The organism is Achromobacter sp. EG18, from assembly GCF_059759395.1.
This window is the reverse complement of record NZ_CM186213.1, coordinates 5,388,306-5,445,976: the sequence shown is the minus strand read 5'-3', so window position 1 is coordinate 5,445,976 and position 57,671 is coordinate 5,388,306. Positions and strand designations below refer to the sequence as shown.

At 68.6% G+C, this 57,671-nt stretch carries 48 protein-coding genes (2 of these 48 cut by a window edge); 31 read left to right on the top strand and 17 right to left on the bottom strand.

Features of this window, described 5'->3' with window-relative positions:
- The 3 genes from tsaE to AC6CR5_RS25150 all read left to right on the top strand — a co-directional run.
- Nucleotides 1-180 carry the final stretch of a tRNA (adenosine(37)-N6)-threonylcarbamoyltransferase complex ATPase subunit type 1 TsaE gene (tsaE, locus tag AC6CR5_RS25160; RefSeq protein WP_026384412.1) on the top strand. 360 nt of this gene lie to the left of the window's left edge, so 180 of the gene's 540 nt are visible here — the last part of the coding sequence; its start codon lies off the left edge, out of view; the stop codon is at nt 178-180.
- Nucleotides 108-1,487 (top strand): N-acetylmuramoyl-L-alanine amidase, encoded by a 1,380-nt coding sequence (locus AC6CR5_RS25155; RefSeq protein WP_020925054.1) that lies wholly within the window; start codon nt 108-110, stop codon nt 1,485-1,487. Before tsaE ends, AC6CR5_RS25155 begins: the two co-directional genes overlap by 73 nt.
- A 315-nt stretch (nt 1,488-1,802) precedes the next feature.
- Complete coding sequence (locus AC6CR5_RS25150) at nt 1,803-4,238, top strand: TonB-dependent receptor domain-containing protein (protein ID WP_498085030.1); 2,436 nt, start codon at nt 1,803-1,805, stop codon at nt 4,236-4,238.
- A 48-nt stretch (nt 4,239-4,286) separates the two neighbouring features.
- On the opposite strand, the gene AC6CR5_RS25145 is transcribed toward AC6CR5_RS25150, so the two are convergent.
- Complete coding sequence (locus AC6CR5_RS25145; protein ID WP_020925056.1) at nt 4,287-4,925, bottom strand: VTT domain-containing protein; 639 nt, start codon at nt 4,923-4,925, stop codon at nt 4,287-4,289.
- A gap of 97 nt (nt 4,926-5,022) precedes the next feature.
- Between AC6CR5_RS25145 and mutL the strand changes: the two genes are divergently transcribed.
- The 3 genes from mutL to AC6CR5_RS25130 all read left to right on the top strand — a co-directional run bounded on the left by mutL (nt 5,023) and on the right by AC6CR5_RS25130 (nt 8,508).
- Entirely contained in the window at nt 5,023-6,969 is a 1,947-nt protein-coding gene (gene mutL / locus AC6CR5_RS25140) for a DNA mismatch repair endonuclease MutL (RefSeq protein WP_437262858.1), read from the top strand.
- Nucleotides 6,970-6,978: 9 nt separating this feature from the next.
- On the top strand, nt 6,979-7,929 hold the full coding sequence (gene miaA / locus AC6CR5_RS25135; RefSeq protein WP_233639615.1) for a tRNA (adenosine(37)-N6)-dimethylallyltransferase MiaA: 951 nt from the start codon (nt 6,979-6,981) through the stop codon (nt 7,927-7,929).
- 84 nt (nt 7,930-8,013) lie between these two features.
- On the top strand, nt 8,014-8,508 hold the full coding sequence (locus AC6CR5_RS25130; RefSeq protein WP_020925059.1) for a hypothetical protein: 495 nt from the start codon (nt 8,014-8,016) through the stop codon (nt 8,506-8,508).
- A 60-nt stretch (nt 8,509-8,568) separates the two neighbouring features.
- Here the strand turns inward: AC6CR5_RS25130 and purM are convergent, their stop codons facing one another.
- On the bottom strand, nt 8,569-9,618 hold the full coding sequence (gene purM, locus AC6CR5_RS25125; RefSeq protein ID WP_020925060.1) for a phosphoribosylformylglycinamidine cyclo-ligase: 1,050 nt from the start codon (nt 9,616-9,618) through the stop codon (nt 8,569-8,571).
- A 316-nt stretch (nt 9,619-9,934) separates the two neighbouring features.
- Here purM and hda point away from each other — a divergent pair, with 316 nt between their 5' ends.
- From hda to AC6CR5_RS25105, 4 genes are read left to right on the top strand one after another with little or no spacing between them, the layout of a single operon-like run.
- Nucleotides 9,935-10,636 (top strand): DnaA regulatory inactivator Hda, encoded by a 702-nt coding sequence (hda, locus tag AC6CR5_RS25120; protein ID WP_006388889.1) that lies wholly within the window; start codon nt 9,935-9,937, stop codon nt 10,634-10,636.
- Nucleotides 10,633-11,331, top strand: coding sequence for an HAD family hydrolase (locus tag AC6CR5_RS25115; RefSeq protein WP_047992596.1), 699 nt, complete (start codon nt 10,633-10,635; stop codon nt 11,329-11,331). Before hda ends, AC6CR5_RS25115 begins: the two co-directional genes overlap by 4 nt.
- The gene (gene pcnB / locus AC6CR5_RS25110; protein ID WP_020925062.1) at nt 11,332-12,717 is read left to right on the top strand and encodes a polynucleotide adenylyltransferase PcnB; all 1,386 of its coding nucleotides are present in this window, start codon (nt 11,332-11,334) and stop codon (nt 12,715-12,717) included. It begins immediately after the preceding gene.
- Between the two features lie 4 nt (nt 12,718-12,721).
- Nucleotides 12,722-13,204, top strand: a complete 483-nt coding sequence (locus tag AC6CR5_RS25105; RefSeq protein WP_020925063.1) for a 2-amino-4-hydroxy-6-hydroxymethyldihydropteridine diphosphokinase — start codon at nt 12,722-12,724, stop codon at nt 13,202-13,204.
- A gap of 66 nt (nt 13,205-13,270) precedes the next feature.
- On the opposite strand, the gene AC6CR5_RS25100 is transcribed toward AC6CR5_RS25105, so the two are convergent.
- Genes AC6CR5_RS25100 through AC6CR5_RS25085 form a run of 4 tightly spaced genes read right to left on the bottom strand, consistent with a single transcriptional unit; the run spans nt 13,271 to nt 17,073 of the window.
- Nucleotides 13,271-14,167: a sugar kinase gene (locus AC6CR5_RS25100; RefSeq protein WP_049055672.1), complete on the bottom strand. Its 897-nt coding sequence runs from the start codon at nt 14,165-14,167 to the stop codon at nt 13,271-13,273.
- A gap of 55 nt (nt 14,168-14,222) precedes the next feature.
- Nucleotides 14,223-15,056, bottom strand: coding sequence for an HpcH/HpaI aldolase/citrate lyase family protein (locus AC6CR5_RS25095; RefSeq protein ID WP_047992599.1), 834 nt, complete (start codon nt 15,054-15,056; stop codon nt 14,223-14,225).
- Nucleotides 15,053-16,246, bottom strand: coding sequence for a CaiB/BaiF CoA transferase family protein (locus tag AC6CR5_RS25090; RefSeq protein WP_006388883.1), 1,194 nt, complete (start codon nt 16,244-16,246; stop codon nt 15,053-15,055). The genes AC6CR5_RS25095 and AC6CR5_RS25090 overlap by 4 nt, the downstream gene beginning before the upstream one ends.
- On the bottom strand, nt 16,243-17,073 hold the full coding sequence (locus AC6CR5_RS25085) for an HTD2 family dehydratase (RefSeq protein ID WP_049055671.1): 831 nt from the start codon (nt 17,071-17,073) through the stop codon (nt 16,243-16,245). The genes AC6CR5_RS25090 and AC6CR5_RS25085 overlap by 4 nt, the downstream gene beginning before the upstream one ends.
- A 136-nt stretch (nt 17,074-17,209) precedes the next feature.
- Between AC6CR5_RS25085 and AC6CR5_RS25080 the strand changes: the two genes are divergently transcribed.
- Nucleotides 17,210-18,103, top strand: a complete 894-nt coding sequence (locus AC6CR5_RS25080) for a LysR family transcriptional regulator (protein ID WP_006388881.1) — start codon at nt 17,210-17,212, stop codon at nt 18,101-18,103.
- 95 nt (nt 18,104-18,198) lie between these two features.
- Here AC6CR5_RS25080 and paaG read toward each other — a convergent pair whose 3' ends face one another.
- The 3 genes from paaG to AC6CR5_RS25065 are packed head-to-tail and all read right to left on the bottom strand — an operon-like array spanning nt 18,199 to nt 21,330.
- The gene (gene paaG / locus AC6CR5_RS25075) at nt 18,199-18,999 is read right to left on the bottom strand and encodes a 2-(1,2-epoxy-1,2-dihydrophenyl)acetyl-CoA isomerase PaaG (protein WP_047992602.1); all 801 of its coding nucleotides are present in this window, start codon (nt 18,997-18,999) and stop codon (nt 18,199-18,201) included.
- Entirely contained in the window at nt 18,996-20,108 is a 1,113-nt protein-coding gene (locus AC6CR5_RS25070; protein ID WP_238920181.1) for an acyl-CoA dehydrogenase family protein, read from the bottom strand. Before AC6CR5_RS25070 ends, paaG begins: the two co-directional genes overlap by 4 nt.
- Nucleotides 20,109-20,139: 31 nt before the next feature.
- Complete coding sequence (locus AC6CR5_RS25065) at nt 20,140-21,330, bottom strand: acyl-CoA dehydrogenase family protein (protein ID WP_006388878.1); 1,191 nt, start codon at nt 21,328-21,330, stop codon at nt 20,140-20,142.
- Nucleotides 21,331-21,524: 194 nt separating this feature from the next.
- On the opposite strand from AC6CR5_RS25065, the gene AC6CR5_RS25060 reads away from it, so the two are divergent.
- Genes AC6CR5_RS25060 through AC6CR5_RS25040 form a run of 5 tightly spaced genes read left to right on the top strand, consistent with a single transcriptional unit; the run spans nt 21,525 to nt 26,636 of the window.
- Nucleotides 21,525-21,923 (top strand): Zn-ribbon domain-containing OB-fold protein, encoded by a 399-nt coding sequence (locus AC6CR5_RS25060; protein ID WP_006388877.1) that lies wholly within the window; start codon nt 21,525-21,527, stop codon nt 21,921-21,923.
- Nucleotides 21,920-23,092, top strand: coding sequence for a thiolase family protein (locus tag AC6CR5_RS25055; RefSeq protein WP_054516349.1), 1,173 nt, complete (start codon nt 21,920-21,922; stop codon nt 23,090-23,092). The genes AC6CR5_RS25060 and AC6CR5_RS25055 overlap by 4 nt, the downstream gene beginning before the upstream one ends.
- Before the next feature lie 17 nt (nt 23,093-23,109).
- A complete protein-coding gene (locus AC6CR5_RS25050) occupies nt 23,110-24,630 on the top strand; it encodes a class I adenylate-forming enzyme family protein (RefSeq protein WP_498085029.1) in 1,521 nt (506 codons plus the stop codon).
- 55 nt (nt 24,631-24,685) lie between these two features.
- Nucleotides 24,686-25,663: a Bug family tripartite tricarboxylate transporter substrate binding protein gene (locus AC6CR5_RS25045; protein WP_006388874.1), complete on the top strand. Its 978-nt coding sequence runs from the start codon at nt 24,686-24,688 to the stop codon at nt 25,661-25,663.
- 19 nt (nt 25,664-25,682) lie between these two features.
- Complete coding sequence (locus AC6CR5_RS25040) at nt 25,683-26,636, top strand: NAD(P)H-dependent flavin oxidoreductase (protein WP_498085028.1); 954 nt, start codon at nt 25,683-25,685, stop codon at nt 26,634-26,636.
- Nucleotides 26,637-26,639: 3 nt separating this feature from the next.
- Here the strand turns inward: AC6CR5_RS25040 and AC6CR5_RS25035 are convergent, their stop codons facing one another.
- The 3 genes from AC6CR5_RS25035 to AC6CR5_RS25025 all read right to left on the bottom strand — a co-directional run bounded on the left by AC6CR5_RS25035 (nt 26,640) and on the right by AC6CR5_RS25025 (nt 32,484).
- Complete coding sequence (locus tag AC6CR5_RS25035; RefSeq protein WP_150101507.1) at nt 26,640-29,888, bottom strand: autotransporter outer membrane beta-barrel domain-containing protein; 3,249 nt, start codon at nt 29,886-29,888, stop codon at nt 26,640-26,642.
- A gap of 394 nt (nt 29,889-30,282) precedes the next feature.
- Nucleotides 30,283-31,266, bottom strand: coding sequence for a Bug family tripartite tricarboxylate transporter substrate binding protein (locus AC6CR5_RS25030; RefSeq protein ID WP_498085027.1), 984 nt, complete (start codon nt 31,264-31,266; stop codon nt 30,283-30,285).
- A 318-nt stretch (nt 31,267-31,584) separates the two neighbouring features.
- The gene (locus tag AC6CR5_RS25025; protein ID WP_026382350.1) at nt 31,585-32,484 is read right to left on the bottom strand and encodes a LysR family transcriptional regulator; all 900 of its coding nucleotides are present in this window, start codon (nt 32,482-32,484) and stop codon (nt 31,585-31,587) included.
- A 148-nt stretch (nt 32,485-32,632) separates the two neighbouring features.
- On the opposite strand from AC6CR5_RS25025, the gene AC6CR5_RS25020 reads away from it, so the two are divergent.
- The 5 genes from AC6CR5_RS25020 (at nt 32,633) to AC6CR5_RS25000 (ending at nt 40,511) form a co-directional block, all read left to right on the top strand.
- Nucleotides 32,633-33,547, top strand: coding sequence for an SDR family NAD(P)-dependent oxidoreductase (locus AC6CR5_RS25020; protein ID WP_498085026.1), 915 nt, complete (start codon nt 32,633-32,635; stop codon nt 33,545-33,547).
- A gap of 7 nt (nt 33,548-33,554) precedes the next feature.
- Nucleotides 33,555-34,415, top strand: coding sequence for a MaoC/PaaZ C-terminal domain-containing protein (locus AC6CR5_RS25015; RefSeq protein WP_054506595.1), 861 nt, complete (start codon nt 33,555-33,557; stop codon nt 34,413-34,415).
- Complete coding sequence (locus tag AC6CR5_RS25010; RefSeq protein ID WP_026382351.1) at nt 34,412-35,638, top strand: CaiB/BaiF CoA transferase family protein; 1,227 nt, start codon at nt 34,412-34,414, stop codon at nt 35,636-35,638. Before AC6CR5_RS25015 ends, AC6CR5_RS25010 begins: the two co-directional genes overlap by 4 nt.
- Before the next feature lie 186 nt (nt 35,639-35,824).
- Nucleotides 35,825-38,851 (top strand): autotransporter family protein, encoded by a 3,027-nt coding sequence (locus tag AC6CR5_RS25005; protein ID WP_498085025.1) that lies wholly within the window; start codon nt 35,825-35,827, stop codon nt 38,849-38,851.
- Nucleotides 38,852-39,059: 208 nt separating this feature from the next.
- Entirely contained in the window at nt 39,060-40,511 is a 1,452-nt protein-coding gene (locus AC6CR5_RS25000; protein WP_498085024.1) for a PAS domain-containing protein, read from the top strand.
- 113 nt (nt 40,512-40,624) lie between these two features.
- On the opposite strand, the gene AC6CR5_RS24995 is transcribed toward AC6CR5_RS25000, so the two are convergent.
- Complete coding sequence (locus AC6CR5_RS24995) at nt 40,625-42,148, bottom strand: fumarate hydratase (RefSeq protein ID WP_498085023.1); 1,524 nt, start codon at nt 42,146-42,148, stop codon at nt 40,625-40,627.
- Between the two features lie 77 nt (nt 42,149-42,225).
- Entirely contained in the window at nt 42,226-42,993 is a 768-nt protein-coding gene (locus tag AC6CR5_RS24990; protein ID WP_006388863.1) for a crotonase/enoyl-CoA hydratase family protein, read from the bottom strand.
- Between the two features lie 270 nt (nt 42,994-43,263).
- Between AC6CR5_RS24990 and glyQ the strand changes: the two genes are divergently transcribed.
- From glyQ to def, 8 genes are read left to right on the top strand one after another with little or no spacing between them, the layout of a single operon-like run.
- Entirely contained in the window at nt 43,264-44,175 is a 912-nt protein-coding gene (glyQ, locus tag AC6CR5_RS24985) for a glycine--tRNA ligase subunit alpha (protein ID WP_006388861.1), read from the top strand.
- Nucleotides 44,176-46,314, top strand: coding sequence for a glycine--tRNA ligase subunit beta (glyS, locus tag AC6CR5_RS24980; RefSeq protein ID WP_049054156.1), 2,139 nt, complete (start codon nt 44,176-44,178; stop codon nt 46,312-46,314).
- Complete coding sequence (gene gmhB / locus AC6CR5_RS24975; protein ID WP_024067788.1) at nt 46,311-46,850, top strand: D-glycero-beta-D-manno-heptose 1,7-bisphosphate 7-phosphatase; 540 nt, start codon at nt 46,311-46,313, stop codon at nt 46,848-46,850. Before glyS ends, gmhB begins: the two co-directional genes overlap by 4 nt.
- A complete protein-coding gene (locus tag AC6CR5_RS24970; protein WP_006388858.1) occupies nt 46,850-47,578 on the top strand; it encodes a lysophospholipid acyltransferase family protein in 729 nt (242 codons plus the stop codon). The genes gmhB and AC6CR5_RS24970 overlap by 1 nt, the downstream gene beginning before the upstream one ends.
- Entirely contained in the window at nt 47,565-48,548 is a 984-nt protein-coding gene (locus AC6CR5_RS24965) for a M48 family metallopeptidase (protein WP_020925086.1), read from the top strand. The genes AC6CR5_RS24970 and AC6CR5_RS24965 overlap by 14 nt, the downstream gene beginning before the upstream one ends.
- Nucleotides 48,549-48,600: 52 nt before the next feature.
- Nucleotides 48,601-49,737: a 2-aminoethylphosphonate--pyruvate transaminase gene (locus AC6CR5_RS24960; RefSeq protein ID WP_498085022.1), complete on the top strand. Its 1,137-nt coding sequence runs from the start codon at nt 48,601-48,603 to the stop codon at nt 49,735-49,737.
- Nucleotides 49,738-49,748: 11 nt separating this feature from the next.
- The gene (gloA, locus tag AC6CR5_RS24955) at nt 49,749-50,144 is read left to right on the top strand and encodes a lactoylglutathione lyase (protein ID WP_006388855.1); all 396 of its coding nucleotides are present in this window, start codon (nt 49,749-49,751) and stop codon (nt 50,142-50,144) included.
- Between the two features lie 18 nt (nt 50,145-50,162).
- Nucleotides 50,163-50,696 carry a peptide deformylase gene (def, locus tag AC6CR5_RS24950; protein ID WP_049052782.1) on the top strand — a complete coding sequence of 178 codons (534 nt, stop codon included), beginning with the start codon at nt 50,163-50,165 and terminating at the stop codon, nt 50,694-50,696.
- On the opposite strand, the gene AC6CR5_RS24945 is transcribed toward def, so the two are convergent.
- Entirely contained in the window at nt 50,684-52,957 is a 2,274-nt protein-coding gene (locus tag AC6CR5_RS24945) for an acyl-CoA dehydrogenase (RefSeq protein WP_498085021.1), read from the bottom strand. The genes def and AC6CR5_RS24945 overlap by 13 nt on opposite strands.
- Nucleotides 52,958-53,105: 148 nt before the next feature.
- On the opposite strand from AC6CR5_RS24945, the gene AC6CR5_RS24940 reads away from it, so the two are divergent.
- The gene (locus tag AC6CR5_RS24940; RefSeq protein WP_024067783.1) at nt 53,106-54,335 is read left to right on the top strand and encodes a nucleoside recognition domain-containing protein; all 1,230 of its coding nucleotides are present in this window, start codon (nt 53,106-53,108) and stop codon (nt 54,333-54,335) included.
- Nucleotides 54,336-54,411: 76 nt separating this feature from the next.
- Here AC6CR5_RS24940 and pyk read toward each other — a convergent pair whose 3' ends face one another.
- On the bottom strand, nt 54,412-55,854 hold the full coding sequence (gene pyk / locus AC6CR5_RS24935) for a pyruvate kinase (RefSeq protein ID WP_047992620.1): 1,443 nt from the start codon (nt 55,852-55,854) through the stop codon (nt 54,412-54,414).
- Between the two features lie 106 nt (nt 55,855-55,960).
- On the opposite strand from pyk, the gene AC6CR5_RS24930 reads away from it, so the two are divergent.
- Nucleotides 55,961-57,103: a glycerate kinase gene (locus tag AC6CR5_RS24930; RefSeq protein WP_054446942.1), complete on the top strand. Its 1,143-nt coding sequence runs from the start codon at nt 55,961-55,963 to the stop codon at nt 57,101-57,103.
- Nucleotides 57,104-57,172: 69 nt separating this feature from the next.
- Here AC6CR5_RS24930 and rsmA read toward each other — a convergent pair whose 3' ends face one another.
- Nucleotides 57,173-57,671 carry the 3' portion of a 16S rRNA (adenine(1518)-N(6)/adenine(1519)-N(6))-dimethyltransferase RsmA gene (gene rsmA / locus AC6CR5_RS24925; RefSeq protein ID WP_024067780.1) on the bottom strand. Its footprint extends 293 nt past the window's final position, so only the last 499 of its 792 coding nucleotides appear in the window; the start codon falls outside the window, past its right edge — the gene reads right to left on this strand; it ends in the stop codon at nt 57,173-57,175.

The following is a 57,671-nucleotide window of genomic DNA, read 5'->3' as shown; positions in this document are numbered from 1 at the left end:
GAACGGGCCGAGGGCCTTTTGCCCCCTCCCGACCTGCAGATTTCCCTGGCATACGCCGGCCAAGGACGCGATGTCACGCTGACCGCGCACACCGCTCGAGGACAAACATGGTTGAACGCGATTGTCCCCCCGCCCGACACGGCGCCCTCCCAGCGGCAGGCGCCACCCGACGTCGCCTGATCAGCGTCGCCGCCACCCTGCTCGTCCTGCCGGTGGTGCCACGGCTGGCGCAGGCCGCCACCATCCTGGCCGTGCGCACCTGGCCGGCCGACGAATACACCCGCGTCACGCTGGAACTGGACAGCGAGCTCAAGGCCGAACAGTTCACCCTGGAAAATCCGCACCGCCTGGTGGTGGATATCGAGGGACTGACCCTGAGCGCGGCGCTCAACGACCTGGTGTCCAAGGTCCGCCCCGACGATCCCTACATCCAGAGCCTGCGCGTGGCGCAGAACCGTCCCAACGTGGTACGGCTGGTGTTCGACCTGAAGCAGGCCGTGGCCCCGCAGGTGTTCACGCTCAAGCCGGTGGCCGACTACCAGTACCGTTTGGTCCTGGACCTGTATCCCAAGATCGCGCAGGATCCGCTGGTCGCCATCCTCAACAAGACCGGTCCCGACGCCGACGATCCGCTGGCGCGCATCCTCGAAGACATCCAGCGCAACCCGGCCACTCGCGCCGACCCGCCTGAACCGCCGCGCGTGCGCGGCCAGCAGCCCGCCGCGCCGCTGCCGGTGCCGAAGTCGCCGCCCGCCTCCGCCGGCCGTGGCAAGCAACGCATGCTGACCATCGCGCTGGATCCCGGCCACGGCGGCGAGGACCCCGGCGCCATCGGCGGCAGCGGCCTGCGTGAAAAAGACGTGGTGCTGCGCATCGCGCGGCGCCTGAAGGCGCTGATCGACGCCCAACCCTACATGCGCGCCTACCTGACGCGCGACGACGACTTCTTCGTGCCGCTGCATGTGCGCGTGCAGAAGGCGCGCCGGGTACACGCCGACCTGTTCGTGTCGATCCACGCCGACGCCTGGATCAAGCCGTCGGCCAACGGCTCGTCGGTGTTCGCGCTGTCGCAGCGCGGCGCCAGCAGCGCCCAGGCGCGCTGGATGGCCGACAAGGAAAACGCGGCCGACCTGATCGGCGGCGTCAACCTGGGCAGCCACGACCGCCAGGTGGCCAAGGTGCTGCTGGACCTGTCCACCACCGCGCAGATCAACGATTCGCTCAAGGTCGGCAATGCCTTCCTGGACGAGATCAAGAAGATCAACCGGCTGCACAAGAACAGCGTCGAGCAGGCCGGCTTTGCCGTGCTGAAGGCGCCGGACATCCCGTCGGTGCTGGTGGAAACCGCCTTCATCAGCAACCCGCAGGAAGAGGCGCTGCTCAAGACCTCGGCGCACCAGGAGAAACTGGCGCAGGCCATGCTGACCGGCATCCAGCGCTACTTCACCGCCAACCCGCCGCTGGCGCGGCTCGGCGACGTCAGCTGAGACTACGCCGGATACGAATAGGGCCATGCCTGCGCATGGCCCTATTCTTTTGCGCCCGCGCCATCAATGCCTTCGGACGATCCGGCTGCGGCTTGAATACGGTGCGGCTATCACAAGCGCCGGGTTACACCATCCTATATACCGGCAGGTGCGAGACTTGTCTCCGGATTTTCAGACGGATCCATACAGATACCGAAAGGCGACCCCGGTAGATTAGCGGCCATCTTTTGGAAAGATCCATGGCCGTCCGCCTGCTATCCGCTCCGCCTTGCGTTCCAGCGCAATCCTGTATTCATCATGCAGGGATTCTGGAACATGAAACGCACGAAAATATCGCTGGCGGCAGCCCTCCTGTTGTCCACAACCTCTTATGGCCAGACCGTCCCGAACGAGGCCACGCCCGGCGAGGCCAGGCACGACGCTCGTGATGGGTTGAAGATTTTTTCGCCGATCACTGTTAGCGCAACCATCAAGCCGGAAGATGTCACCACGCAATCCATTTCCGCCGATGAGCTGAAAAGGACGGGTGGCAACAACTTTGGCACCATCATGCGCTACCAACCGCTGATCAGCGCATCAGGCGTGAACAGCGGGTCCCGCAACGGCAAATCGGGTTTTGACCGTGGCGGTTACAGCAGCTACAACATCCGTGGCCTGGACGGCAACCGGGTGGCGCTGGATGTCAACGGCATCCCCTTGCCGGACGCGACCGGGCGCAGTTACGCGGTCTCCAGCGGTGAAGATACTTTTGGCATTGGCCGCGATTACATCGATCCCTATCTGTACGGCCAGGTGAACATCGCTTCCGGATCACGCCAGAACACGGTCAAGAACGTGGTCGGCGGCTCCGTGTCATTCGTCAGCAAATCACCGGATGCCTATCTCACGGACGGTAAACGCAGCTACCTGGAATACACCGGCGAGTTCGACACGACCGATCATGGCTGGCACAACGGCGTGACCACCGCGTTCGGCAATGACAGCGCCCGGGCATTGTTCGCCTACAGCCGCCGTGATGGCAGGCAGACGCAAAACAACAGCGGCTACCTGGATACTTATCCGATGCGCTGGCATTCCGATGCGGCGCTGATCAATGGCGTGATCGATACCGGCGGCAGCGGCCGGATCATAGGCACCCTGGATTTCTACCGTAAATCCAGCAGGGAGAGCGCGCCCATGTATAAAAAGCTGAACAGCAGCGCCGCCCGCGAGAGCATCGTGGGCTCACACGGGCAGAAGAACTCCACGCAACGCGACTCAATCAGCCTGGCGCACGTATTCACGCCACGAAACAACACCCTGATAGACACGATGGAAAGCAAGGTCTTCTATCAGCGCACGCGCGTTGGCGACGACACGGTGTCAGCACAGGATATCGTCACTTCCTCCAGGTGGAGGTCGACCGGCATGGAGACGGAGAACCCCTTGGAGAATGTTTCGACCTTCTCCAACATGAACACCAAGACTTATGGCCTGCAAAGCGAAATCACCAAGGACTATGGCGCCCAGGCCTTGAATTACGGCATGAATTTCTCGATAACGGATTTTTCCCGGCCGTTTGAACAGGTCGGCGCGGACCATCCCACCTTGCAGCCACAGGGCAACAACAGGACCTATGACACGAATGTGTGGCTGAGCGACACCATCACCATCGGCGCGCTTTCGGTAATGCCGGGCCTGAAATACTCGTGGCACAAAATCAACCCGCAGGGCTTTGAGGCGCCGTCCGACGACAAGGCGCTGGGCGCATTGACGCTGGCGGAAATCAACGAGATACATGGCAAGACGTTTACGGACGGGAAGCTATTGCCTTCGTTGACCGTCATGTATGCGTTCAACCAGGGGTTCAATACCTACCTGCAATACAAACGCGGGGTCTCCTACCCCACCAGCAGCCAGATAGCGGGAATCTGGCTGCACCCCAGGATCGGGCGCGCCTCGCCCGCCATGGTGGGCAATTCCGACCTCAAGTCCGAAACCAGCAACCAGTTTGAATTAGGGGTGGTTGGCAAGGCAGCCCGTGGCCTTACGGTGCGCGGCAATGTCTTCTACAACAGCTACGACAATTTCATCTATAACCGGAAATACGCCTTGAGGGACTACCAGACAGGCGCGCCGAAACCAGGCGTGCAAAGCCTGCTGGCCAGGCTTCCGGCCTCGATCTCCAGCCTCACCATCGCGGAGAACCGCGACAAGGCATACATCTATGGCGCCGAGGTCGTCACCCGGATCGATTATGGCGCGCTGTTCGGCGCCGCCCACGGATTGAGCAGCACTTTTGCCGTGGGATACAACCAGGGCAAATCGAAATCATCGTATTCGGGTGATGGCTGGGTGGAGCTGGACAGCGTGTTGCCTGTCAAGGCCATTGCATCATTGGCGTGGGATGACCCCCAGAACCGCTATGGCGCGAGCCTTACCGCCACCTTCGTCAAGGGCAAGCAAGCCGTCGATCCTGTCCGCCAGAATTTCCCGAACAATGGCAGCCTCTCATTCGAAGAATATTCCGGGAAGTACGAAAAGAACTACCTGCGCGTCCCCGGATACAGCATTTTCGATCTGACGGCCTACTACAACGTGAAGAAGCACCTGACAGTGGCGATGGGAGTCTACAACCTCACCAACCGCAGATACTGGGAATACGCCAGCAATAGAAAAATGACGACGACCTCGGAGCAGGATCTGCGTGATATCGCCCTGGGCGCCGCGCCTGGCAGGACCTACCAGCTAAGCCTCACCGCGATGTTCTGATTCCGTCGTTATCCCTTTTCCGGGGTGGCCAGGCTCGCATCGCCGCGGTCAGCCGCCCCGGCGGGCGCGCAGCAGCTTGAACAACGCCGCGCCCACCACCGGCACGATGGCCGCGGCCAGGCCGATCAGCACGATGGTGTTCAGGTGTTCCTTCACCAGCGGGATGTTGCCGAAGAAATAACCCGCCGCCACCAGGCTCACCACCCACAGCAGGGCTCCCAGGATATTGAACAGCTGGAAGCGCGACAACGGCATGTCGGCCACGCCGGCCACGAACGGCGCGAACGTGCGTACCACGGGGATGAAACGCGACATGACGATGGTCTTGCCGCCGTGCTTTTCGTAGAACGCGTGCGTGCGCATCAGGGCGCCGCGATCCAGGAAGCGCAGGTTCATCGAGAACACGCGCGGCCCGATATAGCGGCCGATGGCGTAGTTCACGCTGTTGCCGGTGATGGCGGCCACGATCAGCAGCGCCCCCAGCAGCACCGGATCCAGGCTGCCGGTGGCGCCGAAGGCGCCGGCGATGAACAGCAGCGAATCGCCCGGCAGGAACGGCAGCACCACCAGCCCGGTTTCCGCGAAAACGATCAGGAACAGCACCAGATAGACCCACACGCCATACTGCTGGACCCAGACGCCGAGGGTCTGGTCGATGTGGAGCACCATTTGGAAAAAATCGAGCATCAATACGTCCCTGGAAGCGGAAGGGGAATAAGGCCACGACTATAGCCCAGCCCATCCAGAGGCTAAAATCCTCCCTATGGCTATACCGGAACACCCCATGACAGAACGCCGCTCCATTCTTGCGCTGCCCGATCTGCTGATCAGCCAGATCGCCGCGGGCGAAGTGATCGAGAGACCCGCCTCGGTGCTCAAGGAAATCCTGGAGAACGCCATCGACGCTGGCGCCCGCGCGATCGAGGTGCGCCTGGAGGGCGGCGGCGTCCGCCGCATTGCCGTGACCGACGACGGCGGCGGCATCCCCCCCGAAGAACTGCCGCTGGCGTTGGCGCGCCACGCCACCAGCAAGATCCGCAACCTGCACGAGCTGGAATCGGTCGCGTCCATGGGGTTCCGCGGCGAGGCGCTGGCCTCGATCGCCTCGGTGGCGCAGGTGTCCATCATCTCGCGCACCCGTGACGGCGAACATGCCTGGCAGATCCAGGCCGGCAACATGCAGGTCACGCCCGCCTCGGGTCCGCCCGGCACCACCGTGGACGTGCGCCAGCTGTTCGACGCGGTGCCGGCGCGGCGCAAGTTCCTGCGCTCGGAAGCCACCGAGTTCGGCCACTGCGTCGACGCCATGGAGCGCATCGCGCTGGCCCATCCGCAGATCGCCTTCCGCCTGTTTCACCACGACCGCGCGCAACGCCAATGGCTGCCGGCCGAACCGCCGCAGCGCATCCGCGACGTGCTGGGCGCGGAGTTCGCCGAGCACGGCCTGCTGCTGTCGCACAGCGTCGGCACGGTCAGCCTGGCCGGCATGATCACCCGCCCCACCGCTGCCCGCGCCCGCGCCGACCGCCAGTACCTGTACGTCAACGGCCGCTACGTGCGCGACCGCACCGTCAGCCACGCGCTGCGCGCCGCCTACGCCGACGTGCTGCATGGCGACCGCCAGCCGGCCTATGTGCTGTTCCTGGACATCGACCCGGCCGCGGTCGACGTCAACGTGCATCCGGCCAAGCACGAGGTGCGCTTTCGCGACAGCGGCGCGGTGCACCGCTTCGTCAACCACGCGGTCAGCCAGACGCTGGCGCAGACCGGCGGATCGTCGGCGGTGGCGCCGGCCGCGGCGACGCGCGATGACGATGATGGATTCGAGACCGTGGCGCCGTCAGCGCCCGCGGCAGCCGGCGGCTTGCCCGCCTCCGCGCCGGCCGACACGCCTCGCCCCGGCTATACCGGCGCCAGCCCGGGCGCCGCGCCCGCCTACGGCCTGCGGCCCTCGCCGGCGCCGCAGCGCCCGCATACACAGGTGCCGTTCCGCCTGCACGCCGAGCCGGCCGGGATTCCCGCCGCCGACTGGCAATCGCTGTATCGCCCGCTGACCGAAGACACCGCCGCGCGCGTCGAGCCGCTGCGCGACGTGGCGGCGCTGGCGCCGCAGGCCGCACCCGCGCCGACGCTGCCGGCCGACGAGGAACACCCCCTCGGCATGGCGCTGGGCCAGTTGCACGGCATCTACATCCTGGCGCAGAACCGCCGCGGCATGGTGCTGGTGGACATGCACGCCGCCCATGAACGGGTGGTCTACGAACAGCTCAAGCAGGCGCTGGACGCGCGCAGCCTGCCGCGCCAGGACCTGCTGGTGCCGGTGGTGTTCCACGCCCAGGAAAAGGACGTGGCGGTGGTCGAGGAATTCGAGGAGCAGCTGGAAGACCTGGGCTTCCAGATGCGACCGTCCGGCCCCACCTCGATCGCGGTGCGCTCGGTGCCGGCGATCCTGGCGCGCGGCGACATCGAGACGCTGGCGCGCGCCGTGCTGCGCGACCTGGCCGGCGTGGGCGTGTCGCGCCTGCTGACCGAACAGCGCAACGAACTGCTCTCGACCATGGCCTGCCACGGTTCGGTGCGCGCCAACCGCAAGCTCACGATCGAAGAGATGAACGGCCTGCTGCGGCAGATGGAAGCCACCGAGCGCGCCGACCAGTGCAACCACGGCCGGCCCACCTGGGTGCAGTGGTCGGTGTCCGACCTGGACAAGCTGTTCCTGCGCGGGCAATAGGTCTTGCCGGTGTCCGCCCCTCCCCTCGTCATCTGCCTGGCCGGCCCCACCGCGGCCGGCAAGAGCGCCTCCACCCTGGCGCTGGCCGAACGCTGGCCGCTGGAGATCGTCAACGTCGATTCGGCCACCATCTACCGCGGCATGGACATCGGCACCGCCAAGCCCTCGCCGGCCGAACAAGCGCAGGTGCCCCAGCACCTGCTGGATATCCGGGACCCGGCGCAGTCGTATTCGGCGGCCGAATTCCGCGCCGACGCGCTGCGCCTGATCGACGCGATCCGCGCGCGCGGCCGCATTCCGCTTCTGGCCGGCGGCACCATGATGTACTACAAGGCGCTGCGCGACGGCCTGGACGACCTGCCGCAGGCCGACCCCGCGCTGCGCGCAGAACTGGAAGCGCGCGCCGCCCGCGACGGCTGGCCGGCGCTGCACGCCGAGCTGGCGCGGCTCGACCCCGTCACCGCCGCACGCCTGGCGCCCAACGACAGCCAGCGGATCCAGCGCGCATTGGAGATCTGCCAGCTGTCGGGCCAGCCCATGTCGGCGCTGCTCGGCCGCCAGCGCGCCGCCGCCGGCGACGACGACAACCGCTACCTGACCATCAGCCTGGAACCCTCTGAGCGTGCCGCGCTGCACGCGCGCATCGAACAGCGCTTCGACGCGATGCTGGCCAACGGCCTGTTGGAAGAAGTGCGCGGCCTGCATGCGCGCGCCGACCTGCACCCCGGCCTGCCGTCGGTGCGCTGCGTGGGCTACCGCCAGATGTGGGCCCATCTCGACGGCGAGATCAGCCTGGAGGAAGCCCGCGAACAGGGCATCGCCGCCACCCGCCAGCTGGCCAAGCGCCAGATCACCTGGCTGCGCGCCCAGCCCGAGCGCGTCATCGTCGACTGCCTGGCGGCCGACGCGGTGGCGCAGACCATCGACGCGGTGGCCGCGGCACTGGCCGACGCATCCTGACGCAAGAGGCTGCCTGCTTTCGCGCCTGACCTTTTCGCCGCAGCCGGCCCTTGCGGCAGCGGCTGACCACGGGATATCGAACGGATGGAAATCAACGAAGCGAACCAGTCTTTTGCCGCCGGACTGCGCAAGCAGGGCCACGCCCTGATCAGTGAAATCCAGCGGTTGCTGCGGGAACGTCCGTTCACGCTGGAGGAGGGCGTTTCCAGGGAAACCGTGGACGCCATCCACTTCGAGTACGACTGGGAGTCGTTCACTCCCGTCGCGATTCCCCTGAACACACGCTCCGGCTACTGTGGACGGGGCCTGCGGCTGGCATTGCAGTACCCGTTGATTGCGCCCGATGTCGACGCCGCGTTGACCGAAGCCATGGACAACGAGGACGACGATTTCGGCGACGAACTGCGCGAAATAATGACGGAGACCTACCTCGCCTGGTTCCAGGCGGCCTGGCGCGACGCGCGGGACGCCAACCGGGAGGTGCGTGGCTTTCTGTCCGTTCACGACACCATCTGGCGCACGGACCTGGATACGGGAGAAGCATTCCGCGAGGACGCGGGCCGGGTCAAGTTCTTCTAGCCGGACTGCGAAAGAAAAACCCGCCACCAGGGCGGGTTGTTGATTGCGAGGCCAGCCGGCTCAGACCACCACGGTCTGGGGCATGCCTTCGGTCTGCGCGACGATCTCGCCCAGCTTGCTGACGGTTTCGCCCTGCTCGCGCAGCGTGGCGGCGATGGCGTCGGCCTGGGCCGGATCCACCACCAGCACCATGCCGATGCCGCAGTTGAAGACGCGGTACATCTCGGTGTCCTCGACGCCGCCCTGCTCCTGCAGCCACTGGAACAGCTTGGGCATTTCCCAGCTGTCGCGCCGCAGGCGGGCCGACAGGCCGTCCTGCAGGATGCGCGGCACGTTGTCGAGCAGGCCGCCGCCGGTGATGTGGGCCAGGCCCTTGATGGCGGTGCCGTGCTTGGCCAGCGCGGCCAGCACCTGCTTGACGTAGATGCGGGTCGGGGCCATGACCACGTCGACCAGCGGCTGGCCGTGGAAGTCGTCGTCGGGCTTGGCGCCGGCGCGTTCCAGGATCTTGCGCAGCAGCGAATAGCCGTTCGAGTGCGCGCCGCTGGACGCCAGGCCCAGCACCACGTCGCCGACCTTGATCGACTTGCCGTCGATGATGGCCGACTTCTCGACCGCGCCCACCGCGAACCCGGCCAGGTCGTATTCGCCGTCGGGGTACATACCCGGCATTTCGGCGGTTTCGCCGCCGATCAGGGCGCAGCCCGACAGTTCGCAGCCCTTGGCGATGCCGCCCACCACCGACGCCGCCGTGTCCACCGAAAGCTTGCCGCAACCGAAGTAATCCAGGAAGAACAGCGGCTCGGCGCCCTGCACCAGGATGTCGTTGACGCTCATCGCCACCAGGTCGATGCCGACGGTGTCGTGGCGGTTCCAGTCGAACGCCAGGCGCAGCTTGGTACCGACGCCGTCGGTGCCCGAGACCAGCACGGGCTCCTTGTAGTTCTTGGGCACTTCGAACAGGCCGCCAAAGCCGCCGATACCGGCCAGCACCCCGGGGCGCATGGTGCGCGCCGCAAGCGGTTTGATACGGTCGACCAGGGCGTCGCCCGCGTCGATGTCGACACCGGCGTCACGGTAGGTCAGGGGAGCTTTGGGTTGATTCGTCATGAGAAATGCCGTGGGATATGTAACAATTGCTGGGAATTGGGGTGGAACGCCCTGCATTTTACGATGTTGCGGCCCGGTCCTGGCCAGCGCCCGGCGAAAGCCGCCGGCGGCGGGCGGGACGGCTCCGGCCCGGCGCGGCGCCATTTTGGCGCAAACCCAAGCCAGACAAAGGGCTCGGACGCGACACCGGCGCCCCGGGTGGTTTAAAGTGTAGGGTTGGCCGATAGCGATTTTGCCAGTTTCTGGCGGGCAACGCCGCCGCCGGCCATGGGCTCACCCCGGAGCCTGGCTCTACCCGCCTGATCGATAACCTCTCATGAACCGCCAGCTGCTGCTCGACGTTCTTCCCGCGCCAGCGCCCTCGCTGAACAATTTCATCGCCGGTCCCAACGGAGAGGCGCTGGCGGCCGTGCGCACGCTCGCTCCCGGTCGCGCGCTGTACATCTGGGGCTCGGCCGGCTGCGGCCGCAGCCATCTGCTGCGCGCGCTGACCGCGCGCCCCGACGCCGTCTACATCGAAGCGGCCAACAGCGCCAACATCCTGCGCGTGCTGGCCGAGGCCGATTCCAAGTCGCCCATGCCCAAGTTCGTGGCGGTGGACGACGTGCATCTCATGGACGAGCATCGCCAGGCGGGCCTCTTTGCCCTGTACAACCGCTGGCGCGAATCCGCCGCCACCGGCCGCGCCTTCGCGCTGGCCGTGGCCGGCGACCGCTCGACGCTGTCGATGCCGCTGCGCGAAGACCTGCGCACCCGGCTGGGCTGGGACCTGGTGTTCCGCCTCGATCCCCTTTCCGACGCCGACAAGCTGGCGGCGCTGGCGGCCCAGGCGGCCGAACGCGGCCTGCACCTGGCGCCCGAAATCATCAACTGGATGTTGACGCACCACGAGCGCGACATCCGCAAGCTGGCGGCGTTGCTGGACGCGCTGGACCGCTACTCCCTGGCCACCGGCCGTCCCATCACTCTGCCCCTGCTGCGCGCCATGCTCGCAGACCCCGATTCGCAACGCACATGACCTCCCGACGTCTCGCCCTGTTCGACCTGGATCACACCCTGCTGCCGCTGGACAGCGACTACCAATGGGCCGACTACCTGGCGCGCACCGGCCGCGCCGGCGATCCCGCCGAGGCCCGCCGCCAGAACGACGACCTGATGGACCGCTACAATCGCGGCGAGCTCACCGCCGAGCAGGCAGCCGAGTTCATGCTGGGACTGCTGGCGGCGCACGCGCCGTTCGAGCTGGCCGCCTGGCACGAGGATTTCATGGCCGAGGTCATCCGCCCGTCGATCACGCCCGCCGCGCGCGCGCTGGTCGAATCGCACCTGATGGCGGGTGATCTGTGCGCCGTGGTCACCGCCACCAACAGTTTCGTCACCGCCCCCATCGCCCGCGCCTTCGGCATCCCCCACCTGGTGGCCACCGACGCCGAAGTCCAGCGCGGCCGCTACACCGGCCGCATCCTCGGCACCCCCAGCTTCAAGGAAGGCAAGGTCGTGCGCGTCAACGACTGGCTGGCGGCCATGGGCCTGGGGCTTGCGGATTTCCCCGAATCGTTTTTCTATAGTGATTCGGTCAACGATGTCCCGCTGCTCGAAAAGGTGACCCGCCCGATCGCCGCCAACCCCAGCCCCGCCCTGCGCGCCATCGCGCAGGAACGCGGCTGGCAAGTGATCGATCTGTTCGACCACGTCATGGATGCCAAGTCCTAAATGATCACCGAAACCATAAAAAAATTCGTCGGCCGACTGTTCGCGCCGGCAGCCCGGGGGCCTTTGCGCATCGGACGCGACAAGCACGGCATCGACCGCCGCAACGTCTCGCGCCACGCCATCAAGGTATGCGAGGTGCTGCGCCAGCATGGCTATGAAGCCTATATCGTCGGCGGCGCGGTGCGCGACCTGATCGTCGGCCTGGAACCCAAGGACTTCGACGTCGCCACCAATGCCACGCCCGAGCAGATCCGCCCGCTGTTCCGCCGCGCCCGCATCATCGGCCGCCGCTTCCAGCTGGTGCACGTGGTGTTCGGCCAGGAAATCATCGAGACCTCCACCTTCCGCGCGCCCGCCTCGGAAGACCAGGAAACCGACGCGCACGGCCGCATCCTGCGCGACAACGTGTTCGGCACGCACGAGGAAGACGCGGCGCGCCGCGACTTCACCATGAACGCGCTGTACTACGACCCGCACAACGAGGAAGTCATCGACTTCCACAACGGCGTGGCCGACCTGAAAAAGCGCCAGATCCGCATGATCGGCGACCCGGCCAAGCGCTACCGCGAAGATCCGGTGCGCATGCTGCGCGCGGTGCGTTTCGCCGCCAAGCTGAACGGCACGATCGACCCGGCCACGCGCCAGCCGATCCGCACCATGGCCGACCTGATCGAGAACGTGCCGGCCTCGCGCCTGTTCGACGAGATGCTCAAGCTGCTGACCTGCGGCCACGCCATGGACTGCCTGCGGCAGCTGCGCGCCGACGGCCTGCACAACGGCCTGCTGCCGCTGCTGGACGTGGTGCTGGAGCAGCCGGGCGGCGAGCACTTCGTGGAACTGGCGCTGGAACGCACCGACGCCCGCGTGCGCGCCGGCAAGACCATCAGCCCCAGCTTCCTGTTCGCCGCGCTGCTGTGGCAGCAGGTGGAGGTGCGCTGGAAGCAGCTGCGCGCCCAGGGCGAACACACCATCCCGGCGCTGTCCCAGGCCGCCGACTCAGTGCTCGACGAGCAGACCGAGAAGCTCGCGATCCAGCGCCGCTTCTCGTCGGACATGCGCGAGATCTGGTTCATGCAGCCGCGCTTCGAGCGCCGCATGGGCAAGACCATCTTCCGCATGATCGAGCAGCCGCGCTTCCGAGCCGCCTGCGACTTCCTGCAGCTGCGCGCCGCCGCCGGCGAGTTCGACAGCGTGCTGGCGCAGTGGTGGATGGACCTGGCCAACGCCGACGATGCCACCCGCGCCGACATGATCGAGGAAGTCTCGCGCCTGCCGCGCGACGCCAGCGACGGCCCGGCGCCATCGGCGCGCAAGCGCCGGCCGCGCCGCCGCTCGTCCTCGCGTGGCGCGGGCAGCGCCGCGGGCAGTGCCGGCGGCGCCGAATAAAGCCATGGCCGCCCCCGTGCGCGCCTACATCGGGCTGGGCGCCAACCTGGGCGACAGCGCGGCAACGCTGCGCAGCGTGCTGGCCGAGCTGGCCGCCACCGACGGCATCATCGCGGTGACGGCCTCGCCGTTCTACCGCACGGCGCCGGTGGACGCCACCGGCCCGGACTTCGTCAACGCGGTCGCCGCGCTGGACACCACGCTGGCGCCTCTCGACCTGCTGGACCTGCTGCAGGCGCTGGAATTGCGCCATGGCCGTGAGCGGCCCTACCGCAACGCGCCGCGCACCCTCGACCTGGACCTGCTGCTGCATGGCGACGCCGCCATGGCGCATGAGCGCCTGGTCCTGCCGCACCCGCGCATGCAGTTGCGCGCTTTCGTGCTGCGTCCGCTGCGCGACCTGGCGCCGACGCTGACGCTGGCCGGCCGCGGCCTCGACGCCTGGCTCGGCGACATCACCGACCAGCCGATCGAACGGCTGGACTGAACAGCGCCAGGCGGCACGGTTGCCGCCGCCTTCCTGATTACCTTGAATATCGGCCCTGCGGCCGCGTCACGCCTTGGGCGCGAACGCCAGCATGGCGCGTTCGACGTCGTCCACGCCGGGCAGTCCGGCCTCGTTGCCCAGGTGCTGGATCTTGTGCGCCGAGGCGGCGCGGGCGAAGGTGAAGTGTTCCTTCCAGGCCAGCTCGGGCCGGTTGACGTACGACCAGACATAGGCGCCGTGGAACACGTCGCCCGCGCCGGAGGTATCGATGATGCGGTCGGCCGGCACGTCCAGCGACGGCAGCGTGTCGACCGCGCCGGTTTCGTCGTACCAGAGCATGCCGCGCTCGCCCAGCGTCACCGCCCCGATGCGGCAGCCTCGCTGTTTCAGCAGGTCCAGCAAGCCATGCGGCGACAGGTCCAGCTGCTCGCACATGCGTTCGGCGCAGACGGCCACGTCGATGTGGCGCAGCAGTTCGTCGGTGTTCTCTCGCACGCCGCCGCCATCGAGGGAGGTCAGGATGCCGGCCTGGCGGCAGGCGCGCGCATAGTGCAGCGCGGCGTCGGGCTGGTGGCCGTCCAGATGCAGCGCGCGGTAGCCGCTGACGTCCAGGCGCGGGAAATCGTTCAGGTAGTCGGCATCGCGCGCCCGCACGATGGCGCGCTTGCCATGGTTGGGCATGATGAACGACAGCGACGAGCGCCGCACCTGGCGCCCGTGCAGCGTGACGCCGTGCGCGGCCGCCATGTCGGTGTACATGTGGCCGAGCCAGTCCGGCGCCAGCGAGCAGATCAGGTCGGGCTTCGTGCCCAGCCTGCCGCAGGCGAATGCCGCGGTGACGGCATTGCCGCCGAACGACACGGCGTAGTCGCGCGCCACGCTTTTCTCGTCGCCGGTGGGCCATTCGTCGGCCAGCACGGTGACGTCGATGTAGGTATGCCCGATGAAAAGCGCTGCACTCATGAGACCGTCCGCGGAAAGGGTTGCCGGATTGTAGGCCGGACAACGCCGGACGGGATCAACCGGCGCTGGCTTCGCCGGCCTGCGCCAGCACGCGGCGGGCGCGGGTGATGACGGGCGCGTCCACCATCTTGCCGTCGAGCATGAAGGTGCCGGCGGCCTTGTCGCGATGCGCGTCGACCACGCGGCGGGCCCAGGCAAGCTCGGCCGGATCGGGCGCGAAGGCGGCGTGGATCACCGGCACCTGCGCGGGATGGATGCACAGCATGCCGCCGAATCCCATCTGCAGCGCGCGCGCGGCGGCGGCGGACAGGCCGTCCTGGTCCTCCACGCCCGGGAACACGCCGTCCAGCGCCGGCGCCAGGCCGGCGGACCGGGTATGCAGCAGCACCTGCACGCGGGCCTGGTCCAGCACGGTCTCGGCGCCGGCCGTGTCCGGCGCCACGCCCAGGTCCAGGCCATAGTCGAGGCTGCCGAACGCCAGCCGCGCCACGCCGGGCGTGCCCGCGACCTCGGCGGCATTGAGGATGCCGCGCGCGGTTTCCAGGATGGGGATGACCGGCAGCCCGGTCTGCGCCACGTGGCGCACCTGCGCCAGGCTTTCGGCCTTGGGCAGCAGGATGCCGGCCACCGCGGGCTTGCCGCGGCAGGCCTTCAGGTCGTCGTCGTGCCACGAGGTGGAGGCGTCGTTGATGCGCACCCAGACCCGCGCCTGCGGCTGGGTGCCCAGGAAGTCACAGAGCGCTTCGCGCGCCGAGGCCTTGGCCAGGTGCTCGACCGCGTCTTCCAGGTCGACGATGACGGCGTCGGCGCCGCTGGCCAGGGCCTTGGGGATGCGTTCGGCACGGGAGGCCGGCACGAACAGCGCGGTACGAACGACGGAATGCATCACACCACCTCCGAAGCATGGAATCGCGCCACCTGTTCGGGCGCGTATCCCAATGATGCTAGCACCGCATCCGTGTTCTCGCCCACGGCGGGCACCGCCGCCATGCGCGGCGCGAAGGCGTTGCTGCTGGCCGGCGGCAGCAGCGCCGGCAGCGTGCCGGCCGGGCTGTCGACCTGGCTCCAGCGATCGCGCGCCCGCAATTGCGGGTGGGCCCAGACCCCGGCCATGTCGTTGACGCGGGCGTTGGCGATCTGCGCGTCCTCCAGCCGGTCGGTGACCTGCTGCACGCTGAGGTCGGCGAAGGCCGCCACGATCAGCGCGCGCAGGGCCTCGCGATTGGCGGTGCGCAGCGAATTGGTGGCGAAGCGCGGGTCCTCGGCCAGTTCGGCCTGGCGCAGCACCTGGGCGCAGAACACGCGCCATTCGCGTTCGTTCTGCAAGCCCAGCATGATGGTGTTGCCGTCGCCGGTGGGGAACGGGCCGTACGGGTAGATCGAGGCGTGGGCCGCGCCGGCGCGCACCGGCGGCTTGGCGCCCTCGAACGCGTAGTACATCGGGAAGCCCATCCACTCGACCATGCTTTCGAGCATGGAGACGTCCAGGCGGCTGCCCAGGCCGGTCTTCTGGCGCAGCAGCAGCGCGTTGAGGATGGCGGAATAGGCGTACATGCCGGCCGAGATGTCGGCGATGGAGCAGCCGGCCTTGACCGGGTCGTCGGCGGTGCCGGTGACCGACAGGAAGCCGCTTTCGCTCTGAATCAGCAGGTCGTAGGCCTTCTTGTCCTGGTAGGGACCGCCTTCGCCATAGCCGGAGATGTCGCAGACGATCAGGCGCGGATACTTGGCGTGCAGCGCCTCGAACGACAGCCCCAGGCGCGCCGCGGCGCCGGGGGCCAGGTTCTGCACCAGCACGTCGGCCTGTTGCAGCAGGCGTTCCATGATGTCGCCGGCTTCGTCGCGCTTGAGGTCCAGCGTCAGGCTTTCCTTGGAACGGTTGGTCCAGACGAAGTGCGACGACAGGCCGCGCACGCGCTCGTCGTAGCCGCGGGCGAAGTCGCCCGCGCCGGGGCGTTCGATCTTGATGACGCGCGCGCCCATGTCCGCCAGCTGGCGGGTGCAGAACGGCGCGGCGATGGCGTGCTCGAGGCTGACGACGGTGATGCCGTCCAGCGGGCGGGGGGCTGGCGTGCTCATGCGGTGAACCTCAGTTCGGCCTGGTGGGCCAGCGTGCCGTCCTGCTCGGCCCAGAGCCGGGCCAGGCCCGGTTCCTCGACCCGGCCGGCCACCTGGAAAGGCGTGGGTGAAATCAGCGGCCGCAGGCCGCGGTACGACAGGTGCGTGGGACGCGCGCCGGGGTGGGCGCGCAGGAAGGCGGCGACCATCTCGGTGGCGATCAAGGGGCCGTGCACCACCAGGCCCGGATAGCCTTCGGTGCCGGTGACGTAGGGATGGTCGTAGTGGATGCGGTGGCCGTTGAAGGTCACGGCGGAATAGCGGAACAGCAGCACCGAGGTGGGTTCGATGGTGTCGCGCCAGTGGGCCTGCGGCGCCGGCTCGGTGCCGGTGAGCTTGGGCGGCGTGGGCTGGCGGTAGACGATGTCCTGCTCTTCCAGGATGGCCACCTCGCCGTCCTGGCGGTATTCGTGGCGCACCGTCACGAACAGCAGCGCGCCGGTGCGGCCGGCCTTTTCCTTGACGTCGGCCACCACCGAGACCCGTTCGGCCGGCACGCCCACCCGAAGCGGCTGGCGGAATTCGACGCGGCCGCCGGCCCACATGCGGTTGCGGTCCTGCGCCGGCGGCAGGAAGCCGCCGCGAGCCGGGTGCCCATCCGTCCCCAATCCGTCGGCCGCGACCGTGCTGATGAAGAACGCCCACTGCCACAAGGGGGGCAAGGGGTCGCCCACGGCGGGCGCGGGGCCGCCCAGCGTGGCGGCGATGCGCGCCGCATGGCCAGGGTCCAGCGCGTCCGCCTGGCGCTCGCCGCTGCCGATCCAGCCGGCCGGGTCTGTCGATGTCATGCCGATATTCCTTTGGTAAATGTCCTGGCGGCTAGCATCCCGCATGGCGCGGGCGCTGTGAATTCATTTTTACTCAAGGCCGGGTTTGGGGCGCCTGAATCGTGCGCCCGGCGCCGGCCGCCGTAATATAGGCGCCATGCACTTCGATCTCGCCGACCTCCGCCTGTTCATCCACATCGCCGAATCCCCCAGCCTGACGCAGGCCGCCAAGCGGGCGCACCTGTCGCTGGCCGCCGTCAGCGTGCGGATCAAGGCGCTGGAGAACCAGCTCAATACCCGCCTGTTGTACCGCGACAGCCGCGGCGTGGAAATCACCCCGGCCGGCCAGCGGCTGTTGCAGCATGCGCGGGTCATCATGCGCCAGGTCGACCACCTGAAGCACGACTTCCAGGAACAGGCCGACGGCGACGCCGGCCACATCCGCATTTTCGCCAATACCACGGCAGTGACGGAATTCATGCCCGACATCCTGGCGCGCTTCCTGGCGGGCCATCCCGGCGTCACGGTCGACCTGCAGGAACGCCTGACCCGTGACATCGTGCGCGGCGTGCTGGACGGCACCACCGACCTGGGCATCGTCGCCGGCCCGGTCGACGCCCCCGAATTGCAGACCATCCATTTCAGCACCGACCGGCTGGTGCTGGTGGTGCCCAACGGCCACCCCCTGCAGGACCAGGACAAGGTCAAGCTGGCCGACGCGGTGCGCTATCCATTCATCACCATGCACGAAGGCTCGACGCTGGTGGCGTTCCTGCGCGACCAGCTCGAGCGCATCGGCCAGCGCCTGCCGCAGCGCATCCAGCTGTACAGCTTCGACTCGATCTGCCGCATGGTGCAGGCGGGCGTCGGCGTCGGCGTGATCCCGGATTCGGCGGCGCGCCGCTATGGCGCGGAAATGAAGCTGCGGGTGGTGGAACTGGACGAGCCGTGGGTGGTGCGCGAACGCAAGCTGCTGGTGCGCGATATCGACGCCCTGCCCGGCTGCGCCCGCGAACTGATCGAACAGATCCGGCAGCCGGCGGCCGCGTGACGCGCTGGCGGCGGGAGGCGCCCCAGCCGTCCCGCGGGCCGCGACGCCACGTCCAGCAGGCTGTTCACACGACAAGGAGCCTCGCGCCGCGGGCCCTAGCGTCCGGTGAACGCCGGCGCGCGCTTCTGCGCAAAGGCGCGCATGCCTTCCAGGTAATCGTCGGTGTAGCCCAGTTCGCGCTGCAAGGCGCATTCCAGATCGAACTGCTGCGCCAGCGTGTTGCCGCTGGAGGCATGCAGGGCGGCCTTGGTGGCGGCATAGGCGCGGGTGGGTCCGGCCGCCAGCGTGGCGCGCACGTCGGCCAGGGTTGCCGCCAGCGCCGCGTCCGGCACGACGCGCCAGATCAGCCCCCACGCCTCGGCCTGGCGCGCGCTGACGGCCTCGCCGAACAGAGCCGCGCCCATGGCCCGCGCCGTGCCCACCAGGCGCGGCAGGAACCAGGTGCCGCCCGCGTCCGGCAACAGGCCGATCTTGCTGAAGGCCTGGATGAAGCGAGCCGACTCCACCGCGAACACCACGTCGCACGCCAGCACCAGGCTGGCGCCTGCGCCGGCCGCGACGCCGTTCATCACGCACACCACCGGCGCCGGCAGCGCGCGCAGCCGCATGATGAGCGGCTTGTACAGCTTTTCCAGGTTCTCGCTCAGGTCGCGGCGCGAGCCGTCCTCTGCCGGCTTGCGCTCGCCCAGGTCCTGGCCGGCGCAGAAGCCGCGGCCGGCGCCGGTCAGGATCACGCCGCGCAATCCGGCGTGCGCTTGCAGCGCGTCCAGCGCCCGCGCCAATTCGGCGTGCATGACCGCGGTGAAGCTGTTCAGGCGCTCGGGGCGGTTGAGCGTGATGACGCCCACGCCCTGCTCCAGGGTGAACGTGATCTGGGTATAGTCGGCGGCGCTCATGCCAGTTCCTCCAGCACCGCCAGTTGCTCGGCGCTGTCGCCCAGCAGCAGGTCCGCGACCGTCAGGCGCTTGAAGTAATCGCCGACCTCCAGTTCGTCCGTCATGCCCATGCCGCCGTGCAGCTGCACCGCCATCTGCGCCACCAGCCGGCCGGCGCGCGCGGTTTCGAGCTTGGCCGAGGCCAGCATGCGGCGGCGCTGCGCCGTGTCCGCTTCGGTCAGCGCGGCCACGGCCACATAGGCCATGGACAGCGCCAGTTCCTTGGCCACCAGCATCTCGGCCAGGCGATGCTGCAGCGCCTGGAACGCGGCCAGCGGCTGGCCGAACTGCTTGCGCGTCTTGAGATAGTCGACGGTGATCTCCAGCAACCGTTCCATCGCGCCCGCCGCATGGGCGCACAGCGCCGCCGTGCCCCATTGCAACGCCTGCGCCAAGGCCGCGTCGGCCGCCTCGCCTTGCGCCAGCAGGGCATCGGCGCCAAGCGATACGGCATCGAAATCGAGCCGGGCGCAGCGCGCGCCGTCCAGCGTTGGCGTATCGGTGACGCGCACCCCGGCGGCGTCCGCCGGCACCGCCAGCAGCAGCGTGACGCCGTCTTCCCCGCGCGCGCTCACCAGCCAGGCGTGGGCCGCTGCGCCGTGCCACACCAGGTGCTTGGCGCCATCCAGCCGCCAGCCGTCGCCGCTGCGCGTCGCGCGGCAGCCCTCGGGATCGGCCTGATAGCGGCGCCCGGGTTCCTGGTAGGCCACGCTGACCACCTTGTCGCCCGACGCGATGTCCGGCAGCCAGCGGTCACGCGCCTTGTCGTCGCAGGCACCGATCAGGGCCGCGCCCATCACCGCGCTGGGAATCACCGGCTCGGCCACCAGTCCGCGCCCCAGCTCCAGGTGCACCGGCAGCAGGCTGGCCGGCACTTCGCCAAAGCCGCCCGCTTCTTGCGGGACGTTCAGGCCCAGCACGCCCAGCTCGGCCAGCGCGCTCCAGGCCGCCGGATCGAGCCGGCCCGCGGCCTCGCGGGCGCGGCGCTGCGGGCGGGTCCATGCCTGGTCCACCAGGCGGCGCAGGCTGTCGGCCAGCATGCGCTGTTCTTCGGTATAGAGGAAATCCATGCGTCGTGTTCCTTGCGGATGCGGGCCGGGCCTACAGGCCCAGCACCAGGCGGGCGATGATGCCCTTCTGCACTTCGGTGGTGCCGCCGTAGATCGAGGTCTTGCGCATGTCGGCATAGCCAGCGCCCGAGGCCGCCGCCATCTCCGGGCCGGGGCCGTGATAGGCTGCATCGGCCAGCATCCATTCGGGGTCGTACGGCCAGGCGTCGGGGCCGGCGATTTCCATCTGCAGCATGGCCAGGTCCTGCTGGATCTCGGAGCCCCGGATCTTGAGCACCGAGGCCTCCGGGCCGGGCGTGCCGCCGTTGCTGGCGGCCACGCGCAGCAGCAGCATTTCCAGCGCCATGATGTCGACCTCGATGCGCGAGATGCGGTCGCGCATGCGGCTGTCGGCCAGCAGCGGCCGGCCGCGCGAAGTGGCGCGCGCGGCCATGTCCTTGAGGATGCCGAGTTCGCGATGGCAATGGCCCAGGCCGGCGATGCCGGTGCGTTCGTGGCCCAGCAGGTACTTGGCGTACGTCCAGCCCTGGTTCTCCTCGCCCACCAGGTTGGCCACGGGCACCCGCACGTTCTCCAGCCACACTTCGTTGACATCATGGCCGCCGTCGAGCGTGCGGATCGGGCGAACGGTCACGCCCGGCGCGCGCATGTCCAGCAGCAGCATCGAGATGCCGCGCTGGGCGCGCGCGTCGGGATCCGTGCGCGCCAGGCAAAACATCCAGTCGGCGTACTGCGCCAGCGTGGTCCAGGTCTTCTGGCCGTTGACCACGTATTCATCCCCATCGCGCACCGCGCGGGTCTTGAGCGAGGCCAGGTCCGACCCCGAGCCGGGCTCGGAATAGCCCTGGCACCACCAGTCCTGCACCCGCGGCATGCGCGGCAGGAAGCGCGCCTGCTGCTCGGCGCTGCCGTACTTCATCAGCACCGGGCCGATCATGGACAGGCCGAACGGCAGCAGGCGCGGCGCGCCGGCCTTGAAGCATTCCACTTCGAAGATCAGCCGTTCCAGCGCGTTCCAGCCGGTGCCGCCGTGTTCGACCGGCCAGTTCGGCGCGCCCCAGCCCTGGTCGGCCAGGATGTTGTGCCAGCGCACATAGTCGTCGCGTTCCAGCCGCTGATGCCGGCGCACCTTGTCGCGGATGTCCCGCGGAAGCCGGTCGGCGGCGAACGCGCGCACCATTTCGCGGAACCGGATCTCCTCCGGCGTCCAGGTCAGATTCATGGCCTACCTCCTTTGGCGGCTATCTAGCCATGCCGACCCGGCGCCGGACAATCTGCGGTTGCGGAAGACCGCCTTTTGCCTCGGTGTAGGGCACGGGCACTACGGGCCGGCAAAAGGCCTGCTTCAGCAATGAAGAATGGCACCGGCCGGCGCCAGCCCCGACACTGGCGGCTCGTCCATCCGGAACCCATGCAATGACCGCAACCGACCCACGCGCCGCCGAAGGCGCCGAGGCGCAATACCGCCAGGCGCTCGACCAGGGACGCTTCCAGATCCAGCACTGCGACGCCTGCGACCGCGCCGTGTTCTATCCCCGCATGATCTGCCCGCATTGCGGCGCGGACCAGTTGTCCTGGCGCACGCCGGACGGGCGCGGCACGGTCTATTCCACCACCACCGTGCGGCGCAAGCCCGAGGCGGGCGGCGACTACAACGTGGCGCTGGTCGACCTGGCCGAGGGCGTGCGCCTGATGAGCCGGGTCGAGGGCGTGGCGCCCGACGCCGTGCGCATCGGCATGGCGGTGCGGGCCCAGGTGGCCGTGACGGAAGGCCGCGGCCTGCTGGTCTTTGTTCCCAACAAGGAGGCGCAATGACGCTGAACGATCTGCGCGGCGCCGTCGCGGTGGCGGGCGTAGGCCATGCCGGCCTGGGCCAGGCCAACGGCTACACCGAAATGGAAATCCTGGTGCAGGCGGCACAGCGCGCCGTGGCCGACGCCGGCCTGTCGATGCGCGACATCGACGGCCTCTGCACCGCCAGCGTGGCCGCGCCGATGTGGGCGATGCCGGTCATCGAGCACCTGGGCATCCGCCCCAGCTTCATCGACAGCACCATGCTGGGCGGTTCCAGCTTCGTGGCGCACCTGCTGCCGGCGCTGCACGCGCTGGCCTCGGGCCAATGCAACGCGGTGCTGGTCTGCTATGGCAGCACCCAGCGCACCTCGACGCTGAGTCGCGCCGAGATCGGCCGCGTGCGCAAGCAGTTCGATCCGCAGCCCTACGAGACGCCGTACGACCCGTTGAGCCCGCTGTCGTCGTATGCGCTGGCCGCGGCGCGCCACATGCACCAGTACGGCACCCGCCGCGAACACCTGGCGCAGGTCGCGCTGGCCGCCAACCAGTGGGCCCAGCTCAATCCCGAGGCGCAGTTGCGCGAGCCGGCCACGCTGGAGCAGATCCTGGCCGCGCGCATGGTGTCCGATCCCTTGAGCGTGCGCGATTGCTGCCTGGTCACCGACGGCGCCGGCGCCTACGTGCTGGTGCGCGCCGACCGCGCCCGCGACCTGCCGCGCCCGCCGGTCTACGTGCTGGGCAACGCCACCGCCGTCTGGAACCGGCAGATCTCGTCGATGGAAGACCTGACCGTCACCGCCGCCAGCGTATCGGGCCGCCGCGCCTATGCCATGGCGGGCGTCTCGGCCCAGGACATCGACGTGGTCGAGCTGTACGACGCCTTCACCATCAACACCCTGCTGTTCCTGGAAGACCTGGGCTTCTGCGCCAAGGGCGAGAGCAAGGACTTCATCGCCGGCGGCGCCATCGCGCCCGGCGGGCGGCTGCCGGTCAACACCAACGGCGGCGGCCTGTGCTGCGTGCATCCGGGCATGTACGGCGTCTTCATCATGATCGAGGCCGTGCGGCAGCTGCGCGGCGAGGCCGGCGCGCGCCAGGTGGCCAACGCCGAACTGGCGCTGGTGCACGGCAACGGCGGCACGCTGTCCAGCCAGGCCACCGCCATCCTCGGCACCGCCGCCACGCTTTGATTCCGACCGCAGCAACCATGTCGCACGCCGAACCGCTCACCCGCATCCACCAACTGCTGGCCCGCCAGGCCGGCAGCCAGCCCGACGCCATCTGCCTGTACGAGGAAGGCGGCGGCATCCTGACCTATGCGCAACTGTGGCAGCGCGCCGAGGACGCGGCGCGCTGGCTGGCGGCGGCGGGCGTGAAGCCGGGCCACCGGGTGCTGATGGTCGGCGAGAACTGCGCCGCCATGATCGCCGCGTTGTTCGGCTGCGGCATCATCGGGGCCTGGCCGGTTGGCGTGAACGCGCGCTTGTCGGCGCGGGAAATCGCCGCCATCAGCGCCCACGCCCAACCCGAGATCACGCTCTACACCAGCGGGGTTTCCGGCGCCGCCGCCGCCCATGCCGACGCGGCCGGAGCGCAACCCGCCGATGCCGCCGCCTGGGGGCCTGGCGTACGGGCACGGCGCGCGGATTCTCCGACCCAACCCGAAACCGGCGCCCCGGCCGCCGAGGTCGCCACCGTGATCTACACATCCGGCACCACCGGCGCGCCCAAGGGCGTCATGGTGCCGCACCGCGGCCTGCTGCACTTCGCCGGCGTCTCCGCGGCGTCGCGCCGCCTGACGCCCCAGGACATCGGCTACGCCGCCCTGCCGCTGTCGCACATCTTCGGCATCGCCACCGTGCTGATGGCGACGCTGCATGCCGGCGCCAGCCTGGTGCTGCGCAGCCGTTTCGATCCCGAGGATGCCTTCAAGGCGCTGGCCCACCCCGGCGTCAGCATCCTGCAGGGCGTGCCGACCATGTTCAACCGCATGCTGGCGGCCGCGCCGCCGCGCGCTGAATTGCGCGCGCCAGCGCTGCGCTATCTCTACACCGGCGGCGCGGCGCTCGACCCGACGCTCAAGCGCGACGCCGAACGCTACTTCGGTATCGCCATGCACCACGGCTACGGCATCACCGAGTACGCCGGCTCCATGTTCATCACCGACATCGATGCGCCCCCGGCCGATTGCAGCGCCGGCTACGCGGTGGACGGCGTGCAGTTGCGCATCGGCAGCCCCGATGCCGACACGCCACGGCCGGGCGAACGCGGCGACATCCTGATCCGCGGCCCCGGCGTGATGCTGGGCTACTACCGCGACCCGGCGCAGACCGCGCAGGCACTGCTGCCTGGCGGCTGGCTCAACACCGGCGACATCGGCTACCTGGACGACCGCGGCGCGCTGTACATCGCCGGCCGCTCCAAGGACCTGATCATCCGGTCCGGCTTCAACGTCTACCCGATCGAGGTGGAGGCGGTCATCAACGCCTTTCCCGGCGTGCGCCTGTCGGCGGTGGTGGGCCGCCCCACCGAAGACCACAACGAGGAAGTCATCGCCTTCGTCGAACCCCTGGCCGGCGCGTGCCTGGACACCCATCTGCTGATGCTGCACCTGCGCGCCCAGCTGGCGCCGTACAAGCGGCCGGCGCGGATCCACTGCATCGACACGATTCCCACCACCGTCAGCGGCAAGGTCCTCAAGCAGCCGCTGAAAGAAAGGCTGGCGTAGGCGCGGCCCCGCTGTTCCGCTCCGCGACCGGCTCATTCCACAAGGAGACATGAGCGTGAACATCAAGACCCTGCTCGCCGCGGCCGCCGCCGTGGCGGCCATGGCGACCGGCGCCAGCGCCGCCGCCGACAGCGCCTACCCCGACCGCCCCATCCGCCTGCTGGTGGGCTACGCCCCTGGCGGCCCCGTGGACACCACCGCGCGCGTCTTCGCCAAGTACCTGGGCGACAAGCTGGGCCAGGCGGTCGTGGTCGAGAACCGCGCCGGCGCCAGCGGCATGATCGCTTCCGACGCCACCGCCAAGGCGCCGCCCGACGGCTACCTGCTGGGCTTTGCCGCCAGCCCCACGCTGACCATGTCGCCCCTGGTCCAGCGCAGCACCCTGTTCGATCCACGCAAGGACTTCTCGCTGATCGGCCTGGTGGTCGACTACGCCAACGTGCTGCTTATCGGCCCGCAGGCCCCGGCCAAGAGCGTGGGTGAGCTGGTCGACTACGCCCGCGCTCATCCCGACGCCGTGTCTTTCGGCTCGGCCGGCATCGGGGCGTCGAACCACCTGTCGGCCGAACTGCTGAAAAAGCAGGCCGGGGTGCCGATGCTGCACGTGCCCTATCGCGGCAACTCGCCGGCGATGATGGACGTGGTCAGCGGCAAGATCACCTTCATGTTCGACATCACCAGCACCGCGATTCCGTTCATCAAGAGCGGCAAGGCGCGCGCGCTGGCCGTCACCTCGCGCACCCGCAACCCCGAGCTGCCCGACGTGCCCACCATGATCGAGGCCGGCATGAAGGACTACGAGGTGGTCGGCTGGTATGCGCTGGTCGGCCCGCGCAAGCTGCCCGACGCGGTGCAGGCGCGCCTGAAACGCGCGCTATCCGAGGTGTCGAAGGACCCCGCCTTCCGCCGCGCCATGACCGACGGCGGCTACACCATCAACAGCGGCGACGCCGCCGCCCTGCAACAGCGCATCGACCGCGAATATGCCCTGTGGGCCGATGTGATCAAGAGCGCCAACATCCAGGCCAACTGACCCCGACCGGAACCCGCCCATGAAGCCATCCGCACTGCGCGCGCAGACCCGACTGCCCATCATCGGCGCTCCCATGTTCCTGGTCTCCGGCCCGGACCTGGTGGCGGCGCAATGCGGCGCCGGCATCATCGGCACCTTCCCCTCGCTCAACGCCAGGCCGCAGGAACAATTGCACGACTGGATCAACCGCATCGAAGAACGCCTGGCCGCCGCCCGCCGCGCGGATCCGCGCGCGCGGGTGGCGCCCTACGGCGTCAACCTCATCGTCCACCCCAGCAACGCCCGCTGGCAGGGCGACCTGGCCATCTGCGCCGAGCGCCGCGTGCCCCTGGTGATCACCTCGCTGCATCCGCCCGAAGCCGTGGTGCGCGCCGTCCATGCCTACGGCGGCCAGGTCTACCACGACGTCACCACGGTACGCCACGCCCGCCGCGCCCTGGATGCCGGCGTCGACGGCCTGATCCTGGTCTCCGCCGGCGCCGGCGGCCATGCCGGCCGGCTCAACCCGATCGCCCTCGTCAACGAAATCCGTGCCTTTTACGACGGCCCCCTGGCCCTGTCCGGCTGCATCAGCCACGGCAAGGACGTCCTCGCAGCCCAGGCCCTGGGCTGCGACTTCGCCTACATGGGCACCCGCTTCATCGCCACCCGCGAATCCCTGGCCAACGACGCCTACCGCGAAATGATCCTGGGCGCCCAGGCCACCGACGTCACCTACACCCCGTACTTCTCGGGCGTGCCCGCCAACTACCTGAGCGAGAGCATCCGCGCCGTGGGCCTGGATCCCGCCCAGCTTCCCGACTACGACGCCCCGCCCCCGAACCTGGACAAGAACACTCGCCCCAAAGCCTGGAAAGACGTCTGGAGCGCCGGCCAGGGCGTGGGCGCGGTGCAGGAAGTGCTGGCGGTACACGAGCTGGTGAATCTGCTCGAAGCAGAATACCAGGCAGCCAGGCAAGCGCTGCTGCGCTGACAGTCAGAAGCGATAGCTCATCCTGACACTGCCCGCCTGCGACGACGCGCGGGACGTGTTGACGAGCGCATCATAGGCAAGAGACACGTCCAGTTGCCGCGTCAGCGGCAAGCCGACGCTCACGCCGAACGTCAGGAAGCCGCGCGACAGATCGGCGCCCGGCGCGGCGAAGCGCGTGCCGTCCTGCGACACGACCGTCATCGCGCGGCCGGTATCAAGCAGTTCGTGGGCGTAGGCCACACGGAACTGGAGGTTCAACGGCCGCTGCGCGCTATCGAACGCCGTGTCGAAAGTCATGCCGACGTAGGGCTGCAGGCTGCGGGCGGTGTCCGAGCCGACAAGCAGGTTCTGGCCCCTTGCGCCGCCTTCGTCAAAGCTGTTGGCGTGGAAATAGGCATAACGCAATCCCAGCCGGGGCGTCATGACCAGTCCGCCAAGCGCCATGGGCTTGCTGACTTGCGCCGCCGCCGTGAATTCCTGCCCGACATGATCACCCTTGGCCGTGCCGACATTCTCGAAGGGCCGCTTCTGCGACAGGAAATGCAGGCCGTAGCCGAGCATGCCCGTCACATCGACCGGCCCCAGGTCGCGGCTGGCATAGGTGGCCAGGCGCACCGTATCGCGCGTGCCGGCGCTTTCCGTGCTCTCTTCCGACAGCTCGGCGTGGGAATAGCCCATCGCCAGGCCGAAGGTGTTGCGATCCACCCGCTTGTCGGCGCCGGCGAGAAAGCCGTACTGGTTTTCCTGGAAGCCCGGCAGCCCCCCCGAGCCGGACAGCCGGCCATGCCGTCCCGTGGCGTTTGCCCAGACCGAAACGGTATCCGTCGCGTCGGCTGGCCCGGACGCGACGGCGCGCCGCGTCGCGCGGTCGAGCACCGCAGCGGTGGCCGACTGCGCGCTCATCAACGCGGCGCTGCCAAGCGCCGTATAGATGCTGGTGCGGGTCGGCGCGATGATCACCGGCGTGTCGCCCGGCATGCCCGAGGCCGGATTGCTCAGCAGCAACGCGACCTCGTTGGCGCCGTAGGCCACCGATGAGCGCAGGCCGTTCAGGTCCGCGCCGGAGGCCAGCGAGCCCGTTACCGACGAGAAGCGCCCGCTGATGCCATTGGCCGCGCTCACCACGTTGTAGCGCGTGGCCGAATAGGTGCCCGGCGCGTATGTGATCGCCAGCGTCCCGTTCAATGTGGCGCTGCCACCGACCTTCAGCAACGAGGCCTCGGTCGGACTGACTTCGATGGCCAAGGTCGCATTCGACGCCTGGGTGTAATTGCCGCCCACGTTCAGCGTGCCGATGGATCCACCGGGCGACACCATGCCGCCGTTCGTCACATCACCGAGAATCGTGCCGTGCCCGCCGAGCGTGCCTTGCGCCCCGACCTCCACGTCGCCGCCCAGCACCGCGCCGCCATGGCCGGCATCGCCCACCTGGAGCCTGCCCTGAGCGACAGTCGTCGCTCCCGTGAATCCGGCATTCGAACCATTGAGCACGAGCATGCCGGTCCCTTGTTTGACCAACGCGCCGCTGCCCGTGAGCTCGCCTTCATAGACGCTGTCGGTGGCCGCGCCGAGCGTCAGCGTGCTGGCGCCGGCCAGCAGGCGCGAACCGGCCACCCCGTACAACCCGGCCAGCGTCTGGCCCGATGCCGCCGACAGGTCGAGCGTCGCGCCGCTGCCCATGAGCGAGACGGCCGAGGCCGCGGACAGCCGTCCCGCGCCGGTGAGCACCAGCGAGCCGCCGTTGATCGTGGTCGCGCCGGTGTAGGTGCTTACCCCCGAAAGCGTCTGCGTGCCACTGCTGAGCACCAGTCCGCCGGCGCCGTCGATGACGCCGGAAAACACGCCCGACGCGTTCGTCAGGGTCAGGGTGCGGCCGCCGAGCGCGACTCTCCCGCCGCCCGCAAGGCTGGCCACGGACGCACCGCTCGTCGTCGCCGAAATGTCCAGCGTTCCGTCGCTGGTCACCCCGCTGGATGCCGCCACGCTGCCGCCGCCGCTGAGCGCGAGCGTCGCGCCGCTGTCGATGGTGGTGGTTCCCGTGTAGGTGTTGACGCCCGCCATCGTCAGGCCCCTGCTGCCCTGGACGCTTACCCCGCCCGCGCCGGAGATGACGCCCGAAAACGTCAGGCCGCTCGCCACCGAAGAGAACGCGACGCCGGACGCGGCATCGGTCAGGATCACATCGTTGGCCAGCGTCAGCCCGGGGTGGCTCGCGGAAATGGTGGCGGTCGCCCCCGCATCGAACAACAGGCCGCCTACGATGTTGGAGCCCGTCAGCAGCGTCAACGTGTTGCCCGTGCCGCCGAACTGGATGGCCGCCGCGCGGGCTCCGCCCGGGCCACTCGGCGCGCCGGTGATGGTGCCCGCATTGACGATCGTGTCCATGCCGCGCGTCACGATACCGACGCCGCCGCCATTGCCGGCGCCGCCAGCGATGGTGCCGACATTGAGGATCATATTGCGCGAGCCGGCAAGATTGATGCCGGCCCCCCCCGCCCCGTCCGCCCCCGCGCCGGAATTGCCCGCCCCCCCGCTGCCGCCCGCGCCTCCGGTGATGCCGCCGGTATTGGTGATGGTGGCGTTGCCGCCAACCGCGAGCAAGCCGTCGCCGCCGGCGCCTCCCCCGCCGCCAAAGCCGCCGCTACCGCCGTTGCCGCCAGCGCCCCCGGTGATCGTGCCATGATTGTTGATCGACGCCCCCGCCCCGGCCGACGTCAAGCCGCTGCCGCCCCCGCCGCCGCCGCCGCCGTTGCCGCTGCCCGTGTTGAAGACATTGCCGCCATTGCCGCCCGCACCGCCCACGGCCGCCGCCGAATTGTTGATGGTGATATCGTTGCCCAGGTACTGAAGCGATGTATTGCCGCCATTGCCACCGCCGCCGAAATTGGTGCCGTCGCGGCCGGCATTGCCGGCGTCGCCCGCAATCGGCGCGTTGATGGCCAATCCAGACCCCGTGAACGTTTGTGCCGGTGCGTTGGCGGTCGCGTTGCCTGCGTCGCCGGCAGCCCCCGCGCCACCCGTTCCCGAGCCGCCCCAGCTTCCCGGCACCTGCACGGTCACGTTGCTCGGGTCGAGCTCGCTGGCGCCGCCCCCCTGGCCATTGCCATTGCCGCCAGCGCCGCCGCGACCGGGATAACCCGCTCCGCCGGGCGCGCCGCAACCCGTCGTGTCGCTGGCGGAACAGGCGGCCAAGGCGGGCGCCGCCGCGGTCGAAAGGGCCAGCGCCAGGGCGGCGCTGCCGGCCGCGAGCATGACGCTTGCGGCCGACCGCAAGCTGGCCGCCGGAGGCGCGATATCGTAGCGGTCTGACGTCGGAACGGTCGAAGACGCCGGCGCGTCACAGTGGGCCACAAGCCCGGCTTTGCCTTGGAGCACGAATTTCCCCTTGCTTCGCCCTGCCCATTACCAGGATGACCCGGAGGGGACAAACGCCAGGGTCCCGCGGCACGGCAATCATATGGAAGCCAGCGCCCGGGGAGACCATGCGTGTTCAACTGCCGAGCGCTGGAGCGTTGCGCCGTCTGAGCGCACATCGGCAGCAAATGTAATGCAAAGTTTCGTGGTTCGCCATGCTGGCGTTCCTGACGGGGAGACGCGCTACCGGACCCCGCGAGGACGGCCCCCCCTGCGCAGCGTGATATGGCGCCTATTCCAGCTTGATGCCCGCCTTGTTGATCACTTCCCGCCATTTCAGGACTTCGCCGCGCACGAACGCCCCAAACGCCTCCGGGCTGCCGGGCTTGGGTTCCGCCCCCGCGGCCACCATCGCCTTGGCCGTCGCGGGATCCGACAACACCTTCACCATGTCCGCATTGACCCGCGCCACGATGTCGGCGGGCGTCCCCTTCGGCGCCAGCACCCCGCTCCACGAATACGCCTCGTACCCCGGCACGCCGGACTCGGCAATCGTAGGCACGTCCGGCAACATGCTCGACCGCGTCGGATTCCCGACCCCCAACGCGCGCACCTTGCCCGTCTTCAGATGCGGCACCGCCGACGGCCCGTCCGCGAACATCACCTGCACCTGCCCTCCCAGCAGATCCTGCATCGCCGGCGCGCTGCCCCGGTAAGGAATGTGCTGGATCTTCACGCCCGCCATCGCATTGAACAGCTCGCCCGCCAGATGCGTGCCGCCGCCCGTTCCGGAGGAACTGAACGACAGCTTGCCCGGATTCGCCTTGGCATAGGCGATCAGTTCGCTCACCGAAGTCACCGGCAACGACGGGTTCACCACCAGCACGATCGGAAACACCGCCGCCATGCCCACCGGCACGAAATCACGGTTGATGTCGTAGGTCAGGTTGTCCCGCAGGCTCGGCAGCACCGCGTGATGGATGGAGGCGAAGAAGAAGTTGTAGCCGTCCGGCTCGGCCTTGGCGGCGAACTGCGCGCCAACGATGCCGCCGGCGCCCGAGCGGTTGTCCACCACAGTAGGCACCGACCACAGGTGGCCCAGCGGCTGCGCGGTGAACCGCGCGGTGGTGTCGACCGGACCGCCGGCCGGAAACGGCACGATGAAGGTGACGGCGTGGCCAGGCCAGGCAGCGGCGCGGGCGAAATTGGGCAGCAGAGTCGTGGCGCACGCAGCGCCCAGCCCCGCGATGACGCGGCGGCGTTGGGGATCTAGCAAGGCAGTCTCCTGAGTCGTTCTTGTCGGTGGCGCGGCCGCAAACCACACCGGAACAACGCGGTGCTTGCCGCCTGCCAGCCCCATTTTTCTACTGTCCGCGCATCAGGCGCGGCCGGGGCTTTTTTTATTATTTGCCGCGCGGCCGCTTTTGCCGCTACACATTTTCAAAAGCCCCTCTTTCGCCGCGATGCCGTGTTCGCTGATCGGACACTATCGCAGGTCCGATGTGGCGCCACGGCGACGGCCATGCGGACCGTCAAGCCGTCAGGACGGGCGGAACACCGCGTTCGCCGCGGCATGACACAGCCCCCGCCGCGGCTACTGTCCCCGCGCCGCGCGCTGCACGTGCTCGATGAAGCACTCGGCGAAGCTGGGCAGGTCGCGGCCGCGCTGGCGGCACAGCAGGCGGTCGCGCAGGGCCCAGGGATCTTCCAGTTTCAACACGTGCAAGGCATCGGGCCGGCTGTAGCGCGCCGCGCAGGCGCGCGGCACCACGGCGATGCCGGCGCCGGCCTCGACCATGCGGCACACGGCCTCGAAACTGCCCACGTGCACGCGCTGGCAGATGCGCTTGCCCAGGCCGCTGGCGATGTCCTCCAGGAAGGTCTGGATGGCGCTGTCGGGATGGATGCCGACGAACTGGTAGGCATCGATCAGGTCGGCGAAATGGGCCGACTTCGACGCCGCCAGCGGATGGTCCAGCGCCGTGACCACGGTGAGCTCATCGCGGAACAGCGGCGTCACATCCAGGCCCTCGACGTCGATGTTGCCGGCCACCAGCCCCAGGTCGCCGGCGCCCGCGCGGATCGCGATGACGATGTCGCCCGAGATCTTCTCTTCCAGCTCGACGTCCACGTCGGGGTTCTCGGCCAGGAAGGTCGACAGCGCGTCCGCCAGGAAGGAATTGGTGGCGGTGGTGTTGGCCAGCAGGCGCAGCCGCCCCTTCAGGCCGCTGGCGTAGGGCTGCAGGTCGGCGTTCAGGCATTCTAGCTGGCGGAACACCGCGTTGGCGTGCTTGAGCAGCACCTCGCCGGCCGGGGTCAGCGCCACGCCCGTGGCCATGCGCACCAGCAGCCGCGCCTTGAAGGCCTCTTCCATGTGCTTGACGCGCGCGCTGGCGGCGGGCAGCGACAGGAAGGTGCGTTCGGCCGCGCGGGTCAGATTGAGCGTTTCCCCCACGTTCACGAATAGCCGCAGGTCAGTCAGATCATGTCTCATGTTCCACCACACAGAAGGGGGGCATTTCTAATTTTGAATTCTTCGAATGCCGTGACGACCATACCATGGGGCAACCCCGTAAACCATACGGTTTGACGCGGAACTGTTTCCCACGCGGCGCGCGCCGCGGCATCTGGAGTAAGCCCCAATGAGCGGTATTGTTTCCGGCAAGGTAGTGGTCGTTACAGGCGCGGGCGGCGGCATCGGCCGCGGCATCGCGCTGGCCATGGCGCAGGCGGGCGCCAAGGTGGTGGTCAACGACATCGGCGTCTCGCTCACCGGCGAGGGCGGCGGCGAAGGCCCCGCGCAGGCCGTGGTGCGCGAGATCGTGGCGGCGGGCGGGCAGGCCGTCGCCAACACCGACAGCGTGGCAGCCTACGACAGCGCCAGCCGCGTCGTCCAGACCGCCATCGACGCCTTCGGTCGCATCGACGCGGTGGTCAACAACGCCGGCAACCTGCGCGACCGCGTGTTCCACAAGATGAGCGAGGAGGAATGGCGCCAGGTCATCGACGTGCACCTGAACGGCTCGTTCTTCATGAGCCGCGCCGCCGCGCCGTATTTCCGTGAACAGGAGTCGGGCGCCGTCGTGCACATGACTTCCACGTCCGGCCTGATCGGCAATTTCGGCCAGGCCAACTACGCCGCCGCCAAGCTCGGCATCGTGGCGCTGTCCAAGTCGATCGCGCTGGACATGGCGCGCTACAACGTGCGCTCGAACTGCATCGCGCCGTTCGCCTGGAGCCGCATGACCAGCTCCATTCCCGCCGAGACCGACGAGGAGAAGGCGCGCGTCGAGAAGCTCAAGAAGATGGAGGCCAACAAGGTCGCGCCGATGGCCGTTTACCTGGCCAGCGACGCGGCCAGCGCCATCACCGCGCAGGTGTTCGCGGTGCGCGCCAACGAGATCATGCTGATGAGCCAGCCGCGGCCGCTACGCACCGTGCACTACAGCGAGGGCTGGACGCCCGAACTGATCGGCGAGATCGCCGTGCCCGCCATGCGCAAGCACTTCTACGCGCTGGAGCGTTCGCCCGACGTGATCGACTGGGACCCCATCTGAGACCGCCATGCCGCTCGACTACGCAACCGTGAAGCACTGGCGCTTCGACGACGTGCGCCAGCACTACGACGACAAGGACACCATGCTGTATGCCCTGGGCATCGGCCTGGGACAGGATCCCGAGGACACCCGACAACTGCGCTACGTGTACGAAAAGGACCTGCGCGCCTTTCCCACCATGAGCGTGGTGCTGGGCTATCCGGGCTTCTGGATGAGCGATCCGCGCGCCGGCATCGACTGGGTCCGGCTGGTGCATGGCGAACAGCGACTGGCGGTACACGCGCCGCTGCCCACGTCCGGCACCGTGATCGGCAGGAGCCGCGTTACCCACGTGATAGACAAGGGCGCGGACAAGGGCGCCATCGTGGTCACCGAACGCACGCTGCACGACACCGCCGGCACGCACCTGGCCACCTTGCGGCAAAGCACCTTCTGCCGCGGCGATGGCGGCTTCGGCCAGGGCGACGCCAGCCCCGAGCCGCTGCCCGCCGCGCCGCAGGGCGAGCCGGAGCGCCGCTGCGAACTGCGCATTCCACCGCAGGCGGCGCTGCTGTACCGCCTGAACGCCGATCGCAATCCGCTGCATGCCGACCCCGAGGTGGCGCACCAGGCCGGCTACCCCAGGCCGATCCTGCATGGGCTGTGTTCCTACGGCGTGGCCGCGCACGCGCTGGTCAAGACCTGGTGCGACTACGATGCCTCCCGCCTGACCCGGCTGGATGCGCGATTCTCCGCGCCGGTCTACCCGGGCGAAACCTTGCAATGCGATATGTGGCGCATGCCGGACGGCCAGATCCGCTTCATCGCCCGCGCCGTCGAACGCGACATCATCGTCATGAGCCATGGCGCCGCCGAGGTGCAATCATGACGCGCCCGCCCGCATTGGACGGCATCCGCGTGCTGGACCTGTCGCGCATCCTGGCAGGCCCGTGGTGCACGCAGAACCTGGCCGACCTGGGCGCCGACGTCATCAAGATCGAGCGCCCCGGCGTCGGCGACGACACCCGCGCCTGGGGCCCGCCCTTCCTGAAGGACGGCAATGGCGTCGACACCAACGAATCCGCCTATTACCTCAGCGCCAACCGCAACAAGCGCTCGGTCGAGGCCGACATGGCCACGCCGCAAGGCGCGGCGCTGATTCGCGAACTGGCAACGGTCAGCGATATCCTGGTCGAGAACTTCAAGGTCGGCGGTCTGGCCAAGTACGGCCTGGACTATGCCAGCCTGAAGGCCATCAATCCGCGCCTGATCTACTGCTCGGTCACCGGATTCGGCCAGGACGGGCCGTTCGCGCGCCGCCCCGGCTACGACTTCATGATCCAGGGCATGGGCGGCCTGATGAGCATCACCGGCGAACGCGACGACCTGCCCGGCGGCGGACCGCAGAAGGCCGGCGTGGCGGTGACCGACATCGTCACCGGCATGTACGCCACCGTGGCGATCCTGGCGGCCTTGCAGGAACGCCACCGCAGCGGCCTCGGCCAGCACCTGGACATCGCGCTGCTCGACAGCCACGTGGCGCTGCTGGCCAATCAGAATTCCAACTACTTCAATTCCGGCGTGGCGCCGACGCGCGCCGGCAACGCGCATCAGAACGTGGTGCCCTACCAGGTCTTCGCCGCCAGCGACGGCCACCTGATCGTGGCCACCGGCAATGAATCGCAGTACCGCGCCTATTGCGCGGCGATCGGCGCGCCGGAGCTGGGCGACGATCCGCGCTTTGCCACCAACCGGCTGCGCGTGACCAACCGCGACGAGCTGGTGGGGATGCTGGCCGCCATCATGCGCCAGGGCCGGCGCGACGACTGGATCGCCAAGCTGGAGGCTGTTGGCGTGCCCTGCGGCCCGATCAACAACATCGCCCAGGCTTTCGCTCACCCACAGGCGCAGGCGCGGCAGCTGCGCCGCGATCTGCCGCATCCGGGTGGCGGCGTGGCGCCGGTGACGGCCAGTCCGTTGCGATTTTCGGATTCGCCGGTGGTGTACCGACGCGCGCCGCCGCTGCTGGGGCAGCATACGGAGGAAGTGCTGCGCGAGGTGCTGGGGAAGTCGCCGCAGGCAATTGCCGAGTTCAAGGCGAGCGCCGTTTAGCGGTCTGATTTGTTTCGCACCCGCGGTGTTATTTCGCGGTGCTCGCCTATATTTCCATATCAACAATAAAGACCGCCGCATGTCGTTACCGACTTGGTCTTATTAGTCGCCAACCGGTGATAAAACGTCCGTGCGCCATACCTACACTTACCGCCACGCAATTCAAGTGATCGGTAAATGTTGGCTATGACTACGCTCGCTTTCAGAAAGAACCTTTTCCCCGCTACCGTTACCCTGCTCCTGTTGAGCGCCCCAATGGTCCTGCCGCTTGAGGCCCGTGCCGCCGAGGGCACGCGGGGCGGCGGACTGGGCGGCAGAACCATGCTCGACGGGAGGCCCAAAACGGACTTGATGGGAGGCGAAGGCGGCGGCCTGGAGGCCACCGACGTGGACGGCGTTGCCGGCGCCGGTGGCATGGGTTCCGCGCACCCCGGCACAGGTGGCGCCCCTCGCATGACGGCGACTGCCGGAGAAACCGTTGTCACAAGCTCAGTCACCGGCGCGAATGGAACATGCAAGGCGCCTTGCGGTAGCTACGATGTAGGCGCGGAGCGTCACTCGGGCGGCGGTGGCGGCGTCGGCATCATCGGGGGAGCGGATACCATTCTGACGATCAACACCGGGATAACCGTGAGCGGCGGAGCGGGTAGTGGCGGGAACATCGGGACGGTATACAGCTGGGGCCAGGTCGCCAGTAACGGTGGCGGCGGCGGCGGCGGCGCGGGCATTGCCGTCCGGTCCGGCACTTTGACCCTGAATGGCAACGTCGCTGGCGGGGCGGGAGGAAACTCCAACAGCTATCCGGGAGGCGGCGGCGATGGCGTGGTACTGGGATCCGGCAGCATCGCTATCGGTAAAGGCGTCTTCATCGACGGCGGCCAGGGAGGTGTGCGCCGCGGAGTCGCCCTCCCTAATACGGCCAGCGGAGACGGCGGCGCGGGCATATCGATCGGTTCGGGAAACGTCGTCAATTCCGGCATCGTGCGCGGCGGCAAACCCGGCGGCAGGGAGGCTCCCGCCCATTCAACCATCGGCGAGGCTGGCGATGCACTGCGCGCGAGCCACGATACCGTACTCACCAACAAGGGGCGCATGAATGGCCGCAACGCCGTCCTGTTCGAAGGCGACAACAACACGCTCATCATGTGGGAGGGATCCAGCTTTGTTGGCAGTGTCAAGTTCGCGGGCGCGAACAACACGCTGACATTCGGCAGCGATGACGGAACCACCCCGGTCACGAAAGCCATCCAGATAGAATCTGGCGGCATCCTCAATTTCGGCACCAATGGCACGTACGCAGTGCGGGTCACGCCCACCGCGGCGGACCGGCTGGACGTTCTCACGGGTACCGTCAGGCTCAACGATGCAAGCGTCAAGGTCATTGCCCTTGATTCGGGTGCGGAACTGTATGACGAGAACCGCGATTACACGATTCTGCATGCCGGAAAAGGTTTCAATGGGGATACGCGTTTCGGGAGCGTGGAATCCAATCTGGCCTATCTCACACCCTCGCTCAAGTACGCAACGGATGCCACGGCTGGCAGCAGCGACGTCATTCTGACGCTGGCGCGCAAGTCAGTGCCAGTCGAGCCGGGGCCGCCTTCCGCTCCGGTCCCGCCGGAGGCTTCCGATCCGACTCCACCCGTGGCTTCCGACCCGGCTCCACCCGTGGCTTCCGACCCGGCTCCACCCGTGACTTCCGATCCGGCTCCACCCGTGGCTTCCGATCCGGCCCCACCCGCGGCTTCCGATCCGGCCCCACCCGCGGCTTCCGATCCGGCCCCACCCGCGGATTCCGATCCGGCTCCACCCGCGGATTCCGATCCGACTCCGCCCGCGGCTTCCGATCCGGCTCCGCCCGCGGCTTCCGATCCGGCTCCGCCCGCGGCTTCCGATCCGGCTCCGCCCGCGGCTTCCGATCCGGCTCCGCCCGCGGCTTCCGATCCGGCTCCGCCCGCGGCTTCCGATCCGGCTCCACCCCTGGCTTCCGATCCAGTCCCGCCGGTGGCATCCGAGCCTGCGCCACCCGTACAGGGCGGTGCGGACCAGCGGCCGATCCGCTTCGCGGACCTCATCACCGGCCGCAATGCCATGGCCGTGAGCGACGCCATCGAGAGCCTGCCGCGCACACATGAGATCTATCGCCGGGCCTTGAGCCTGCCTGAGGACGCCCCGCAAGCGTACTTCTCGGCACTGACGGGAGAGGCGCATGCCAGCACACGCAACGCGCTGGCCGGTCTTAGCCGTCCGGCCAGCGCGCTGCCGTTGTCACACCTGCGCGCGAACCTGGCCGCCGGCCTGCAGCCCGGCGCGCCGATGGCGGCGGCGGGCGCCTCCGACATGCCGCCCGCTGCGTCGGCCCTGCCCGCCAGCGCCGCCCGTCCCATATGGGCGCAGCTCGTCGGCAACTGGCAGCGCCAGTCCGCAAGCAACGACAACGCCGCCGTGCGCCTGCATACCGCTGGCATTTTCGTGGGTACCGACCATGCCATTGGCGACGGTTGGCGCCTGGGCGTCGCGCTTGGGTATACCGACAGCCGCTCGCGTATCGACGACGCGGATGACAGGAGCAGCATCGCCAGCTACAGCGCCAGCATCTATGGCGGCAAAGCCTTCGCCCGGGGGACAGGTACGTTCAACCTGATGCTGGGCGCGTCCCACACCTGGCACGACGTCAACACGCGGCGGCGCATTGCCGTGGGCGGGCTGGATCAGACGCTGCGCGCCGATTATCGCGCCGGTACGACCCAGCTCTTTGGGGAATTGGGTTATGCCATGCCGATGAACCAGACCCTCACGCTCGAACCCTACGCCGGTCTGGCATGGGCCGGCCAGCGCAACCGGGCGTTCCAGGAAAAGGGCGGCAGCGCCGCGCTTTCAGGCGACAGCCAGTGCATCCGCACCACGACTACGACTCTGGGCATGCGCCTGCGGCAGGCTCTGAGCGCGGGCGCGTTCCAGGGCACGCTCACTGCCGGGGCGGGATGGCGCCGCGCCTTCGGCAATCTGCACCCGGTCTCGACGCTGGCATTCGATGCCGGCGAGGCGTTCACCGTGACCGGCGCCCCTATCGCCCGCAACGCCGCGCTGCTCGAAACCGGCTTGCAGGCGCGAGCCGGCCGCAACGCGACGGTCGGCCTGAACTACGCAGGACAGTTCGGCTCGGGCAATCGCGACCACAGCGCCATGCTGAATTGGCGCTGGACATTCTGACCGCACCTTTCCCGACTGATAGAGGGCCGAGGAGGCCCTTTATCAGACGGCATAACAGGACCAGAACGGCGATCGGGCGCCTTGCAAACCTTATGATTCGGCTCACCCATCAAGAAGGCTCCTGATAACCGATGGCGGCGTCCCTTCCAAAACGGCGCGTGGCCTTGCCCCCCATCGGGCGGCACGGCATTTTTCGTTCGAGTTCAACATGCATTGGTTTCCCTTCAAGCGCCTGTTCCGTCGCAAGCGCGACACACGGAATGCGGATCTGTACGGCCAGATCGCGGCCATCCACAAGGCGCAGGCGATCATCGAGTTCGACCTGGACGGCCATGTGCTCATGGCCAACCAGAATTTCCTCGATGCCATGGGCTACACGCTCGACGAACTGCGGGGGCAGCACCACCGCATCTTCGTGGCGCCCGACCGGCGCGGCTCTCCTGAATACCGGGCGTTCTGGGACAAGCTCAAGCGCGGCGAGTACGACGCGGGCCGCTATCGCCGCATCCACAAGGACGGCAGCGACGTCTGGCTGCAGGCCAGCTACAACCCGATCCTCGACGAGTCCGGCCGGCCCTTCAAGGTGGTCAAGTACGCCACCGACGTCACCGAGCAGCAGCGCCGCCAGGCCGACACCGAAGGCCAGCTTGCCGCCATCTCCAAGGTGCAGGGCATCATCGAATTCGAGCTGGATGGCACCATCATCCGCGCCAACGACCTGTTCCTGGACGCCATGGGCTACCGCGAAGACGAACTGCGCGGCCGCCACCACAGCATGCTGGTGCTGCCCGAGGAAGTCCGCAGCCCCGCCTACAAGGAATTCTGGCGCAAGCTGCGCGGCGGCGAATACGACACCGGCCAATACCTGCGCATCGGCAAGAACGGGCGCCGCGTCTGGATCGAGGCCAGCTACAACCCGATCTTCGATGCCGAGGGCCGGCCCTTCAAGGTGGTGAAGTTCGCCACCGACATCACCCGCCGCTTCACCGCCGCGCAGACGCTGCGGGTGGCGGTGCAGGGCCTGACCGAGAACGCCGAGCGCGCCAGCCAGGCCAACACGCTGGCCCGCGACGCCTGCCAGGTCGCCGAGGAAGGCGGCAAGACCGTGGCCGGCGTGGTGGCCACCATGGGCGCCATCACCGACAGTTCCAAGCGCATTTCGGAGATCATCGGCGTGATGGACGGCATCGCGTTCCAGACCAATATCCTGGCGCTCAATGCCGCGGTCGAGGCGGCGCGCGCCGGCCCGCACGGCAAGGGCTTCGCGGTGGTGGCGGCGGAAGTGCGCAGCCTGGCCCAGAACAGCGCATCCGCGGCCAAGGAGATCAAGGACCTGATCACCACCTCGGTCCAGCAGATCGGCAGCGGCGCCGAGCAGGTGCAATCCGCCGGCGCCACCATGGAGAACATCGTCACTTCGTCGCGCCGGGTCACGGAGATCATGGGCGAGGTGGTCGAAGTGTCGTTGGCGCAGTCGGCCAAGCTGGGCGAGGTCACCGAGGACATCACCCAGATGACGGCCGAGGCGGCGCACGAACTGCAGAGCGCCTATGAGGCCCAGGACCGACCCGAGGCGGCGCGCGAAGCGGCATCGGCGCGAGCCGTGGCGCCCCGCGCACCGGCGTCCTCGCAGTCGGCGCTGGAGTACGTGCGCTACTGACCGGCCCTGATCGGTCGGCCACGGGCGCCCGTGCCGACGGCAGGCCGCGAATCGTCCCAGGGATAAAAAAAGGGCGCCGTCACCGGCGCCCTTCTCGCATTCATGTCGCCCGTTTACGCGGTGGCGACCGGGATCTTGCCGATCCTGGCCTGCCATTCCTTCGGGCCGGTGGTGTGGACCGAAGTGCCCTGGGCGTCAACCGCCACGGTCACCGGCATGTCCTTCACGTCGAACTCGTAGATGGCTTCCATGCCCAGGTCGGCGAAACCCAGCACCTTGGCGCCGCGGATCGCCTTGGACACCAGGTAGGCCGCGCCGCCCACGGCCATCAGGTAGGCCGAGCCGTGCTTCTTGATCGACTCGATCGCGACGGGGCCGCGCTCGGACTTGCCGATCATGGCGATCAGGCCGGTCTGCTCCAGCATCATGTCGGTGAACTTGTCCATGCGGGTGGCGGTGGTCGGACCGGCCGGGCCCACCACTTCGTCGCGCACCGGATCGACCGGGCCGACGTAGTAGATGACGCGGTTGGTGAAGTCCACCGGCAGCGGCTCGCCCTTGGCCAGCATGTCCTGGATGCGCTTGTGCGCGGCGTCGCGGCCGGTCAGCATCTTGCCCGACAGCAGCAGGGTCTGGCCCGGCTTCCAGCTGGCGACTTCTTCCTTGGTCAGCGTGTTCAGGTCGACCTGCTTGGACTTGTTGTAGTCCGGCGCCCAGTGCACTTCCGGCCATTCCGACAGCGACGGCGGGTCCAGGCGCGCCGGGCCCGAGCCGTCCAGCTCGAAGTGGGCGTGGCGGGTGGCCGCGCAGTTCGGGATCATGGCGACGGGCTTGGAGGCCGCGTGCGTCGGGAAGGTGTTGATCTTGACGTCCAGCACGGTGGTCAGGCCGCCCAGGCCCTGGGCGCCGATGCCCAGCGCGTTGACCTTTTCGTACAGCTCGATGCGCAGCTCCTCGAGCTTGTTCTGCGGACCGCGGGCCAGCAGTTCGTACATGTCGATGTCTTCCATCAGCGACTGCTTGGCCATCAGCATGGCCTTTTCGGCGGTGCCGCCGACGCCGATGCCCAGCATGCCCGGCGGGCACCAGCCGGCGCCCATGGTCGGGACCGTCTTGAGCACCCAGTCCACCAGCGAATCGCTGGGGTTGAGCATGGCGAACTTGGACTTGTTTTCCGAACCGCCGCCCTTCGAAGCCAGCTGCACGTCGACCTTGTCACCCGGGACAAGCTCGACGTGCAGGATACAGGGCGTGTTGTCGCGGGTGTTCTTGCGGGCGAACAGCGGATCGTCCAGCACCGAGGCGCGCAGGGGATTGTCCGGGTTCAGGTAGCCGCGGCGCACGCCTTCGTCGCACAGTTCCTGCAGGGTGCGCTTGGTGTCGAAACGCACGCCCATGCCGACCTTCAGGAACACGTTGACGATGCCGGTGTCCTGGCACAGCGGGCGCTTGCCCTCGGCGCACATGCGCGAGTTGGTCAGGATCTGCGCCATCGCATCGCGCGCGGCCGGGCTTTCCTCGCGCTCGTAGGCGCGGGCCAGGTGGCGGATGTAGTCGACGGGGTGGTAATAGCTGATGAACTGGATGCCATCGGCTATCGACTGGATGAAGTCTTCTTCTTTGATGAGGGCGGACATGGCGATATGCGGGTTACGGAGGGAAACGTGAAAACGCGGCCGGCGAACCGGCCGCGCGCGATGGGGTGCAGCTTATTTTATTTTCCTTGCCAGACGGGCTTGCGCTTCTCGGCGAAAGCCGTGGCGCCTTCCTTGGCGTCGGCCGACGAGAAGATATGGGCGATCAGCGGACGCTGGCGGTTGAACATCTCTTCCTGGGTCCAGTCGCCGGACTGCGCCACGATGCTCTTGGCGGTCTGCACCGACAGCGGGCCGTTCTCGACGATGGCGCGGGCCAGTTCCAGCGCGCCGGCCAGGGCGCCGCCCGGCTCGGTCAGGCGGTTCACCAGGCCGAAGCCGTAGGCGCGCTCGGCGCCCAGCATGTCGCCGGTCAGGATCACTTCCATGGCGATGTGGTACGGCAGGCGGCGCGGCAGGCGCAGCATGCCGCCGGCGCCGGCCACCAAGCCGCGCTTGACTTCGGGCAGGCCGAACTTGGCGTTGCTGGCGGCCACGATCAGGTCGGACGCCAGGGCCATCTCGCAACCGCCGGCCAGCGCATAACCTTCGACCGCGGCGATCAGCGGCTTTTTCGGCGGCGCTTCGTTCAGGCCTGCGAAACCGCGGCCTTCCACGTACGGACGCTGGCCCGACTTGGCGAAGGCTTTCAGGTCCATGCCCGACGAGAACGTGCCGCCCGCGCCCGTCAGGATGCCGATGCGCACGTCGTCGCGGCTGTCCAGCTGGTCCAGCGCGGCGGCCATGGCCTGGGCGGTTTCCAGGTTGATGGCGTTCTTGGCCTCGGGACGGTTGATGGTGATGATCTGGATGCCGTCGGCGACTTCCACCTTGATCAGGTCAGACATGCGGATGCTCCTTCCGGGGTTTTGGATATTGGTTTTATATAAGACTGGTCAACCTGGAATGATACGACCAATGCCCGGCCGCCGCAGGGCGCCGGCGGAGCAGCGTCCGCCTGGAGCACGCCCCGTCCGATATGTAACCGCGAGGATGTAACCGCCTGGATGCGACCCCAATCCCGGGGTCCGGCCCCGGGGCCGCCCCGGGCCAGTTAAAATGCCCGGTTTCCCACGCCCACGGCAGACGTCGCCCGGCGACCGAATTCCAAGAATCCTATGCTCACCTTTCAGCAAATCATCCTTACGCTCCAGGAATACTGGGACAAGCAGGGTTGCGCCCTGCTGCAGCCCTACGACATGGAAGTCGGCGCCGGCACCTCGCACACCGCCACCTTCCTGCGGGCGATCGGCCCGGAGCCCTGGCGCGCGGCCTACGTGCAGCCCTCGCGCCGCCCCAAGGATGGCCGCTACGGCGAGAACCCCAACCGCCTGCAGCACTACTACCAGTACCAGGTGGTGCTGAAACCCGCGCCCCCGGAAATCCTGGACCTGTACATCGGTTCGCTCAAGGCACTGGGCATCGACCCCACGCAGCACGACATCCGCTTCGTCGAGGACGACTGGGAAAACCCGACGCTGGGCGCCTGGGGCCTGGGCTGGGAAGTGTGGCTGAACGGCATGGAAGTGACCCAGTTCACTTACTTCCAGCAGGTCGGCGGCCTGGATTGCACCCCGACCACGGGCGAGATCACCTACGGCCTGGAACGCCTGGCCATGTACCTGCAGGACGTGCAGAGCGTGTACGACCTGGTCTGGACCGAAGGCGCCAACGGCCGCCGCGTGCTGTACCGCGACGTGTTCCACCAGAACGAAGTGGAACAGTCCACCTACAACTTCGAATACTCGTCGGCCGAGATGCTGTTCGCGCACTTCAACGACTACGAAGCCGAGGCCAAGCGCCTGATGGACGTGCCGCTGGCGCTGCCGGCCTATGAAGCCACGCTCAAGGCCGCGCACACCTTCAACATGCTGGACGCGCGCGGCGCGATCAGCGTGACCGAGCGCGCCGCCTACATCGGCCGCATCCGCAACCTGTCGCGCGCCGTCGCGCAGGCCTACTACGATTCCCGCGAACGACTGGGCTTTCCCATGCTGGGCCGCGACAAGGCCGCCGGGGAGGCTGCATAAATGACGACGAACATCCGCCCCCTGCTGGTCGAGCTGCTGACCGAAGAACTCCCGCCCAAGGCCCTGCAGAAGCTGGGCCAGGCTTTCGCCGAAGGCGTGCGCGCCACGCTGGCGCGCCACGGCCTGCTGGCCGACGGCTGCGCCGTCGAGCCCTACGCCACGCCCCGCCGCCTGGCGGTGCGCCTGTCGGCCGTGCTGGCCCAGGCGCCCGATCAGGCCTACGCCGAAAAGCTGATGCCGGTGAAGATCGGCCTGACCGAAGACGGCAAGGCCACCCCGGCGCTGCAGAAGAAGCTGGCCGCCAAAGGCCTGGAAAACATCGACCTGGCCACCCTGGAACGTGAATCCGACGGCAAGCAGGATTACCTGGTCGCCCGCGGCACCGCCCCCGGCGCCGCGCTGGCCGTCGGCCTGCAGGAAGGCATCGACGCGGCCATCGACGGCCTGCCGATCCCCAAGGTCATGCGCTACCAGCTGGCCGACGGCGAGACCACCGTCAAGTTCGTGCGCCCCGCGCACGGCCTGATCGCGCTGTTCGGCGCCGACGTGGTTCCCGTCAGCGCCCTCGGCCTGACCGCCGGCCGCGACACGCTGGGCCACCGCTACATGAGCAGCGGCGCCATCGCCATCGCCGATGCCGACGCCTACGCCGCCACCCTGGCCGAGAAGGGCCGCGTGGTGGCCTCGTTCGAAGGCCGCCGCGACGAGATCCAGCGCCAGCTACTGGACCACGCCGGCCGTCTGTCGGCCACGCTGGGCGACGACCCCGAAGTGGCCGCCCTGCTCGATGAAGTCACCGCCCTGGTCGAACACCCCACCGTCTACGTCGGCGAGTTCGAGGAACAGTTCCTGCAAGTGCCGCAGGAATGCCTGATCCTGACGATGCGCCTGAACCAGAAGTACTTCCCGCTGTTCGACCCGGCCAGCGGACGCCTGACGCACCGCTTCCTGATCGTGAGCAACATGCGCACGGACAACCCGGTGAACATCGTCGAAGGCAATCAGCGCGTGGTGCGTCCGCGCCTGGCCGACGCCCAGTTCTTCTTCGAGACCGACCGCAAGACGCCGCTGGCCGCGCGCGTCGAGCAACTGGGCTCGATCGTCTACCACAACAAGCTGGGCACCCAGCTCGAACGCGTCGAGCGCGTGCGCGCCATCGCCCGCGACGTGGCTGGCAAGCTGGGCGGCGACGTCGCCGCCGCCGACCGCGCCGCGCTGCTGGCCAAGGCCGACCTGGGCTCGAACATGGTGGGCGAGTTCCCCGAGCTGCAAGGCATCATGGGCGCCTACTACGCCGCCGGCGACGGCGAGCCGGACAGCGTCGTGCAGGCGCTGCGCACCCAGTACCGCAACCGTTACGACACGCCGGTTTCGCAGGACGACCTGACCGCCGCCACGCTGTTCATCGCCGAACGCGCCGAGACCCTGGTCGGCATCTGGGCCATCGGCCTGGCGCCCACCGGCGAACGCGACCCCTTCGGCCTGCGCCGCGCCGCGCTGGGCCTGATCAGCGCCTTCGAACAACTGGCCGCCGGCGGCTGGCTCAAGCTCAACCAGGACGGCCCGCTGTCGCTGGACGGCCTGCTGGCCGCCACCGCCGCCACCTTCCCGGCCGGCAAGATCCCCGCCGACACGCTGGCGGAAGTGCGCGCCTTCATCTACGAACGCTACCGCAACCAGCTGATCAACGAACACGACCGCAATGCGGTCGAGGCCGTCATCGCCCTGGCGCCGCCGCTGCACCAGGTGGCCGAGCGCGTGCGCGCCGCCGCCGCCTTCGCGCAGATGCCCGAGGCCGCCAGCCTGGCGGCCGCCAACAAGCGCATCGGCAACCTGCTCAAGAAGGCCGAAGGCGAGATCGGCGCGGTCAATGACGCCGCGCTGGTCGAGCCCGCCGAAAAGGCGCTGGCCGCCGCCATCGCCGCGCTGCGCCCGCAGGCCGAGGCGCAACTGGCCGCCGGCGACTTCGCCGCCAACCTGCGCACGCTGGCCCAGGCCCGCGAACCGGTGGACGCCTTCTTCGCCGACGTCATGGTCATGGCCGAGGACCCGGCGGTGCGCGCCAACCGGCTGGCGCTGCTGGGCCAGCTGCACACCCTGATGAACCAGGTCGCTGACATTTCCAGGCTGGCACAGTGAAGCTCATCATCCTCGACCGCGACGGCGTCATCAACCAGGACAGCGATGCGTTCGTCAAGAATCCCGACGAATGGATCGCCCTGCCCGGCAGCCTGCAGGCCATCGCCCGCCTGACGCAGGCGGACTGGACGGTGGTGGTCGCCACCAACCAGTCCGGCCTGGCGCGCGGCCTGTTCGACATGGACACGCTGACCGCCATCCACGCCAAGATGCGGCGCGAGCTGGCCGCCGTCGGCGGCAGCGTGGACGCCGTCTTCATGTGCCCGCACGGCCCGGACGACGACTGCACCTGCCGCAAGCCGCGTCCCGGCATGTTCGAGCAGATCGGCCATCGCTACGACGTCAACCTGGCCGGCGTGCCGGCCGTGGGCGACTCGCTGCGCGACCTGCAGGCCTCCAGCGCCGCGGGCTGCTCGCCCTGGCTGGTGCTGACCGGCAACGGCAAGAAAACGCTGGCCAAGGGCGGCCTGCCCGAGAACACCCGGGTCTGCGACGACCTGTCGGCCGTGGCCGACGCCCTGCTGCAGGACAACTGATGGCCCGGCTGCGCTCGCTCCTGTATTTCCTGTTCCTGGCCATCACGGTCATCCCCTATGCCTTCGCTTGCGTGCTGTGGGCGCCGCTGCCGCTGCACCTGCGCTACAAGCTCACGGTGGGCTGGCCGCGCCTGGCCATCTGGGGCGCCAAGGTGTTCTGCGGCATCCGCTGGCAGGTCAAGGGCTGGGAAAACCTGCCCGACGGCCCGGCGGTGCTGCTGTCCAAGCACCAGTCGGCCTGGGAAACGCTGTTCTTCCCGGCCTACATGCCGCGCGAAGTCTGCTTCGTCTACAAGAAGGAACTGCACATGGTGCCGTTCTTCGGCTGGGGCCTGGCGTTGCTGCGCATGATCGCCATCGACCGCTCCAAGGGCCGCGACGCCTTCGAACAGGTGGTCAAGCAGGGACAGGTCCGGCTGGACGAAGGCCGCTGGCCGCTGCTGTTCCCGGAAGGCACCCGCGTGCCGCCCGGCAAGACCGCGCGCTTCAAGATGGGCGGCGCGTTGCTGGCCTCGCGCACCGGCGCGGTGGTCATCCCGGTGGCGCACAACGCCGGCGAATGCTGGCGCCGCAATGCCTTCGTCAAATATCCAGGCCTGGTTACGCTGTCCATCGGTCCCGCGATAGAATCGAAGGGAATCTCCCCCGAGGAACTGAACCAGAAAGTGCAGGACTGGATCGAAGGGGAAATGCGGCGTCTCAATCCAGAAAGGTATGCCCAGCACTGACCAGCTCGAACTCCTGTTCGACGTGCAAGACTCCGACGCGTCCACGGACGCGTCGCCGCTGACCGCGTCCCCCGCGGCGCGCCCGGCACCCGTGGCCACGCCGCCCGCCCCGCTGTTCCCTCCCCCCGCGCCATCCGCGCCCAAGCCGGCCGGCGAACCCCTGCTGACGCTGTCGCCCAATGCGGCGGCGCGCGTGCCCACCCCCTGCCCCGATCCGCTGCCACCCGGCGCGCGCTGGCGCGAGGTGGACACCGATCCGCAGCCCATCGGCTTCGTGCTGCTGCGCTCGCGCCGCCGCAGCATCGGCTTCGTCATCACCGACGACGGCCTGCGCGTCACGGCGCCCAACTGGGTCACGCTGGCACAGATCGACGACGCGGTGCGCGAGAAATCCCGCTGGATCGTCGCCAAGCTGCGCGAATGGCACACCCGCAAGCAGCAGCTGGCCATGGCGCACACGCGTTGGCAGGCCGGCGGCGAGCTGCCTTACCTGGGCAAGCGCATCGTCCTGGGCGTGGGCGGCGACAGCCGCCAGACCCGCCTGTCCGGCGATGCCGAAGCCCCGGCCGACGGCGACACGCTGTGGCTGGCGCTGCCGGCCGACGCCGACCAGGGCCGCATCCGCGACGCCGCCCAGGCCTGGCTGCAGCAGCGCGCCGGCGCCTGGTTCGGCGCCCGGCTGGCGCACTTCCTGCAGATCAGCGGCCTGAAGATCCGCCGCTGGCGCCTGTCGTCCGCCGCCACGCGCTGGGGCTCGTGCACCAGCGACGGCAACATCATGCTGAACTGGCGCCTGATCCATTTCGCGCCGGCCATCATCGACTACGTCATCGCGCACGAACTGGCGCACCTGCGCGAAATGAACCACAGCCAGGATTTCTGGCGCGAGGTCGGCCAGATCCTGCCCGATTTCGAGGAAGCCAAGAACGTGCTGCGGCGCCACGACCCGGCCTCGCTGCCGCAATTCTAGGGTCGGTGCGAGACGCTCCCGCAATCGGCCCAGCCCCCACGGAGACAACCCCATGCTTCTGCTGATTCCCGGCCCGGTCACGACCGATGCGCGGGTCAAGGCCGCCATGGCGCAGGACTACGCGCCCTGGGACAACGAATTCCGCGCGCTGTACCGCCAGGTCTGCGCCGACGTGCTGCGCGTGGCCGAGGCCGATGCGGATGAACACGTGGCGCTGGCGCTGCCGGGCTGCGGCCATTTCGCGGTGGAAGCCGCAATCCGCACCCTGGTGCCGCCCGGCGGCCGCCTGCTGGTGCCCTCCACCGGCGCCTACGCCGGCCGCCTGCAGAAACTGGCCGCCGAGGCCGGCCGCGTCGCCGTGCCGCTGTACGTGGGCGCGCGCGACCGCGTCGATCCCCTGGCCGTGGCGCAGGCGCTGGAGCAGGACCCGAGCCTGACGCACGTGGCGCTGGTCTACAGCGAAACCGGCAGCGGCATCTGCCATGACGTGCCGGAACTGGCCCGCATCGTCCATTCTCTGGGCCGCCGCGTCATCGTTGACGCGGTCTCGGCGTTCGGCGCATTGCCGCTCGACATGCGCGCCCTGCCCGCCGTGGACGCCGTGGTGCTGACCGCCAACAAATGCCTGGAGGGCTTGCCCGGCGCCGCCTTTGTGGTGGGCCGCCGCGACAGCCTGGAAGCGGCGCGCGGCAACGCCGGCAGCTGGTCGCTGGACCTGGCCGACATCTACCAGCACACCCTGGCGCCCAACGCCGGCCCGCGCTTCACGCCGCCGGCGCCGACACTGGCGGCGCTGGCCGTGGCGCTGGAGCTGTATCGTCGGGAAGGCCGCGAAGCCCGCCTGGCGCGCTACACCGCCAACATGCGCGCCCTCTACGATGGCGTGGCCGGCCTGGGGCTCAGCCCCTACCTGCCGCCCGCGCTGCAAGGCCCCATCGTCGTCAACGTGCACGCGCCCGACGCGCCGACCTGGAACCTGCAGCTGTTCGTGGACGCGGTCAAGCAACGTGGCTTCGTGCTCAGCAATTTCACCAACACCGAACCGCCTACTTTCCGGGTCGGTTGCATCGGCGCCTTCGGGCCCGACCAGATGCGGCTTGCGGTCGACGCCATGGGCGGCGCGCTGCAAGACCTCGGCATAACCGGGGAACCCCACGTCCAGGGTTTCCCGCCACCTCTCATCGCTTAAGGAATTCCACCATGCGTATGCTCCACACCATGCTGCGAGTCGGCAACCTCGACAAGTCCATCGACTTCTACACCAACGTGCTCGGCATGCGCGTCCTGCGCCGCAACGACTACCCCGATGGCAAGTTCACGCTGGCGTTCGTCGGCTACCAGGATGAATCCGAAGGCGCCGTGATCGAGCTGACCCACAACTGGGACACCGACAAGTACGACCTGGGCACCGGCTACGGCCACATCGCCCTGGAAGTCGACAACGCCTACGAAGCCTGTGACAAGGTCAAGGAACGCGGCGGCAAGGTCACCCGCGAGGCCGGCCCGATGAAACACGGCACCACCGTGATCGCCTTCGTCGAGGACCCGGACGGCTACAAGATCGAGTTCATCCAGAAGAAAGGACGAGTGGACTGAACCCCACCCGCCATCGCCATGATCCACTCCATCCTCAAAATGGGCGATCCCCGGCTGCTGCGCGTCGCGCCACCGGTCGAGCGCTTCGATACCCCCGAGCTGCACGCCCTGATCGAAGACATGTTCGAGACCATGGCGGCGGCGCAAGGGGTGGGCCTGGCCGCGCCGCAGATCGGCGTGGACCTGCAACTGGTCATCTTCGGCTTTGACCGCAACGAGCGCTATCCCGACGCGCCGGCGGTGCCGCAGACCATCCTGTGCAACCCGGTCATCACGCCGCTGTCCGACGACATGGAAGACGGCTGGGAAGGCTGTCTGTCGGTGCCGGGGCTGCGCGGCCTGGTGCCGCGCTACCGTCGCATCCGCTACCAGGGCAAGGATCCCTACGGCCGTGACATCGACCGCGAGGCCGAGGGCTTCCACGCCCGCGTGGTGCAGCACGAATGCGACCACCTGATCGGCCGGCTCTATCCTTCCCGGATCCAGGATTTCTCGAAATTCGGCTTCACCGAAATCCTGTTCCCCGGCATGGACCCGAATCAGGACGACTGATCGTCCTTCGGGGCGGGAGCCGGGCTCGGCTCCTGCCCCGGAGCCAGTTCCTCCGGCGCGAAATCGTCCACCTGCAGCACCCGCGAGACGATCGCCTCGGCCTCCTCCAACTGCGCCGCCTGCGTCGCCGTGATGGCGCCGTGCCGGTGCGCCTCGCGCCAATCGCGCACGCCCGACTGCCGCAGCCGGTCACGGATCGGCTGCACCGCATCGACCACGGCGAAGGCACGGGTCAACAGCGCCAGCGGATCGTCATCGCCCTGGCCACCGCCCGCTGAACGTTGCAGGTCGGCAGCCAGCCGCGCATGGGTGGGCGACGGCTTGAGCAGCAGTTCCGCGCATTCGCGGGTCAGCGCATCGCCCGGCCCCCGCGCCAGTCGCAGCGGCAGGATGGCCGCGCGCAGCGCCCAGGCCAACGGCCGGCCAGGCAGGTTCGACAACACCTGGTCCATGCGTTTCTCGATCTCGGCGTAGCCCTGCTCCATGCACCAGCGCACCAGCGGCAGGTCGTCGTGCTTGCGCCCTTCGTCCTCCCAGCGCTTGAGCACGGCCGACAGCAGGTACAGTTCGGCCAGGATGTCGCCCAACCGAGCCGAGAGCAGCTCGCGGCGCTTGAGACCGCCGCCCAGCCGCGCCAGCGCGGCGTCGGCCAGCAGCGCGAAGCCGGCCGCATAGCGTCCCAGCCGGCGGTAGTGGCCGGCGGTGGGGCCGGACACCGGCGACGGCGCCAGCACGCCACCGGTCCAGGCGCGGCCGATGGCGCGCAGCGTGTTCATGCCGGCATGGCGCAGGTGGCGCCAGAACACCTCGTGGAACACCTCCATGCCGCGCTCTTCGTCGGGATTGCCCAGCGCCAGGATCTCCGGCATCAGGTAGGGGTGGGCGCGGATCGCGCCCTGGCCGAAGATGATCAGGTTGCGCGTCAGGATGTTGGCGCCCTCGACCGTGATGGCGATGGGCACCGCCCGGTACAGCGCGCCCAGGTAGTTGCTGGGACCGTCGATCACCGCCCGGCCGGCATGCACGTCCATGGCGTCGTTGACTGACGCCCGCATGCGCTCGGTGGCGTGGTACTTCATGATGCCGGACACCACCGCCGGCTTCACGCCCTGGTTCAACGCTGCGCAGGTCAGGCGCCGGACCGCTTCCACCAGGTACGCGTTGCCCGCCAGGCTGGCGAGCTTTTCCTGCACGCCCTCGAACTTGCCGACGGGGATGCCGAACTGTTCCCGCACCCGCGCGTACATGCCGGTGGCGTGCGCGCTCATCACGCACGCCGCCGCCGACAGCGACGGCAAGGAAATGCCACGCCCCGCCGCCAGCGCGCTCATCAGCATCTGCCAGCCATGGCCGGCGCGCTCGACGCCGCCGATCAGCGCGTCCAGCGGCACGAACACGTCGCGGCCGCGGTTGGGGCCGTTCTGGAACACCTGCATCGCCGGCAGGTGGCGGCGGCCGATCTCGACGCCGGGCGCGTCGGTCGGCACCAGCGCCACCGAAATGCCGATGTCGCGCGGACCGCCGCCCAGGATGCCGTCGGGATCCGACATCTTGAACGCCAACCCCAGCACCGTGGCCACCGGCCCCAGCGTGATGTAGCGCTTGTGCCAGTTCAAGCGCACGCCGATCAGCTCGCGGCCGTCCACCACCTGGCGGCAGACCACGCCGGTATCGACCATGGAGGCAGCGTCGGAGCCGGCCTCGGGGCTGGTCAGGCCGAAGCACGGCACCTCGCGGCCGTCGGCCAGGCGCGGCAGCCAGTAGTCGCGCTGGGTTTGCGTGCCGAACTGCATCAACAGCTCGCCCGGCCCGAGCGAGTTGGGCACCATGACCGTGACGCCGGCGGTGATCGAATAGGCGGAGATGCGCCGCACCACCTCGGAATGGGCGTAGGGCGAGAAGCCCAGGCCGCCGTGGCGCTTGGGAATGATCATGCCGAAGAAGCGCTGCGCCTTCAGGAAACTCCAGACTTCTGGCGGCAGGTCGCGCCGGTGCCAGGTGATATCCCATTCGTCCAGCATGGCGCACAGCTGCGCCACCGGGCCGTCGATGAAGCGTTGCTCATCCGGCGTCAGGGCCGCGGCGGGCACGTCCAGCAGCTTGCGCCAATCGGGGTTGCCGGTGAACAGGTCGGCCTCCCACCAGGTGTCGCCGGCCTCGATGGCCTCGCGTTCGGTGGCCGACAGCGGCGGCATCGCGTTGCGGGCCCAACGGTACGCGGGTTCGGAGATGCGGCGCCGGCGCCATGCGTTGAAATCCATGTGACCCCCTGTCGTTCGATGCCACTGGGCATATCGGGGCAAAGTACCAGAATTGCGCCATCGGGGCCAAACCGCGATGGTCCGACTCTGCGACAATGGGCCTCCCCGCGCTGGTGCGCAATCCAATCGTTATCCGGGCACACACCGCATGCTGAACAAACTCTGGCTGGGCTTCTTCCTGACCGCCGCCGCGGCCGCGCTGTACCGCTGGCTCGCCATCGGCGACCCGGACGTGTTCCGCGCCATGGTCGCCAGCCTGTTCGACATGGCGCGCGTATCCGTCGAGGTGATGGTGCTGCTGTTCGGCACGCTGACGCTGTGGCTGGGGTTCCTGCGCATCGCCGAAGGCGCCGGGTTGGTGGAAAAACTGGCGCGGCTGCTGGGGCCGCTGTTCGCGCGCCTGATGCCCGAGGTGCCGCGCAATCACCCCGCGATCGGCTTGATCACGCTCAACTTCGCCGCCAACGGCCTGGGGCTGGACAACGCCGCCACGCCCATCGGCCTGCGCGCCATGCGCGAACTGCAATCGCTCAATCCCAAGCCCGACACCGCCAGCAACGCCCAGATCCTGTTCCTGGTTCTCAACGCCTCGTCGCTGACGCTGCTGCCGGTGACGCTGTTCATGTTCCGCGCGCAGCAGGGCGCGCCCGACCCCACGCTGGTGTTCCTGCCGATCCTGCTGGCCACCAGCGCGTCGACGCTGGCCGGCTTCCTGGCGGTGGCGGCGTGCCAGCGCCTGCGGCTGGTCGACCCCGTCGTGATGCTGTGGCTGGGCGGCGCGGCGCTGCTGCTGGGCGGCTTCATGGCGCTGCTGGCCAGCATGTCGGCCAGCGCCATCGCGGCGCTGTCGTCGCTGATGGGCAACCTGGCGCTGTTCGGCATCCTGCTGGCCTTTCTCATCGTCGGCGCCTGCAAGAAAGTGCCGGTGTACGAGGCCTTCATCGAAGGCGCCAAGGAAGGCTTCGACATCGCCAAGAGTCTGCTGCCGTACCTGGTGGCAATGCTGTGCGCGGTCGGCGTGCTGCGGGCCTCGGGCGCGCTGGATTTCCTGCTCGACGGCATCCGTTGGCTGGCCGCCAATGCCGGCTGGGACACGCGCTTCGTCGACGCGCTGCCCACCGCGCTGGTCAAACCGTTCTCGGGCAGCGCGGCGCGCGCCATGATGCTCGAAACCATGACGCACTTCGGCGTCGATAGCTTCCCCGCGCTGCTGGCGGCGGTGGTGCAAGGCAGCACCGAGACCACCTTCTACGTGCTGGCGGTGTATTTCGGCTCGGTCGGCATCCTGCGCGCGCGCCACGCGGTGGGTTGCGCGCTGGTCGCCGACTTGGCCGGGGTGCTGGCGGCCATCGGCGTGTGCTACTGGTTCTTCGGTTGAACGGCGCCGGCCGCCAGCCACGCTGCCTCGACGGCGCGCCAGGCCTGCCTACAGGCGCCGCGCGCCGCGAGACCGCTCAATCCACCAGCAGGATCTTCATGCCATTGGTGCCGCCGCTGTCGCGGTAGAAGTCGCCCTTGGTCAGGATGACCCAGTCGCCCTCTTTCACCAGATTGCGCTTCTTCAGCTCGTCGATGGCGGCGTTGCTGAGATCCGCCGGCTCGTAGTCCGACGGCGCGAACGGGATGGTGTAGACGCCGCGGAACATGGTCACGCGGTTCTGCGTGACGCTGTGCGGGCTGTAGCAGTAGATCGGCACGCCCGAGCGGATGCGCGACATGATCAGCGGCGTGTGGCCGCTTTCGGTCAGCGCGATGATGGCCTTGACGCCGGGGAAGTGGTTGGCCGCGTACATGGCCGCGAGCGCGATGGTTTCGTCGCAGCGCGTGAAGGTCTCGCCCAGGCGGTGATGCGACTGCGTGCTGGTGGGATGCTTTTCCGCGCCCAGGCAGACGCGCGCCATGGCCTGCACCGTCTCGACCGGATACGAACCCGAGGCGCTCTCGGCCGACAACATTACCGCGTCGGTGTAGTCCAGCACCGCGTTGGCCACGTCCGAGACTTCGGCCCGGGTGGGCATCGGGCTGGAGATCATCGACTCCATCATCTGGGTCGCGGTGATCACCACCTTGTTCAGGGTTCGGGCATGCTGGATGATGCGCTTCTGGATGCCGACCAGTTCGGCGTCGCCCACTTCCACGCCCAGGTCGCCGCGCGCCACCATCACGCCGTCGCTGGCGCGGATCAGCGCGTCCAGCGCCTCGTCGTCGGCCACGGCCTCGGCGCGTTCGATCTTGGCGATGATCCAGGCCTCGCTGCCGGCGGCGCGCAGCAGTTCGCGCGCCTCGTCGATATCGCTGCCGTAGCGCGGGAACGACACCGCCACGTAGTCCAGCTGCATTTCGGCGGCCAGCTTGATGTCGACGCGGTCCTTGTCGGTCAGGCTCGGCGCCGACAGGCCGCCGCCGCGGCGGTTGATGCCCTTGTTGTTGGACAGCGGGCCGCCCACCGTGACGGTGGTGTGGACCTCGTCGCCCGCGACGCTGTCGACCACCAGCACCACGCGGCCGTCATCGAGCAGCAGCTCGTCGCCGACACGGCAGTCCGTCACCAGTTCGGGATAGTCGATGCCGACGATGCTGGCCGTGCCGGCGTCCTTCGGATGCACCCGCGACAGCGTGAACGGCTGCCCGACCTGCAGCTGCACCAGCTTGTCGGTGAAGCGCGCGATGCGGATCTTGGGGCCCTGCAGGTCGCCCATGATGGCGACGAAGCGGCCCTGCCGCGCGGCGCTCTCGCGCACCAGGCGGGCGCGTTCGCGGTGGTCGTCGGCGCTGCCGTGCGAGAAGTTCAGCCGCGCCACGTCCAGGCCGGCCTTGATCATGGCGTCGATGCGTTCCGGCGTCGACGTCGAGGGGCCCAGGGTGGCGACAATTTTGGTGCGGCGCAATACAGGCATGGCGATCCACTCTCACATGAACAACGAAAGCGCTATGGTACGACGGCGGCGGACACGCGGGTATCATGATCGACATCCCGTCCCTCAACGCACCGTGGCCGACCTCGTGAAAATCGTCATCGCACCCGACTCCTTCAAGGAAAGCGTCTCCGCCCCCGACGCGGCCGCGGCCATCGCGCGCGGCGTCAAGACCGCCTGTCCCGGCGCGCACACGGTCTGCATCCCGATGGCGGACGGCGGCGAAGGCACGGTCGAGGCGGTGCTCGCGGCGGCGGGAGGCCAGGCGCGCCAACGCACGGTCAACGATGCGCTGGGCCACAAGGTCGATGCCGTGTGGGGTTTGCTGGAAGATGGCACCGCCGTCATCGAAATGGCGGCGGCCGCCGGCCTGGAACTGATCGCGCCGTCCAGGCGCGACCCGCTGCGCGCCAGCAGTCACGGCGTGGGCGAATTGATCCTGGCGGCGCTGGACGCCGGCGCCGTGCGCATCATCCTCGGCCTGGGCGGCTCCGCCACCAACGACGGCGGCGCCGGCATGCTGACCGCGCTGGGCCTGCGCCTGCTCGACAAGGACGGCCGCAGCCTGCCTCCCGGCGGCGGCGCGCTGGGCCAGTTGGCCAGCATCGACCCACGCGGCCTCGACTCCCGGTTGGCGAACACGCGCATCATCATCGCATCCGACGTCGACAATCCACTGTGCGGCCCGCAAGGCGCCTCGCATGTCTTTGGCCCGCAGAAGGGGGCCACGCCCGAACAGGTGCAGACGCTGGACGCCATGCTCGGCCACTTTGCCGACATCTGCGCGCGCCAGCTGGGCAGCGACCGCCGCCATGACGCTGGCGCGGGCGCGGCCGGCGGCCTGGGTTTCGCCGCCAAGACCTTCCTGAACGCCGACTTCCGGCCCGGTGTCGAGATCGTCGCCGAGCTGGGCGGGCTGGCCCAGGCCATGGAAGGCGCCACGCTGGCCTTCACCGGCGAGGGCCGCATGGACGCGCAGACCCTGCGCGGCAAGACGCCCGCGGGCGTGGCCCGCATCGCGCAACGAGCCGGCGTGCCGGTGGTGGCGCTGGCCGGCTCGCTGGGCGACGGCTACGAGGCCCTGCATGCAGGCGGCATCAGCGCCGCCTTCAGCCTGGCGCCCGGTCCGATCACCCTGCAACAGGCCCTGGCCGATGCCGAACGCCTGCTGCATGACCGCGCGCGCGACGTCATGCAATTGTGGATGGCGGCGCAGAAGCGCATGCTGTAGTGGCCACCGCGTCATGACGAAAAAAAGCCCGCTGATCGCGGGCTTTTGCTTGCCTGTGGCGGCGCGGCATCAACCGCCCTGCAACACGCCGGCCTCGACCAGCGCATCCGACAGGCGGATGTAGCGGTCCACCGAGATATCCTCGGCGCGCGCGGTGGGCGCGATGTCCAGCGCCTCCCAGGGCACCTGCGGCGCCCAGTCGGCCAGCACCCGGCGCAGCATCTTGCGGCGCTGCGAGAAGGCGCGCGCCACCACGGTCTCGAAGGCGCGCGCGCTGACCGGGCGCAGGCGCTCGGCCGGCAGCGGCACCATGCGCACGATGGCCGACACCACCTTGGGCGGCGGATCGAACGCCTCCGGCGGCACGTCGAACAGCTTGTGCATGCGATAGCGCGATTGCAACATCACGGACAGGCGGCTGAAATCGCCGCTGCCGGGCTGCGCGACCATGCGGTCGATCACTTCCCGCTGCAACATGAAATGCTGGTCGCGCACGTGATCGGCCCAGGCCATCAGGTGGAACAGCAGCGGGCTGGAGATGTTGTAAGGCAGGTTGCCGACCACCCGC

Coding starts and splice junctions, on each gene's coding strand:
- pcnB (WP_020925062.1), top strand. CDS start 11,332: ATGATCACCGAAACCATAAAAAAATTCGTCGGCCGACTGTTCGCGCCG.
- AC6CR5_RS25025 (WP_026382350.1), bottom strand. CDS start 32,484: ATGAGACATGATCTGACTGACCTGCGGCTATTCGTGAACGTGGGGGAA.
- AC6CR5_RS25060 (WP_006388877.1), top strand. CDS start 21,525: ATGACCGCAACCGACCCACGCGCCGCCGAAGGCGCCGAGGCGCAATAC.
- purM (WP_020925060.1), bottom strand. CDS start 9,618: ATGACGAATCAACCCAAAGCTCCCCTGACCTACCGTGACGCCGGTGTC.
- AC6CR5_RS25065 (WP_006388878.1), bottom strand. CDS start 21,330: ATGAATCTGACCTGGACGCCGGAGGAGATCCGGTTCCGCGAAATGGTG.
- paaG (WP_047992602.1), bottom strand. CDS start 18,999: ATGAGCGCCGCCGACTATACCCAGATCACGTTCACCCTGGAGCAGGGC.
- gloA (WP_006388855.1), top strand. CDS start 49,749: ATGCGTATGCTCCACACCATGCTGCGAGTCGGCAACCTCGACAAGTCC.
- AC6CR5_RS25150 (WP_498085030.1), top strand. CDS start 1,803: ATGAAACGCACGAAAATATCGCTGGCGGCAGCCCTCCTGTTGTCCACA.
- def (WP_049052782.1), top strand. CDS start 50,163: ATGATCCACTCCATCCTCAAAATGGGCGATCCCCGGCTGCTGCGCGTC.
- AC6CR5_RS24965 (WP_020925086.1), top strand. CDS start 47,565: ATGCCCAGCACTGACCAGCTCGAACTCCTGTTCGACGTGCAAGACTCC.
- AC6CR5_RS25015 (WP_054506595.1), top strand. CDS start 33,555: ATGCCGCTCGACTACGCAACCGTGAAGCACTGGCGCTTCGACGACGTG.
- AC6CR5_RS25105 (WP_020925063.1), top strand. CDS start 12,722: ATGGCCGCCCCCGTGCGCGCCTACATCGGGCTGGGCGCCAACCTGGGC.
- AC6CR5_RS25130 (WP_020925059.1), top strand. CDS start 8,014: ATGGAAATCAACGAAGCGAACCAGTCTTTTGCCGCCGGACTGCGCAAG.
- AC6CR5_RS24940 (WP_024067783.1), top strand. CDS start 53,106: ATGCTGAACAAACTCTGGCTGGGCTTCTTCCTGACCGCCGCCGCGGCC.
- AC6CR5_RS24990 (WP_006388863.1), bottom strand. CDS start 42,993: ATGTCTGACCTGATCAAGGTGGAAGTCGCCGACGGCATCCAGATCATC.
- AC6CR5_RS25055 (WP_054516349.1), top strand. CDS start 21,920: ATGACGCTGAACGATCTGCGCGGCGCCGTCGCGGTGGCGGGCGTAGGC.
- AC6CR5_RS25020 (WP_498085026.1), top strand. CDS start 32,633: ATGAGCGGTATTGTTTCCGGCAAGGTAGTGGTCGTTACAGGCGCGGGC.
- glyS (WP_049054156.1), top strand. CDS start 44,176: ATGACGACGAACATCCGCCCCCTGCTGGTCGAGCTGCTGACCGAAGAA.
- pyk (WP_047992620.1), bottom strand. CDS start 55,854: ATGCCTGTATTGCGCCGCACCAAAATTGTCGCCACCCTGGGCCCCTCG.
- AC6CR5_RS25145 (WP_020925056.1), bottom strand. CDS start 4,925: ATGCTCGATTTTTTCCAAATGGTGCTCCACATCGACCAGACCCTCGGC.
- glyQ (WP_006388861.1), top strand. CDS start 43,264: ATGCTCACCTTTCAGCAAATCATCCTTACGCTCCAGGAATACTGGGAC.
- AC6CR5_RS24995 (WP_498085023.1), bottom strand. CDS start 42,148: ATGTCCGCCCTCATCAAAGAAGAAGACTTCATCCAGTCGATAGCCGAT.
- hda (WP_006388889.1), top strand. CDS start 9,935: ATGAACCGCCAGCTGCTGCTCGACGTTCTTCCCGCGCCAGCGCCCTCG.
- AC6CR5_RS24970 (WP_006388858.1), top strand. CDS start 46,850: ATGGCCCGGCTGCGCTCGCTCCTGTATTTCCTGTTCCTGGCCATCACG.
- AC6CR5_RS25050 (WP_498085029.1), top strand. CDS start 23,110: ATGTCGCACGCCGAACCGCTCACCCGCATCCACCAACTGCTGGCCCGC.
- AC6CR5_RS25155 (WP_020925054.1), top strand. CDS start 108: ATGGTTGAACGCGATTGTCCCCCCGCCCGACACGGCGCCCTCCCAGCG.
- AC6CR5_RS24960 (WP_498085022.1), top strand. CDS start 48,601: ATGCTTCTGCTGATTCCCGGCCCGGTCACGACCGATGCGCGGGTCAAG.
- AC6CR5_RS25115 (WP_047992596.1), top strand. CDS start 10,633: ATGACCTCCCGACGTCTCGCCCTGTTCGACCTGGATCACACCCTGCTG.
- AC6CR5_RS25035 (WP_150101507.1), bottom strand. CDS start 29,888: ATGCTCGCGGCCGGCAGCGCCGCCCTGGCGCTGGCCCTTTCGACCGCG.
- AC6CR5_RS25005 (WP_498085025.1), top strand. CDS start 35,825: ATGACTACGCTCGCTTTCAGAAAGAACCTTTTCCCCGCTACCGTTACC.
- mutL (WP_437262858.1), top strand. CDS start 5,023: ATGACAGAACGCCGCTCCATTCTTGCGCTGCCCGATCTGCTGATCAGC.
- AC6CR5_RS25010 (WP_026382351.1), top strand. CDS start 34,412: ATGACGCGCCCGCCCGCATTGGACGGCATCCGCGTGCTGGACCTGTCG.
- AC6CR5_RS25080 (WP_006388881.1), top strand. CDS start 17,210: ATGCACTTCGATCTCGCCGACCTCCGCCTGTTCATCCACATCGCCGAA.
- AC6CR5_RS25085 (WP_049055671.1), bottom strand. CDS start 17,073: ATGACATCGACAGACCCGGCCGGCTGGATCGGCAGCGGCGAGCGCCAG.
- AC6CR5_RS25040 (WP_498085028.1), top strand. CDS start 25,683: ATGAAGCCATCCGCACTGCGCGCGCAGACCCGACTGCCCATCATCGGC.
- AC6CR5_RS25000 (WP_498085024.1), top strand. CDS start 39,060: ATGCATTGGTTTCCCTTCAAGCGCCTGTTCCGTCGCAAGCGCGACACA.
- AC6CR5_RS25090 (WP_006388883.1), bottom strand. CDS start 16,246: ATGAGCACGCCAGCCCCCCGCCCGCTGGACGGCATCACCGTCGTCAGC.
- AC6CR5_RS25070 (WP_238920181.1), bottom strand. CDS start 20,108: ATGGATTTCCTCTATACCGAAGAACAGCGCATGCTGGCCGACAGCCTG.
- AC6CR5_RS25100 (WP_049055672.1), bottom strand. CDS start 14,167: ATGAGTGCAGCGCTTTTCATCGGGCATACCTACATCGACGTCACCGTG.
- AC6CR5_RS24945 (WP_498085021.1), bottom strand. CDS start 52,957: ATGGATTTCAACGCATGGCGCCGGCGCCGCATCTCCGAACCCGCGTAC.